This is a genomic window from Bacillus luti, assembly GCF_001884105.1.
Classification (GTDB): domain Bacteria; phylum Bacillota; class Bacilli; order Bacillales; family Bacillaceae_G; genus Bacillus_A; species Bacillus_A luti.
The window spans coordinates 1-57671 of sequence record NZ_MACI01000089.1 but is presented as its reverse complement, the minus strand read 5'-3'; the positions used below and the strand labels follow the sequence as shown (position 1 = coordinate 57671).

Sequence of the window (57671 nt, the reverse complement as noted above, 5' to 3'; positions counted from 1 at the left end):
GTGTTACGAAAGGTACAATCGTTCATGCCATTTTAGAGCAAGAGTTAACTACTTTTGAAGAAGTTAAAGGATGTACGAAAGCCGCGGGATCTTGTGGTAAATGCCGTCCGCTTGTGGAACAAGTTTTATCTCATACACTCGGAGATGCCTTTGATGCTTTTGCGCAGTCTGCTGGTATGTGCGGATGTACAAGTTTATCACGAGATGAAGTCGTAGCGGCCATTCACGAGAAAGGTTTAAAATCTCCAAAAGAAGTACGGAATGTTCTTGGTTTTGTACATGAAGATGGCTGTTCGAAATGTCGTCCTGCTTTAAATTACTATTTACGTATGGCGATTCCAGAAGAATATGAAGATGATAAAGCCTCCCGTTTCGTTAATGAAAGAATGAATGGTAACATCCAGCACGATGGGACATTCTCTGTTATTCCACGTATGTACGGGGGCGTTACAACAGCTGATGATTTAATGAAAATTGCTGAAGTTGCGAAAAAATATAACGTCCCTCTTGTGAAAATTACAGGTGCGAGCCGAATCGGCTTATATGGTGTAAAAAAACAAGATTTACCTAACGTATGGGCTGACTTAAATATGACTTCGGGATATGCGTATTCAAAATCGCTTCGTAATGTAAAATCATGTGTTGGTTCTCGTTTTTGCCGTTTCGGTACGAAAGATTCATTAGGACTTGGTATGCTCCTTGAACAATCATTAGAAATGGTAGATACACCTCATAAAATGAAGATGGGTGTAACTGGCTGTCCGCGTAACTGTGCGGAAGTATTGACGAAAGATTTTGGCGTTGTTTGTGTCGAAAATGGATACCAACTTTATATTGGCGGAAATGGTGGTACGGAAGTACGCAAAGCTGATTTTGTAATGATTGTCCCTACTGAAGATGATGTCCTGCGCATCGCTACAGCTTACATGCAATATTATCGTGAAACTGGTATTTACGGAGAGCGTACTGCCTACTGGACAGAACGTTTAGGCTTCGATCACATAAAAGAAATACTACAAGATGCGAGTATGGTTACTATGCTAAATGCACGCTTCCAAACAGCTCGTAGCACTTATACTGAGGCATGGGGACAAGCATTAGAAACGAGATCATTAAAAGCGATGTATGAAGTAGAAACTGTGAAATAAGGAGCCGTGATCTAAATGATACAAACGAAAGAAAAAATAAAAGTTATGAGTGCAGAAGACCTTCCTATACAAATCGGTAAAGAGGTGCAAATGAAAGGTATGTCTATCGCTCTATTCCGTCTTTCAAATGACGATATTCGGGCTGTAGAAAATCGTTGTCCTCATAAAAACGGACCGTTAGCAGAAGGAATTGTATCTGGTGAATTCGTCTTTTGTCCACTACATGATTGGAAAATTTCATTAATAACAGGTGAAGTTCAAAAACCTGATGACGGCTGTATTCAAACGTACGAGGTAGAAATTATTGATGGTGATATTTATATATACATGTAATTTACAAAAGGAAGCCTCCCCCTGGCTTCCTTTTAAATAAAAATAGATGAGGTGCGATTATGAACGGATATGTATATTTAGTTGGTGCAGGACCAGGTGATGAAGGGCTTATTACAAAGAAAGCGATAGATTGTTTAAAACGTGCAGATATCGTTTTATATGACCGTTTATTAAACCCTTTCTTTCTTAGTTATACAAAAGAAACATGTGAACTTATTTATTGCGGAAAAATGCCAAAGAATCATATTATGCGACAAGAAATAATTAACGCCCACCTTCTTCAATTTGCGAAAGAAGGAAAAATCGTTGTTCGATTAAAGGGCGGAGATCCATCTATTTTTGGCCGTGTTGGTGAAGAAGCAGAAACTTTAGCAACAGCGAACATTCCGTATGAAATTGTACCAGGTATTACATCTAGCATCGCCGCTAGTAGCTATGCAGGTATCCCCCTCACCCACCGTAACTATAGTAATAGTGTAACTTTACTAACTGGGCATACAAAAGGTCCTTTAGCCAATCATGGAAAATATAATTCATCCCACAATAGTGACACAATCGCTTACTACATGGGTATAAAAAACTTACCTACAATTTGTGAAAACTTACTACAAGCAGGAAAAAAAGACGATACGCCAGTAGCAGTCATTGAATGGGGTACAACTGGTAAACAGCGCGTTGTCACAGGAACACTTTCAACCATTGTTCCTATCGTCAAAAACGAAAATATTTCTAATCCATCAATGACAGTTGTTGGTGATGTCGTTTCCTTACGTAATCAAATCGCTTGGAAAGAACGTACACCATTACATGGTAAAAAAGTTTTATTTGCATCCGCAACAAATAAAACAAGTTTAACGAAGCAAAAATTACAAGAATCCGGTGCAGAAATATATCAAATTCCAACTTTCAAAAAGAAAGAATTCACATTAACCTCTGAACAAATCAATGAAATTTTTAACGTTGATCGCCTTGTATTTTGTTCAGCTGAAAGTGTAGAAACCTTAATGCGATCATGCAGTAAATATCATAAAGATATTCGTTCCTTACACGCGGAATTTCAATTTATGAACCTTTCTGTTCAAGAAAAGCTTATGCAGTATGGATTGTTAAGTAAACCAGCACAATTTTCTTCTCAGTCTACTATTTATTTAGGTCGAAACATTAACCGAATTGCTTTTATTCAAGAAAAAATTGGTGCAGGATTCTACATGATGACCCATGAGTATACAATTGATCATCGCTTCGATGAAATTCATTCTCGTATGCTTTCTGAATTTTCATGGGATAGCATTGTATTTGAAGGACGTGCTTCCATTGATACATTTTTAGCAGAAATAAAACGCCTTGGCTTTATCGATATTCTTACTCTCCCATTCTCGTATACCGAAATTCCAACTTTACACTATGCGAATAAAGTCGGGTTTCATAATGTAGATAAGCAATTACAAGACATTATTATGAAGAAAGACATGGTGAGACAATGAAAGGAATTGTATATGTTGGACATGGGAGCCGGCTCCAAGAAGGTAACAATCAATTCATTCACTTTATTCAATCTGTTATGAAAGAACGTAACGAAAGAATTCAAAAAATAGCTTTTCTGGAACTAACAACATCTACTATTTCAGATGCAGTTACAGAAACAATACTAGAGGGCGCAACCGAAATAATGATTGTACCTGTTTTATTATTTGCAGCAGCTCACTATAAACGTGATATACCTTTTGAGATAGAGAAAATGCAAAAGAAATATCCATATATCACATTTTCAGTTGTATCACCTTTTAGTACACATTCACATATGGTGGAACTTGTAGTGAAAAGAATACGTGAAGCTATGCCAATGCAAGAGAGTAGTATTTTACTCGTAGGGCGAGGCAGTAGTGATCCACAGCCGATACATGAATTACAACAAATCGGAGCAGCTGTCGAACGAAAACTCGGTATGCCAGTATGTTGCTCCTTTTTAACGAAAGGAACGCCCTCTTTTACTGCTGAACTCAAGGCTATAACATCGACTGCGTCCCATGTATATGTCATGCCGTACCTTCTCTTTACCGGATTGTTGCTTCAGAAAATTAAGTTGCATACAAAAAAATATGATCACGTTACGACTTGTAACTGCCTTCAATTTGATACATACATGAAATTAACATTGTTAGAACGAATGGAGGAATGTGTGTATGTATAACATGTACTCTCTTATGTTTAATCTAAATAAAAAGGTGGTTGTTATTATTGGTGGAGGTAAAATCGCATATCGAAAAGCGTCTGGATTAAAAGATACAGGCGCTTTTGTCACCGTTGTCAGCCCAAAAATTTGTGAGGAAATGAAGGAGCTTCCTTATATTACTTGGAAGCAAAAAACTTTTTCTAATGATGATATTAAAGATGCCCACCTTATTTATGCAGCTACAAATCAACATGCTGTAAATATGATGGTCAAACAGGCCGCCCATGATTTTCAATGGGTTAACGTTGTAAGTGATGGTACAGAATCATCATTTCACACGCCTGGTGTCATCCGAAATGGTGAATATGTTGTAACGATTTCAACTTCAGGTAGGGATCCATCGTTTACGAAGCGTATGAAAAAGGAATTAACATCTATACTTCCTAAACTTATAAAAAAGCTTTCTCGTACTCACAAATTGTAATCTATCACTTAGCTAAAATAGTAATTACCTTTGGACAAACGTTTTTTAGAAACGTTTGTCCTTTTTGTTTTGATATTGTTTATTAAAGTTTCACAAGCAAATTACGAAGAAAATGAATGGTGCTGGCAACTTGTAAACTAATGAATTGTATGACAAATACAATATTAGGAGCAACTGGTTCAATTCAGTTTTTACATTTGATATTCATCCAACCAAATTAACGCTTGTTCATAATCATCAAAAAATTTCACAGATTCTTTCGTATTAGATTGCTGTAAATAATTCAGTATCTCTCCTTCTTCAAGAAGAAATGCAATTGCCTTACTATGATTCAAAATAGTTTCATTGAAGAACTTCTCTTTCCATACTTTTTGAACAGAAAAATGATTTGGCGTGTATCCTTTTCTATCCACCAACAATTTGTATTTCCGCCCTTCGGAAATGAATTGCTGACAAACCTGCTCGAAACCATTAAACCATTCATACACATCCTCTGTTTTAATCTGGCCAATTAGATGTGTAACAATCAAATCTCCCGAAACTGTTGTGCTAATATTCTGTTCACTCAAATTAGAATCATCCCCCTTAATTACAATTATGAGGAAAAACCGCATAAAATCAATAAAGATAAAATTCTTACTTGACACTTTCACCCATTGCTATCATCCTAAGCTCATGTAACTTTACATGATAAGCGAGATTGTGTCTTTTTTCGCAAGTATATATGTAAATGCTTTAAAGATTTGCATACGAAATAACCCCTAATGAGTTTCCTTTTTTTGAATTAGGCCGCTTGATTATCAGACATTGTACAATTGTAAACGACACCCAATATATCAAAAACCGTTTTCTTCTCATATCGATGGGATTTCCGTCCATCATTTACCGCCTCAAATCTATTCGTTTTTGCACGTATATTCAAAACAAAATATATGAAAAATAAATAACGACAGTTACTGTAATAATGCTGAAAAGTGTTGAAAATAAAACGATTTGTGCATGTAATTCAGGCTCTATTTGATATTCCATAGCAATGGTCGATGTATTTCTTGAAGTAGGAAAAGAACTTGCAATAAATAATGATTGTGCAACAATACCATCGATGTTTAGTAGGTAGATCATGGCAAGTGCTAATAATGGTCCCATCAGTAACCTTCCAATTAAAGCCCATGTTATGACTCGATGGAAAAAATTAAGCTTAATGTTGGATAATTGTGCCCCTAGCAATATGAGTGCTATTGCAACAAAACCATTCGCAAGCTGATTAAGAGGTAGCAAGATAGAATTAGGTAATTGAATTTTAAAAGATTGAAAGAGAACCCCTAATACGAGCGCATGAAATACAGGCAGTCTTAGAAATGATTGAATAATACCTCCGATTGTTTTTGTTGCTGATAGTAAGTTATATATCCCATATGAATAAGTTAAAAGATTTTGGAAAATAACAATAAAAATCTGAATGGAAACCCCCACTGGATTATGACTGAAAATCAATTGACTTACTGGTAACCCATAATTACCGGAATTCATTAACGAAATGCTATTTTTTAGAGCTGCACTTTCTCCTTTTTCTAACTTTAATGTTTTTGAAATGAAATGACTTACTATGATCAAACTCAGACTATAAAGCATTAAATAGTATATTATCTGGAGCAACAAACCTGTTTCTATACGAATATCATATATATTCACAAATACAGCCGCTGGCATCAAGCAATAATTAATAAGTGTAGATAGCTGCTTTAAGTTAAATTGGAACTTTCTTTGTAAGATTGCACCAATTAGCATCAATATTAATATTGGTAATATTACGTCTAATATAATAAAAACAAACATGTAAAACCTCATTCCAAATATATTATAGTTTCATTAAACCCTTTACTAAAATGGATGCAACTTTGGACAATTCTATTGCATCAATCTAATAATCTTCTACAACAAAGTTAGGCGGAAACACTCCTTAGTTATCAATAATTAGAAAATTAAAATCGATAATACGAAAATGTGCATCTAATATTCTCATATCCCTCCCTTTTCTTTAACATAGCAAATATGACTCTTAAAGAAAATTATAGATTATTTATACAAATTCATAATTTTATCTTATCGACCTAAACTGTATTCTTTCGTTTAAGTGTACTATTTCACAATATCCATTAGCCTTACTAAAGAATTTGGTCATAAAAGAATGTGTTGAAGCCTATTACTAAAAGAACCATCCCAAAATACTTTGGGATGGTTCTTTTTCTTTATTAATGAGTCTTTAACAGCACTAACAGCTTTTCTTGACTATACATCCACACAGTAATGATTAAACAAGCAAGTGCGACTTCTGATAATGCCATAAACCCAATTGCATAATGACCTGTTAGTTGGAATAGTAATGTTAAAATTAGCGGCGGGAAGAATCCTCCTAGTCCGCCTAAAGCTGAAACGAGTCCATTTACAATACCAGCTTGTTCTGAGAAATACATTGGAACGAGTTTGAAGATTGTACCATTTCCAATCCCTGCACAAAATGCGACTAGTAGGCAACCAAATGTGTACACATTCATGCTAGGCATAAATGATAAAATAATACCTGAAAGTGTTAATCCGATAAATACGAAGATTAATATTTTAAATGGATTAAACTTATCACCTAGCCAACCACCAATCGGACGCATTATTGTTGCGAGTATGATGAATCCGGCTGTCCGCATACCTGCATCTACTTTCTCTAATCCGAAGTGAGATACTAAAAAGTTTGGTAAGTATACTGTAAATGCGACAAATGATCCGAATGTTAAAAAGTAAAAGATACATAGAAACCAAAGTTTTTCATTTTTATATACACCTTTTATTTGTTCCATTAATGGTGTATTCACCTTTTTCTCCTTACGATCGCCTAATAAAAAGTTCATAAGTGCAAACGCTGCAAGTAAAACTAAATAACACTGTACTGTCGTTCTCCAACCAACTGATGTCGCAATTACAGGAGCTAAAAATGAAGTAATTGCTGTCCCCGCGTTACCGACACCGTAAATACCATTTACAAAACCATGACTCTCTTTCGGAAAGTATTTCGGTAAAGAAGTTACCCCTACTGAGAATACCGCCCCACCGATTCCGACGAATAAACCACCAATAATTAAATCCATCATTGAATCGGCAACACTAATATAAAAGACAGGAAATAATAATAGAATAAAACTAATAAAGAATAATTTTCTTGCTCCGAAACGATTTGTCCAATAACCAATCGGAATGCGAAGAACAGAACCTAATATAACCGGTACTGCTGTTACCATAGAAATTTGTCCTGCAGTTAATGGGATATCTACTTTAATATAGGGCATTAATGATGATAAAATAACCCATACCATAAAACCGATAACTAGATTGGAAGTTTGTAAACTTAATTGAAAATTAGGACTTTTCATCCTGTTCCCTCCTATGTATGCATAGTTATATTCATTCCCTCCAGCCTAATCACGTCCTTACATGATCAGGCTGAAAAGAATCAACCACCACTTACTGGCGGAATCATTGCTACGACATTGCCAGTTTGAATGATGTCATCCTCATTTGCATATTCTTCATTTATCGCAACCATAATCTCATTTGAAATTGCTACATTATATTCCTTAACCAGAACTTCCTTTAGCTTCGCAACCGTAATATTTTCGCAATCTATGTGTAATGCTGGCTTACTGACTTCTTCTTGTAAATGTGCAAATAATAGTACTTCAATCATATTCTTATCTCCTTTCCAGGCTCACCATTTGCATATGCTATTTTCTCTAACTGATCACCTATCCATGACTCACCATCTTCCCAAAACTCTTTCTTCCAAATCGGAACAATTTGTTTTATACGCTCCATAATATATTCGTTCGCCTCATATGCTGCTTTCCGGTGTGGTGTAGAAACGGCGACAACAACAGCAAGATCAGAAATTTGTAATGTACCAATGCGATGTGTAATGGCGACATATGTCCCAGACCACTTCGCTTCTACTTCAGTGCCAATTTTCTCAAGTTGTTTTTCTGCCATTGTTTTATATGCTACATACTCTAAATATAGTGTACGACGTCCTTTCGTAAATTCTCTTACAGTGCCAATGAAAGTAGTAACAGCACCACACTCACGACGAATTACTTTGTTTGTAACTTCTTCAATTGAAATAGGTGTATCAATTACTTCATAATACGTTTGTGTCATTTTGCACCTCTTATCTTTGTATAAGTTAGCAATCTATTTTCTATTATTTATATGATCGAAGCGGTTCATCCCACGGCCACTCACTTCCGGCGTTTGATTCTAATAACAGTACCGAAACAGTTATTCCTGCTTCAAACCCTCTCGTTCCTCCTGGCAGGACGATACATGCATTTGCCTCTGCAAGTGAAGAAATTGCGCTAGATTTATCTAGACCAACTGGTATAACTTGTAATTGTCCATCTACAATTTCTACTCTCCCTCTTACAAAACGAGTAAATGGATTTGCTTTCGGAAAGTCTTTCTGTAAAATTGCTTCTGCACGAAATACGTGCGGATCTTTTCTATGCAAATATGTTCCAATGACTGGTCGAACATATAATTCACATCCGACATAACAAGCAGAAGGATTACCAGATAGACCAAATAGTAGTTTTCCTTCTACCTCAGCTACAGTTGTCACACTTCCTGGCCGCATCGCTATTTTGTTGAAAAGTACATTAGCTTGCAATCTTTCATAAATAGCAGGAAAATAGTCATAGTCTCCTACCGAAACACCACCAGTTGTAATTAAAATATCGACTTCTTTTATCGCTTTTTTTACAGTGTTATAGCACGTCTCTATATCATCAGCGATTTGTCCATAATACTGTACAACTCCCCCCGCTCGTTCAATTTGAGCAGCGATCATATAGGAGTTGCTATTTCGAATCTTCCCTGATTTTAATTGTTCATGTACCTCAAGCAGTTCACTTCCTGTCGTCACAATTCCAATAATCGGCTGTTTTACAACATGTACGGAACTATAACCAAACGTAGCAAGAAGTGCTGCAACTCCAGGATTAATAACAGTCCCTTTTTTCACAAGGATGGTATTTCGTTTTACATCTTCTCCTTTAAAAGAAATGTTATCCCCGGAAGCAAAAGAGCGTTTTAATTTCATAAAAGTCTTTTCGTTTTCTTCAAATCCTTCCGTTAGTTCTAACATAACAACTGCATTACACCCTGCTGGAATTGCCGCACCTGTCATAATACGGACAGTTTGAAATGGTTTCACTTCTTCTGTAAAAACAAAACCTGCTCCGATTTCACCAATCACTTCAAACCGAATTGGGTTACTGCTACTCGCTTCTTTTGTATCTTCTGCTCGAATCGCAAATCCATCGTACGGAGAGCGATCAAAATGCGGGACATCATGATCTGCAACAACATCTTCTCCAAGGATTCTTCCGTAACTGTCTATAAGAGAAACTTTTTCCGTTTCACCCTCATGAGCATATTCCATTACACGTGCAACTGCTTCTGCCACTGGAATTGGATTACGTTTTAATAACATTTTTTTCACCTCGTTTTGAAAAATAGAAGCTCTCATTCTATTTACCCTACATATTTTGCATATAATCGTTTTGCTATTTTCATATCATTTGTCCCATGAATAAACGCCCTACCGTCTGTAAATAAAACGAAACGATATTCATCAACAAGAAACGATAATAAATATGGTGTTTTTTTGACATCCAAACTTTTTTGTAAGCGTTTTTGTATTTCTTCTAAATTAAGAGTCCCCTCTATTCCTGGACGGATTTGAACGGTATTCCGCCCGCATAACAATTCAGTTTTCATCTGCGCTTCAAATGTTAAACTTGGATATGTTCGTGATTTTCCACAAGATGGACATGTACTTTTTTTCTGTCTATTTACTTTTAATGAGAGATATTGATTGTTCCAAATATCAAATGATAACATCGTTCCTCTTAGCGACTGGTAATTATCCACCAATATTTTCATCGCCTCTGTTACTTGATGAGCAACAACCATCTGTACAGCTGGCTGAATAATTCCTGCTGTATCACATGTTGCACCACCCATAGGATGATCCATTAAGCAGCGAAAGCACGGTGTTTTTCCCGGAAGAATTGTATACGTTACACCGTAGCTTCCAATGCAACCACCGTATATCCAAGGTATATTTTCTTTTTGTGAAATGTCATTTATAAGTAGACGCGTATCAAAGTTATCAGTCGCATCTAATATGAGATCCACTTCTTTTGTTAACTCTTCCATTTCTTGCATTGTGACATCTGTTACAACTGGCTCAATCTCCACTTCAGAATTAATCGTTCTTAAATGTTCTGCTGCTGCAATTGCTTTTGGCTTGCACTGCTTCGCATCTTCTTCTGTATATAACTGTTGCCGTTGTAAATTACTCCATTCGACGTAGTCACGGTCAGCAATTGTCAATTTCCCAATTCCCATCCTAACGAGAGCTTCCGCATTTGCAGCCCCTAGTGCACCCGCACCGATTAAGAGCACATGCTTTTCTCTTATTTTTCTTTGTCCTATTTCACCAATTTCAGAAAATAGTACCTGTCTTGAATATCGCTCTTGCATAGGGAATCCTCCTTTCTCTATCCTCCAATGTATGACATTTCAACTTTTGGACGTTTATTTGTACTTTCCGCCGTTCTTTCATCTGAATATCGATCTGTTCTAAACTCCCATGTATGGTGGAGAATTTTTAGTAGTGAAGTATCCGAAATATCTTCTCTAAGAAGCGTTCGTAAGTCCGTTCCTTTCGTTCCAAATAAGCACGTGAAAAACTTGCCGTCTGCCGAAATACGAGCTCTCGTACAAGAAGAACAAAATGACTCAGATACTGAAGTAATAAATCCAACTTCTGCATCACTCCCTACATATCGATACAATTTTGCAACTTCTCCAAAGTAACGAGGTTTAACAGGCTCAATCGGATATACACGATTAATCTTCTCTATTAATTGTTCCTTCGTAATAACTTGTTCGAAGTTCCAGCCGTTCGTACTTCCTACATCCATAAACTCAATGAAACGGAGCTGAATTTCTTGTTCTTTAAAATAACGAGCCATATGAAGAATTTGACTATCATTCATTCTTTTTTTTACGACCATATTTACTTTTACTTCTAATCCAGCAGCCTTTGCTGCTTCAATTCCTTTCAATACAGGTTTTGTACTTACATTTCGTCCATTAATTTTTCGGAAGATATGATCCTCTATCGCATCTAAACTAATATTTACACGTTTGAGTCCCGCTTCTTTTAACGCCTTTGCTTGCTTTGCTAAATGAATACCGTTTGTTGTGAGTCCAATATCCGTTAAACCGTCTAGCTTTGCAAGCATTGCAATTAACTTCGGTAAATCTTTACGCAATAAAGGTTCGCCGCCAGTAAGTCTAATTTTATTGACTCCCATACTTATAAATAATCTTGCTAATCTTACTATTTCATCGAACGTTAATAAAAACTCTTCCTGTAAAAAAGTGTAATCAGGTCCGAACACTTCAGCAGGCATACAGTATGTGCATCTAAAATTACAACGATCAATAACTGAAATACGTAAATCTTGAAGTGGCCGCTCTAACGAATCTCTCATCTTCTCGTGCATCTATATCCCTTCTTTTCTACTCAAATCCTTAGTAAGTTTCATATTTTCATTTGCCTTTATTATAAAAAAGAAGCTACATATTCAATGTGACTTTTCTCACATTACTTTCCCCATTCCAAAATTTTTCACAAATCCGTTCGAATTTTGTTCACATCTCAAGCCCTACTCCATCCAGTCATTGAAATTTCACTTCTTTCCAAAAATATCTCTTGCATTTTCATCATACTTACATTCAAAATAGGAGATGTATTGCTTATAAGAAGAAAGGTGATCGCTGTGGCAAACAGTATGACATTATCTCAAGACTTAAAGGAATTACTTGCATCTGTTGAATATAAAATGCAGATTAAAAAAGGAAGTTTTATTTTTCAAGAAGGTATGGAAGCAACAGAACTCTATATCATCCACTCAGGGAAAGTACAAATTAGTAAACTAAGTGCTGATGGGCAGGAATTAACACTCCGTATTTGTTCGGCATACGACATTATTGGTGAACTAACATTGTTCACGGACAATGCGAAGTATTTATTAAACTCAAAATGCCTTGAAGATGTTGAAGTAGGGGTAATAAAGCGTGAAACCTTAGAAAAAGCATTACTCCAAAAGCCCGCGCTCGTATTTGAATTTATGAAATGGATTAGTGAACATTTAAGAAGAATGCAAACGAAGTTCCGAGATTTAGTATTACATGGCAAAAAAGGTGCCCTGTATTCTACTCTCATTCGAATGACAAATAGTTATGGTGTACTAAAGGAAAATGGGATTCTCATCGATTTACCGTTAACGAATCAAGAACTTGCTAATTTCTGTGCAACTTCACGCGAAAGTGTAAATCGAATGTTAAATGAATTAAAAAAGCAAGGTACAATTTCTATTCATAAAGGAAAGATTACAATTCACGATTTACAATTTTTAAAATGTGAAATTGCTTGTGAAGATTGCTCTGCCTCTGTTTGTAGTATTGATTAGCATCTTATTTAGATACTTATACCTATAAGGAAAGCCGAGATGTCCAATTAGATCTCGGCTTTTCTTATAAAGTACTAAACATGTATAACAAAACTATTTTTTCAATTCATTTGGAATACGTCTTCTGTAAATTACATAACTACGACTTAAGTATTTAATTGGGGCACTAAATACATGTACCAGTCTTGTAAATGGCCATACTGCGAAAAGCCCCAACCCTGCGAGAATATGAATTTTAAACCAAACTGGTACTTCCGTCATGTATTCAACTTTTGGTTGGAAAATAAAGAGACTTCGGAACCAAGGACCAATCGTTGTACGATAATCAAATCCTTTTGAGTCAATGTTTAAAAATGTTGAGGAAAGTCCTGCCAGCATAACGATAAGTAATAAAATAAGCGCAATATAATCTCCCTTTGTACTCGTTGCAATAATACGTTTTACTGTTACGCGGCGGTACGTTAATATAATTAAACCGATGATAGAAGCAACCCCTGCTGGAAGCCCGAAACTAATTGCTACTACATGATACATATGCTCAGAAATACCTATTGAACGGTATACAGCTTCTGGAATTAAAATCCCCATAACATGACCGCCAATTACGAATATAATCCCAAAGTGGAATAATAGACTTCCGATTCGGAGCATTTTTTTCTCTAATAGTTCACTAGATTTTGATGTCCATCCAAATTGATCATAGTTGTATCTGAAAATATGTCCACCGATAAAGATTGCAAAAATGATATAGGGAAACAACACCCATAGAAATTGATCCATCATTTTGACAACTCTCCTTTCTAATTTGTCTGTACACCCCATGTATCGATAGCGAGGAGAACAGCTCCAAGAATTGGTTCATACATACTGTCTGCTTCTTTTAACTGAACATGCAATGCTTGTATATTCTCCTTATATTTACCCATAATCGGCTCACTATCTTGTTCATCTGCATTTGCAAAAAACTCAAGTAATAGTGGTAAATAATCTGGTAGTTCTTTATCCGTTACTTCAAAACCAGATTTTTTATAATGCTGTTTTAACTCTAGTAATTCAATGCCTCTTTCTCTTTGTTCGCCGGTGTTCATATACGTTAAATACATATTAGTCTTTTTACCAAAATCAAATGTATATACGTAACTATCAATAAGTTGATCGTTCGTTTTATCTAGCGCTTGTTTTATAAATGCTGTAAGTGAAGTTTTAACTTCTTCCTGTTCAATCGCTTCAATCTCTTCTTTTAATTCTGTTACAGCTTCTCTCCACCCTAGTTCAGGGTAGGAGAGAAGAAAAGAAGAACAAGAAAAAGCAGTTTGTAAACTTTCTTTCATAATTTTCTGCCCCCTTTATTTAAGAAATTGTCATACAAGAGCCTGGACCACCTGTGAAGGAAAGGCCACAGCTTCCTTGTTCGCTATATAAATCTGCAACTTGTTCGCGGTGAGACGTCGGGATGACAAAACGATCTTTATATTTCGCGATAGCAAGAAGACGATACATCTCTTCTACATCCTGTTTCGTTAAGCCAAGTTCTTTTAATACAGCTTCATTTGGTTCTTTATTAATCTGCAATGCTCTCATATGCGTTCGCATAACGGCCATTTTCTTCAATGTAAGACGAATATGTGATTCATCCCCTGCAGTGAGTAAATTCGCTAAATATTGAATTGGAATACGCATATTATCAATAGCAGGGAAAATCTCTTCTGCTTTCCAGTTACTACCTTTTCCTTCCACCATGTTCATAATTGGGCTAAGCGGCGGGATATACCAAACCATCGGCATTGTACGATACTCTGGATGAAGAGGCAGAGCAATTTTCCAATCGATAATCATTTTATAGATTGGCGACTGTTGTGCCGCTTTAATCCATTCTTCAGGAATGCCTTGTTTTTTCGCTTCAGCCGCTACTTCTGGATCATTTGGATCTAGGAAAACAGTAAGCTGAGATTCATATAAATCTTTTTCATCTTCAACAGAAGCCGCTTCTTTTACTTTGTCAGCGTCGTATAGTATTACCCCAATATACCTGATACGTCCTACACATGTTTCTGAACAAATTGTTGGCATACCAGCTTCAATACGCGGGAAGCACATTGTACATTTTTCAGCTTTATTCGTTTGCCAGTTAAAATACACTTTTTTATATGGACAAGAAGATACGCAGAATCTCCATGCGCGACATGCATTTTGATCTACAAGAACAATCCCATCTTCTTCACGTTTATACATCGCACCAGATGGACAAGAAGATACACAAGATGGATTCATACAATGTTCGCATATACGTGGTAAATACATCATAAAGACATTTTCAAAATCCGTTTTAATTTCTTCTTCCATTTTCTTTACGTTCGGATCTTGTAATCCTGTTATATGTCCACCAGCTAAATCATCTTCCCAGTTTGGACCCCATTCAATTTTGTCGATAAATTCGCCTGTAATTGCTGATTTCGGACGAGCAACTGGCTGATGCTTACGCTGCGGGCTATTCGTTAACGTCTCATAATCATAGTTCCAAGGTTCAAAGTAATCATCAATTGTTGGTTGATCTGGATTGTGGAAAATATTCATAAGACGCTTCATTTTCGAACCGGATTTCAGTTGAAGGTCACCATTTTTCAATTCCCAGCCGCCTTTGTATTTCTCTTGGTCTTCCCATTGCTTCGGATAACCAATTCCGGGTTTCGTTTCTACGTTATTGAAGTACATATATTCAGCACCTGGACGATTTGTCCAGGTGTTTTTGCATGTTACGCTACAAGTGTGGCAGCCGATGCATTTATCTAAGTTCATTACCATTCCGACTTGCGCTTTAATCTTCAAGCCAATCTACCTCCTTCAGTTTGCGAATTACAACGTTTAAGTCGCGCTGGTTTCCAGTTGGACCATAATAGTTAAATCCATAACTTAATTGACCATACCCACCAATCATATGTGTCGGTTTCACGTGAATTCGAGTCGGACTATTATGCGTTCCCCCGCGATTACTTGTTAATTTCGTACCAGGTACGTTAATGTGACGATCTTGCGCATGGTGCATAAATGCCATTCCTCTCGGTATACGGTGCGTTACAACAGCACGTGCTACAACAACACCGTTACGGTTAAAGCATTCAATCCAATCATTATCTGCAACGCCAGCTTCTGCAGCGTCATCTTTATTCATCCAAACAGTTGGACCACCTCTAAACAGCGTTAACATCGGTAATGAATCAAAGTACATACTATGAATCGACCACTTATTATGCGGTGTTAAATAGTTTAATGTAATCTCTTTTCCCTCTACTTCAGGCCGTGATTTACGGAACGGTTTATGTTGCAGAATTGGTTTGAATGTTGCCATCGTTTCACCAAATTCTTTCATCATGTCATGGTCTAAGTAGAAAGATTGTCGACCAGTTATCGTTCTCCAAGGAATAAGACGTTCCACATTTGTTGTAAATGGTGAGTAACGGCGTCCACCTTTTTCAGAACCTGTGAAAGCTGGAGAAGTAATTACTGTTTTTGGCTGTGCTGTAATTTGCTCAAATGTGAAGCATTCTTCTTCACGTTCTTCTGCTAAATCACGCAATTTTAAATCTGTTTGTTTTTCAAGTGCTTCCCACGCTTTTACAGCCATATGACCGTTTGTTGTAGAAGAAAGTGTTAATACCGCCTCAGCAGCATTAATTGCTTCTTTTATATCTGGGCAACCTTTCGCAATAGAATCCGTTCGAACGACTCCTAATCGACTCTTTAATTGCTCATATTCTTTTTCCGCAGACCAAGAAATCCCTTTCGTACCAATCGGTTGTTTTCCGGCATTTGGTCCTAGTGCAGTCATTTTGTCATAAATCGTTTTATAATCCCTTTCGACAACATGAATTTGCGGCATCGTTTTACCTGGGATTGGTTCACACTCGCCTTTGCTCCAATCTTTAATCTTGCCAAGTGGTTGCGCTAATTCTTGCGGTGTATCGTGAAGAAGTGGTGTTGCAACGACTTCTTTCATTGGCTCAAGATCGATTTTCTTCGCTAAATCTGACACAGCTTTAGAAAGAGCCGTGAAAATATCCCAGTCAGAGCGTGCTTCCCACGGTGAACCGATTGCTGGGTTAAACGGATGCACAAATGGATGCATATCTGTACTACTCAAATCGTGCTTCTCATACCAAGTTGAAGCAGGTAAGACGATATCAGAATAAAGCGCTGTTCCAGCCATACGGAAATCTAAATTAATGAGTAAATCTAATTTCCCTTCTGGTGCTTCTTCATGCCACTTAATTTCTTCCGGTCGTATTGAATCACTATCATCATTCATTAATCCGTTTGTTGTACCTAATAAATGTTTTAAGAAATATTCGTGTCCTTTACCAGAACTTGAAATTAAGTTCGCACGCCAAACGAATAAGTTGCGCGGGAAGTTGTTTTTATTATCAGGATCTTCAATCGCAAATTTCAATTCTTTTTCTTTTAGTTTTTGCGCAACGTATTTTCCGATTTCTTCTTGCGTCGTTGCACCAGCAGCAACAGCTTCTTTATATAATTCAATTCCGTTTTTCTCGAATGTCGGATAAGAAGGTAACCAGCCAAGTCGTGCCGCTAATACGTTGTAATCACCGTGATGTTGATAACGAGAGTTACCTTCAATTGGTGATGCTAAATGTCCAACTGGTGTATCTTCATAACGCCATTGATCTGTTACGAAATAGAAGAATGAAGTACCATTTTGTAATTTCGGTGGCCCTTGCCAATCTTTTGCCATCGCGATTGTTTGCCACCCTTCTGCTGGTCGTAATTTTTCTTGACCAACATAATGCGCCCAACCGCCGCCATTTACACCTTGTGCCCCAACAAGAAGAACAAGATTTAAAACAGCGCGATAAATCGTATCAGAGTTAAACCAATGGTTAATACCAGCTCCAACAATAATCATGGAACGACCATTTGTATCAACAGCATTTTGTGCGAACTCACGAGCAATTTGAACAATAAGCTCTCGCTTCACTCCCGTCATTTTCTCTTGCCATGCAGGTGTAAACGGCATATCATCATTGAAGTCTTTCGGTTCTTGTCCACCAAGTCCTCGGTTCACTCCGTAATTTGCTAACGTTAAGTCGTATACAGTTGTAACGAACACTTCGCCTTCTTCTGTCATAACCTTTTTCACTGGAATTGTACGTTCTAATACTTTATTTCCATCATCAGAGAAGTACGGAATTTGTACCGTTCCAACCGCATCTTCCATTCCAAGTAAAGAAAGACGTGGATCAATCTTTTCACCTGTTTGTTCATCTTCTAAACGTAAGTTCCATTTCTTTTCGTTATCCCAACGTGATCCCATTGTGCCTTGAGGTGTTGCAAAATCATTCGTGTTCTCGTTCCAAAGTACAGGCTTCCATTCCCCTAACTTCGTTTCGCGTCCGATATCAGAAGCATTTAAGAATCGATCCGCAACGAATTGATCTCCTTTTTGTTTCAATGTGACAAAGAAAGGAAAATCAGTATATTGCTTCGCATACTTTGTGAAATATTCCACTTGATTATCTACGTAAAATTCTTGTAAGATTACGTGCCCCATTGCCATCGCAAGTGCACCATCTGTACCTTGTTTCACACTAATCCATTCATCCGCAAACTTTGTAGATTCAGCGAAGTCAGGACTGACAGAAACGACTTTCGTTCCTTTATATCGAACCTCTGCTAAAAAGTGAGCATCTGGCGTTCTTGTCATCGGTACATTTGAACCCCATGTCATAATGTAACCAGAGTTATACCAATCACTACTCTCTGGTACATCTGTTTGATCCCCCCAAATTTGCGGCGAAGCTGGCGGTAAATCTGCGTACCAATCATAGAAGCTAAGCATCGGTCCACCCATAAGTTGCATAAAACGGCTACCTGCTGCATGACTTAACATCGACATAGCTGGAATTGGTGAAAAACCAACATTTCGGTCTGGACCGTATTTCATTACTGTGTAAAGTAATGAAGCAGAAACGAGTTGTAACACTTCATCCCAATTCACACGAATGAATCCCCCTTTACCACGCGCCTGCTTATACGTACGTGCCTTTTCAGGGTTTTCCACAATGCTTTTCCAAGCATCTAGTGGTGACTTGTGATTTTGCAGTTCTTCTTGCCACATATTCCAAAGAACACCACGTACATACGGATATTTCACACGAAGTGGACTATAAATGTACCATGAAAAACTCGCTCCACGTGGACATCCTCGTGGTTCAAAATCAGGCATATCAGGACCTGTAGTCGGATAGTTAAGCTCCTGCCCTTCCCAAGTTACAATTCCATCTTTCACATATATATTCCAGCTACATGAACCAGTACAGTTCACACCATGTGTAGAACGAATTACTTTATCATGCTGCCAACGCTTTCTGTACACATTCTCCCATTCACGATCTTCGTACGTTTCTTGTGTATGGTTATCGTTATAACGATCTATTGGTGAAAAATATTTTAAACGTCTCATTAGTGCTGAAGGTTTCTTCTTCATACTGTTCACTCCTTTAATACGTCTCTCTTACATACCCTTACTATAAGAGAGGTTGTAAAATACAGATGTGACATTTCGCACAGTTCAAGAGATTGTCAAAAATTCAGTAGAAAATAAGTTTGTGAGAAAATCTTTTGTTCTGTTGTGGGGGGTTATGGTTAATCGTGATTATTAGGAGAATGATATTTTGAGATATCGACTATTTTGCAAAAGAAAAAACGCAGGAAAAATTCCTACGTTTTTTTATAAAAATATGAAAAAGAGTTTTGACATTATTTCAAAAATTCCATAAAGAAAAGGTTGTAAATTGCATGTAAGGAATTTTTTCTTTAACAATACTATTTTATCAAGGCCTGTTTCATATAAAACTACAAATCATTATTTACCGTATTGCCCTTAGTTAAGGAAACAATTATACTAGATGTAATCGGAATAAATAATCTGAATATTCTCAGAATTTAAGATAGAATCTTTCCTGCCTGCAAGTAGGGTGATACATTCTATTTCCACTAAATAGATTAGAAATTGATAATAAAATTAGGAGGATTACGATGCCCCAGTTTGATTCATTACATCCCACTGTAGAGAAAATAATCAACAATATTGAAAAATTAATGGTCGGAAAAAGAAAAGAAACGATTTTAGCTTTGACTGCGCTCTTAGCTGAAGGTCATGTACTATTAGAAGATGTTCCTGGTGTCGGGAAAACGATGCTAGTACGTGCTCTTTCTAAATCAATTGATGCTGATTACAAGCGAATTCAATTCACACCTGATTTACTACCGTCAGATGTAACAGGTGTTTCTATTTATAATCCGAAAGAGCTCCAATTTGAGTTCAAGCCTGGACCAATCATGGGGAATTTTATACTTGCTGATGAGATTAATCGTACATCTCCAAAGACACAATCTGCCTTACTTGAAAGTATGGAGGAAGGCAATATCACAATAGATGGGATTACAAGACCGCTACCAAAGCCATTTTTTGTAATGGCTACACAAAATCCGGTCGAATATGAGGGAACATATCCTTTACCAGAAGCTCAGCTTGATCGTTTCTTGTTGAAGCTAAAAATGGGATATCCTACACCAGAAGAAGAATTTGAAATTTTAAACCGGATGGAAAAAACAAGTCCACTCTCCCATTTAAAAGCTATTACTACAATTGAAGAATTACTTTATTTACAACAAAGTGTACGGGAAATAAGCATGGACAAAGGGATCAAGCATTACATTGTAAAGCTTGTTAATCAGACCCGTTCTTATAGTTCTATACAGCTAGGTGCAAGTCCACGCGGCTCAATTGCTTTAATGAAAGCTTCACAGGCTTATGCATTCATCCATGGCAGAAATTATGTTATTCCAGACGATGTTAAATTTTTAGCTCCTTACGTTTTAGCTCACAGACTCATTCTAAAAATGGAAGCAAAATTTGAAGGAATAACAGGAGAACAAGTTATTGCAAAAATCGTTGCACGAACTGCCGTGCCGAATCAAAGGACGCTGAACCCCTGATGAAAAGGCTACTACGAGTACTCTATCACGTTACCAAGTTATTACTAATCCCTTTATTCCTAGTCTTAACATTTGTGTACGCCATGCTTCAAGGAGGGTTTGTAAGTTGGTTTTTGTTTTACAGTACGATTCCTATTGGTCTTTACTCACTGCTACTCCCCTTCTACGCTTTACGGGACGCTGAAGTAAAACGAATAACAAACCAAAACGATTATGTAGCAGGCGAATCATTTTTAAGCACGATTACAATAAGAAGAAAAATTCCTTTTCCCTTACTTTATTTAGTTATAGAAGATGAACTACCACCACAATTCACAAGTTGTAGACAAACAAAAAGGAATAAAGTAATACTCTTTCCAGGAGTAAAACGAAATATTTCGTTTCAATATGTTATTGATACAATCCCTAGAGGAGAGCACACTTTTTCAAGCGTACGTATCAAAACTGGTGATCTATTCGGCATAGTGGAGAAAGAAGTAACTTTTTCAGCTCCAGATACATTTTTAGTCTATCCCCAGTATGTAGATATAACGTATCGGCAATTGGAAAATCATTTCGAACAAGGAGCGCTTTCAGCAAATATAAATTTAGCAAGAAACTCTACAGTCTCTGTCGGTGTTAGAGACTATAAGCCTGGTGATCGCTTTTCGTGGATTGATTGGAAAGCAACTGCACGAACAAACAATATTATGACGAAAGAATTTGAACAACAGCGCAGCCATAATATCATGATATTCATGGACAGAACTGAGTCTCCTCTATTCGAATCAGTCGTAACGTTTACTGCCTCTATTGTGAGGTCTGTCTTGAAGCAAAATTCAACAGCGGCATTCGTGTCTGTTGGAAAAGAACGGACTATTTTCCCTTTAGACAATGGAGATACGCAGTTGCAACAAATCTTTTTTCATTTAGCGAAAGTACAAGCAGACAGTGTATTCCCGCTCTCCCAGAGTGTAGAAATGGAATTAAGAAAAATGTATCAGCCCGTCACGATTATACTCGTGACAAGCGATCTTTCATCCGATATTCAAAAGGCGGCTGAATGTGCTGCTACAAAAAATAGAAAATTAATGGTGTTTGTCGTGAAAGAAAAAGCAAACCAACTCTCGTATCGAGAAATAAGTATACTAGAAACTCTACAAAAACGAAAAATATTTGTAAACGTGGTTTATGAAAACCAGTATACAAACGTGTTTTTTGAGGTGAGCAAATGATAACATTACAAACAAAATACAAACGGGATATGAACAGATCTTTCATGCATGTATGTGTATTTCTTCTTTTACTAGAATGGTTAAGACCCCTTGTAGGTATTACAAACGTAGGTAGATTAGATATTTTCGTACTATTTATTGGACTTTGCTCCACTCTCTCTTTTTTTCAAACACGGTGGCAGATTCCAATAAAGATTGTCACAATATTATTCATCATTCATTCCTTATATTATAAAAAATCTTTTATAAATCCATCTTGGCTAACGACATTTTTTTCTGATATGTCTCGCAATTCCTTCCTGTTTTTTCAGGGGAATTTATTAGATATTTCGCCAGTTTTTCCAACAGTTTTATTTTTTCTATCATTTTGGTTTTTGAGTTCTTTCACCTCTTTTTGGACGATTCATAAAAAACGTGGGTTGTTATTTCTTGTATTAACTATTATTTATATCGTAACTTTTCATAACTTACATTTATACAATGCAAACTACGCTATTATTCGTACTGTTGTCATCGGCTTTTTTATGCTTAGTCTTCTTCAAATAGACCGAATAAAAGAGATGGAACACTTACAAAATTATGCTAGAGAAATCTCAAAATTACTTAAACCTCTTACACTATTTATTGTATTGTCAGTAACCATCGCATACTTTGCTCCAAAATTTGGTCCTCAATGGCCAAACCCAATGGATTTTTTTAAATTCAACACATCCGAAACAAGTAAAGAAAAAGAAGTTTCTACAGTTGGGTATGGTTTAGATGACTCGCAATTAGGCGGTCCCTTTAAAGCAGATAATACAATTGTTTTTACAGCACAAACACAAAACAAACAATATTGGAGAGTAGAAACGAAAGATTTTTATACAGGAAAAGGCTGGGAGGTTTCTGAAAATCCGAAGAAGGTTTCTTTTAAAAATAAAAACGATGTCGTGAGCTGGTACGAACAAAATACAAAAACAGAGACAACCGAAGCAACAATCACTATGCAAAAAAGTACTCCTCACCTTACCTATCCAGCGGGATTGATATCAGTTGAGGCTTCTTCTGATGTATCATACAGCGTTGACCCATTTTCAGAAAAAATCTATACGATGCACGGAGACTCTTCTACTACTTTAAATTCGTATAAGGTAACATATGAGATCCCAGAGTTTCCCATAGAAAGCTTGAAAGCTGTAAATACGAATGAAGGGCATGAAACAAGTTCTTATTTCATGGCAAAGTACACACAACTTCCTGAATCGTTACCACAGCGAATAAAAGACTTGGCTGCCAATCTTACAAATGATAAAGACAACCGGTATGATAAAGTATTAGCTATTGAAAAGTACTTCACAGACAACTCTTTTGTATATGAAACAACGAATGTCTTATTCCCTGCCAAAAACCAAGATTATGTAGATCAATTCCTTTTCGATACGAAAAGCGGCTACTGTAATAATTTTTCGACGTCTATGATTGTGCTACTTCGTTCTGCTGGGATTCCTGCCCGTTGGGTAAAAGGATTTACAGAAGGAACTCCCGAGAATACAAGTGCTAGTGCTGAAGGTGAAAATGTTTATAAAATCGCGAACAATAATGCACACTCTTGGGTCGAAGTTTATTTTCCAGGATACGGATGGATTCCATTCGAACCAACAAAAGGATTTACAAATCCCTATAATTTCACAAATAATACTCCTGCTCCTGCTTCACAAAATAGCGAAGAAACTAATTCTCAAAATGCGCAAACGCACGAGCGGAATAATGAAGCAAAACTCAAAAGTTTAATAGAAAATACAGAGGAATCCTCTACTAAAAAGATTACAAATTCTAAAACTAGTTTTTCTTGGTGGTACGTATTCCTCTCTATGATACCGGTTAGTATCATGGGATACATTCTCTTCATTACTAGAATGAAATGGATTACTTTTTTTATTATTCATTTCTATAAATACCGAAAAGATGATGCTGTTTACCCAAAGGCTTACGGTGCACTTTTAAAACAATTTGCGAGAATTGGCATACCACGGGGTGAAAGTCAAACATTCCGAGAATACGCTCTCCACATCGATACACTTTACAACTCGGCCGATATGCAACAACTTACTTTCAGTTATGAGAACGCTATGTACCAAAAGGGCCAGACCGCAGCCGAATGGAAGAAATCCGTACACTTATGGGAAGCACTTATGAAAAAAGCAGCTTCTCCGCCTAAATCAAATGACTTCAATACAGTGATTTAATGTTAAACGCCTCAAAGAACTATATTGTTCTTTGAGGCGTTTTTAATAAAGTGAAACTCCTAGTTATTCCCCAAGTACCTTTTCAATCTCAACCTCTAAATCCACCGGCTTCGTCTGCGGCGCAAAACGCCCTACTACTTTCCCGTCTTTTCCAATTAAAAACTTCGTAAAGTTCCATTTCACTGCTTTCATGCCGAGTAAGCCTGGTGCTTGTTCTGTCATGTATGTATACAGAGGATGAGCCTTATCACCTTTCACATCAATCTTTGCAAACATCGGGAAGTTTACACCATAGTTTAACTCACAAAAACTAGTAATATCTGCTTCTGTTCCTGGTTCTTGCCCTCCGAATTGGTTACAAGGGAAACCGAGTATTTCTAGTCCTTGGTCTTTATATTTATCATATACTTCTTGTAATCCTTTATATTGCGGTGTAAACCCGCATTTACTAGCTACATTTACAATAAGAATTGCTTTTCCTTCGTAATCTTTTAACGATTTTTCTTCACCTGTAATTGTTTTAGCTGAAAAATCATAAATTGTCATTGTTCCTGCCCCTCTCTACACTATCATTCTATGTTTATACTATACTACATTCGTGAATATACAGCTCTTATTACGTATTTACACGCTGAAATGATAGCGCTTTATTTATGTTTAAAAATTCGACACAATCTACTAGACTTTTATGATGGAAAGTTTTACAATTAAATTGTGAACAAAATGTGACAGTTTATATTCCATTATAAAAGAAAAGGATGGTGTTCATTATGAAAACTGCACAACGTGAAACGATTTCAAATCGCGAGTTTTATTTCGTACTATATATGATGTTATTGTATGTTACTGGTTGGGTAATCGATGTGAATGGTTTGTTTTTAAGCTCCTACTTTAATTTAGCAGGAGAGATTATGCTTCCAATCGTTGGTGGTATTGTCGGATTGTTCGTTATGTCTATCAATAAAGAACAAACGAAATAACAACATTACAAAAAGGCAGAAGACGAGCTTTCGTTTTCTGCCTTTTTTCTTTTTTAGCGTATAATAGAAACATGCAGTATATAAGGAGTGGTAAATATGAAAAAAGTAGAGCAACTATCTTCTCACCTATATCTAATTGATGATTTCGATTTACAACATACTGAACGAACAGGTACGTATGTTTTATTAGGTGATGATATTACTTTAATTGAAACTTGTGCAGCCCCTTCTCTTCCGTATATTTTAGACGGCTTACAACAATTACATATTGACTTAAACGATGTAAAAAACATTATCGTTACACATGTTCATTTAGATCATGCTGGGGCAGCTGGTTTAATGATGGCAAAGTGCCCAAATGCTACTTTATATGTGCATTCTCGTGGTGCTCGTCATATGATCGATCCAACAAAACTCATTGTAGGCGCAAAAGCTGTGTACAAAGAAGATTTCGATAAACTTTTTGATCCAATTCTTCCTATAGAAGAAGAACGTGTTCATATTGTCCAAAACGGTGATACGTTAAAAATTGCAGAAGATCGCACCCTTACATTTTATGATACACCGGGGCATGCGAAGCACCATATTAGCATTCACGATTCATTAACAAACGGCATTTTTACTGGTGATACAATTGGAATTTATTATAGAGAACTTGCAGATCTTGGTGTAGAGTTATATCTACCGTCAACGTCTCCTTCACAATTTCAGCCAGATGCAATGATTGCTTCTAAAAATCATATTCAAAGTATGAATGTAGACACTATTTATTTCGGCCATTACGGCGCTTCATCCAATGTTACAGAAGTATATAACCAGCTGGAACATTGGTTACCTATTTTCGTTCATACTGGTAAAGAGGTCTTTGAACAGTATAATGACTTCGATGAAGCGACTAAGGCTTTACAAACTGTATTAATGGATAACATCTCTTCTCACCTTACAAACTTAAACGTCCCATCCGATCATTCCGTTTATAACATTTTACATCTAGATATAGAAATTAGCGCAATGGGCATTATTGATTATTTCACGAAGCAAGAAAACGCAAACTCCACTATTAAATAACAGTAAAAGAAGAGATATACAACAGTAGTAATTGTATATCTCTTCTTTTTTTGAATATATTTTGAGTAAAGGATGGTGGAATGCAATGCAAAAAGTGATGCTATACCTCTGCTTTACATTATTTATCGTCTTATTATTATTTGTAGGAGTGAAAATTCAATTTTATTTAGATACAGACGCGCAAGTAAACTTTAACATTTATCCAAGGCTTTTCTACTATACACTCTTTCCTCTTGTAGTCGGCATTTTATTACGTTTCCTTCAATCTATTAATCGCGAAACGATTAAACAAAACTGGAGCTTTCAACCGGATAAATTTATTGCGATTACAGTTCCTACAATATTAATTTCCTTTTCACCAGCACTACTCTTTTCACCAGTTGGCAAATACCTACCCTATTTAACTAATATTATTCTTGTGAATACAACTTTTGTTACGATAATTAGTTTAATAGCTGGTTATTCCCTTTTAGATTGTTTTATACAAAAAGATTCTGCAACTATGAAAAAATATGATTGATGATTAATTTTTAAATGTCATTGGTTACTGCGCTTTATTTATAAGTGTGATATTACTTGTAAGATTCGTTATACATGCGGTAAGAAAATTTAATGAATAGCAAAAATGAGTATGAAATCACTTAGATTTTTTACTCGTTTTTTATTATTCATATATTTAATACACAATAGGGAATTTATGTTAAACTAAGGAAAATCGTACATTAAATCAAAATGCATTTTAACCAAGGGAGACTTACCATGTATAAATTAGGGGCTTTCTCATTTCTAACGTTTATCGTAAGTGTATGTTCTTTCTTTATTTTAAGAGGACCTAATGCCAACTTGACGTTAATTATTGCGATACTAAGTATACTTTCATTACTCGGAATTATTTGTGCGATAGCATCAAAAAATTGGTTATTCGGAATAGGTGGTACTGCATTAAATGGAGTAATACTAGTATTTGTATATTTCTTATCGCTAGCAAAAGGAATAGGTGGTTAATATAATTACTTTCAATAAAGTAAGCTCACAGCTAAAGCTATGAGCTTTCCTACTTATCGTACTTTTTCGTCTACATACTCCATAAACTGCTCCGCTTTAATAAATCTTTCTTTGTATTCCTCAGGTACTTCGTTTACTGTTATCCCACCACTCGATTTCGCTTTTACTAATACAGTTTGATATGACATTAACGCTTCCATATATTGTTCATACTCTTCTGAAGTTAATACTTCTTTACTAGATTTATGGCCATTTAATTTATCAAAATACGGCTGAAGTTCCATTTCTACCTTTTTCATTTCCTCTTTTTTAGCTGGTGATAATTGATCGTAATCAATATTACCGTTCGAATCTCCGTACTCAAGCTTAGCATTTGTTAATTTTTTTAGCTCTTTTGTAAACTCTTCATATTCCTTTGCACCCATTTCATCTTTCGCTTGTGATAACTTTGCATTAAAACGCATATACGCTTCTAATGTCACCGCGCCGGCATGTTTTTTTAAATTCTCAAAAGATCCGTATATACCATCTGCCATAATAGATTGATAAGCAAAACCAGTCGTAGGAATTAAAAATGCTGCTGCAAGCACTCCTGCGATAAGGCGTTTCTTCACCTTACTTCCCCCGCGCTTCATTTTTATTTGAACGATTACTTTTTCTTTTAACTCCGGCGGGACTACAACCCCCTTCGCTTCTTCTTGTATAGATTCTCTAACTCTACAATCTAAACTCATTTCACATTCCCTACCTCTCCTAAAAAGATTTCTTCTACTTGCTCTTTTTGACGTAGTTTCTTTAAGGCCGCATGAATTCTAGATTTCACAGTACCAAGTGGAATATGTAATATTTGTGCTACTTCTTCTTGTGAGTAGTCGTGTAAGTATCTTAAAATAATTACTTGTTTCAATTTATACGGTAATTTATGAATGAGTTCGACTAGTTTTTGGTTTGATATTTTACTTACAACATCGTTTGAAAAATCAATTTGCACGAGTTTTCTTTGCTCTTCTGCTTTTTTTATAATTCGTAGTCGCATCCACCTCTTTCTTCTATAAGAATGAATTTGTTTAATCGTAAGTCCAATTAACCAAGGGCGAAATGGCTTCTCGCTATCGTACTTACGAAGCGATTCATATAGCTGTATGTATATTTCTTGAACGACATCATCTACATCCGTTTTATCATCTATTAAGAAATGCGCCGTTTTATATACTTCTTGAATCGTTTTATCATACAATTCGCTATACGCTTCTTTATTGCCCAATAAAGTTAATTGGATTAAATCCATATACACTGTTTCATCCTTCATATACCACCCCTCCTTTGTCTTACACTATATATTGGCAAGTAATTGATATTTCGTTCGATTTTTTCAAAATTTTTTTATATTAATTAATATAATAATTCAATGAATTCATAAGCTTCACTTATAACCATGCATAACAATTATATAATTTTCCAATTCCTAATGAAGATTTAAAATGATTTATATAGTCAAATTTAGGAGGATATATGATGAAAGCTATCGTTATAACGTCGTTCGGTGGTCCTGAAGTGATGAAATATACAGATGTAGATATGCCGGCTATTTCAGACAATCAAGTTTTAATTCGTGTTGTTGCTACTAGTGTAAATTTCGCTGATATTAAATCTCGGTATGGTAAAAAAGGAAATAAAGCATTTCCCTTTATTCCAGGGATAGATGCTGCTGGTATTGTAGAACGTGTAGGTTCTCAAGTTTCGAATATTCATCCGGGACAGCGTGTCATCGCTTTTCCTCAAAATGGATCTTACGCTGAATATGTTGTTGCAAATGAAAATCTTACTTTCGTATTACCTGATGAAGTTGACTTTCAAACTGCAGCTGCTTGTCCTATCGTATCTTTTACAAGCTATAATTTACTCGCAAATGTTGCAAGGCTTCAACGAGGTGAATCTGTACTCATTCATGCGGCTGCTGGCGGAATTGGCACTACAGCTATTCAACTTGCAAAACTATTAGGGGCTGGAAAAGTTATCGGTACTGTCGGAAGTGCTGAAAAAAGAAAAATCGCTTTAGATGCTGGAGCTGATTATGTAATTTGTCATCAAGATGGAGATTTTGTAGAGAAAGTCAATGAGCTGACAAACGGTGAAGGAGTAAATATCATTTTGGACTCTATTTCTGGAACTGTTTCGGAAAGCAGTTTAAAATGTCTTGCTTATTATGGCCGCCTCGTTCATTTCGGTAATGCAAGCGGTGAAATTGGTAATTTTCAAACGAAAAATTTACACGCAAGTTGCCGATCTATACTCGGCTTTAGCTTTGGTACTACACGAAAAAAACGACCTGAACTACTCCAAGAAACTGCATATGAAGTTTTCTGCTATTTGCGTGACGAACGTTTGCAAATCAAGGCTACGAAATCTTTTCCACTCCAAGATGCAGGGAAAGCACATGAATGGGTCGAAAGTAGAAAAAGTACAGGGAAAGTAATACTAACTGTTCAGTCCTCTTCCTGAAATGAATACTTGAAACCGAGGTGTCATTCATGGGATCACGAATTATGCATGCTATTATCGCTAACGGTATTGCCGAAAAACTATGTATCCAAGATAAAACTTCTTTCATACTTGGAGGTGTAGCCCCTGATGCGGTTCATTCAAAAGATGAAAAAGGAACTTCTCACTTTTACGCAGGCACAACAAAAAACTATACGAGAAGGATAGATTTCAATTCTTTTTTTCAAAAATATAAAGCTCAAATGGATTCCCCTTTTCTCTTAGGCTATTACACTCACCTCATTGCCGATGATAATTGGCTAAGTGGCTTTTTTCTACCTTGGCTAAAAAATAGAATAGAAAATGACGAAACCATCGCACCTATGTACTATAACGATTTTAAATTGTTAAATGCAAAGTTGCTTCATCATTACGATCAAGAACAACAGCTCTTCTCTCTTCTCAATCAAGAGGCTCACATTGTGGATATTGAAGAGGTTTCTAAAGAAAACGTTTTAGCTTTTCGAAAGTATCTTTTTGAAGATATGTTGTATCCAAAGCAACACTTGCATGAAGACTTACAGGTGTTTACGTTTAATCAAATTGTCGGTTACATTGAAACTGCTATTGAAAAAGGCGCATTTTTTATTAAACAGCTCTCTCATGAAAAATCCACTTCAAACATGTAATCCCCCTCAATATATTTGAGGGGGATTTTCACATAGCAATATTATTATTGGTTCTTTTCCATAACCGCAAAATAATTCCCTTCACTATCAGCAAAGTTAAACACTTTACCAGACGGCATAGTTACCATTTCGCCAACAGTAACATTTTTATTTTTTAAATCTGTATATAATTGATCCAGATTTTCTGAGAAGAACATTAAAGACGGTGTACCAAGATTCAATTCTGGGCTCATTTTCGAAATCACTTCTTTATTATGTAATATAATGCTCGTTTCTGCACCGCTATTTGGAGCGATTTCAATCCATCTCGTTCCTTGCTTATTATCTTCCTCAGCTACTACATGAAACCCTACCTTTTCCGTCCAAAAATTTACTGCCTCATCTTGATTATTTACATATAACATAATTTGTCCGACTTTATGGATCATTTTATTTCCCCCTAATCATTTTATATTCTATGTAGGTTTCTACAAATGCTTTTATTAATCCTTTTTCATTCAATTACAAATAAAAAAGGCGTAACTACAAATAGTTACGCCTTCCCCTATTATTTATCTAGGCTTTTTCTTCCCAGTAAACGCTGGTTTCTTTTTCTTAGGTGCTGGTGGCTTCGATTCTACAAATGTTCCTTTGAACATTTCTTGCTTCGTAAATACGATGCCTAGTTTTTTCGCAAATTGTAGTAATTTGCGCTCTTCTTGTGGAGTTACAAGAGATACGACAGTTCCTTCTTTACCCATACGTCCAGTACGTCCTGAGCGGTGAATGTATTGGTCTACTGTGTCTGGTAATTCTAAGTGAATTACATGTGTTAAATCGTCAATATCAATTCCACGCGCTGCAATATCAGTAGCAAGTAGGATTTCTAATTTTCCTCCGCGGAATGCACGCATCGTCGCTTCACGCTCTTGTTTACTTGCTTCTGCATGTAGAGCTGCTGCTTTCATTTTACGGAATTTCAATTTCTGAGTAATTTCATCTAAACGGAATGGGTCGTTTAAGAAAGCAACTGCTTTTACATCGCCCATATGCATAATTCTTCTTACGTAATCATTTTTTTCGCGTCGCTCACAAATGATATACGTATGCTCAACTAAGCTTTTTGACTCAGCACGTGTTACACGTACTACTTGTGGTTCCACTGCTAAATCACGTGCTGCATCTTCTGCTGCTTTTGTCATTGTCGCTGAGAAGAATACTAATTGACGGTCGCGCATCGTTGATTTAATTACATCTTGTACAGCACCCATCATTTTTTGTTTTACAATTTGATCGAACTCATCAAATACAATTGTTTTCACTTCATGCATTTTTAGCTTTTTCATACGAATTAATTCTAAAATACGTCCTGGTGAACCGACAATTACTCTCGGGTGTTTCTTTAATTTTTCAACTTGGCGCTTAATATCTGCACCACCAATTAAAGATGCCCCTGAAATTTCAGTTCCTGCTGTAAACTTTTGAACCTCTTCATGAATTTGCATTACAAGTTCACGTGTTGGCGCTAAAACAACAACTTGTGGCTGTTTTACTTCAGGATTAATTTTATGTAAAAGGGGTAATAAGTACGCTAATGTTTTTCCTGTTCCAGTTGGAGATTCAGCTATAACGTCTTGTCCTTCTAAAATAGTTGGAATCGCTTGTTTTTGAATTTCAGTTAATTCTTTAAAACCAGCCTTCTCCCAAGCTTGTTGTAAAAATGGTTGCATATCTTTTATCATTTGTTTTTCTCCTTTATCTCTATTTTTGAAGAAAATGTTGTATTGTTCGCACCGTTTCTATCATGTGTGAAATAACAGCTATTAAATCATCAACATGGTCTTCTGTAATCGCTTTTTGAAATAGAACCTCTACCTTATTATGATATGAAATCGCTTGCTTATTATATTCGTATGAAAGTTTTTGCGTAATCATTCTTTCTTTTCCCCATATAGAATGCATGAAAGCTTCAATTTCTTCGCACACTACTTCTGGTTTTTCTATCGGGAATGAAAATGCTAACTTCATTTCACAACCTGGTGTAAACTGTGGTACTTCTAATATTTCACCAGACAAGTTCTTTGCATCCACAGATAGTGAAAATGTTGCTTCTACTAACGGTTCGAATGGTTCTGTTAATTGAAATGAAATATGATATATACGACTTAATGAAGCAAGGTCCATCATATCCTTTCGATCTGTTACAAGAATGTCCCCGTGTAAATCAAAATCATAAACAGCACCTTCTACGATTACTTTTAAATTATCAAAAGCAGTTGGATCAAACATAATTTCCTCCAAAAAACAGGCGCCTTTCGATGGAAAGGCGCCACTTGATGTATATATAGTTTACAGATAAACGAGATGAATTACAACCTTTTAGAATAAACCTACTGCTTTTCCATCTTCATTTACATCCATTTGTAGTGCTGCTGGTTGTTTTGGAAGACCTGGCATTGTTAACATTGTTCCTGTTAACGCAACGATAAACCCTGCACCGATAGATGGTTTTAGTTCACGAATTGTAACGATAAAGTCAGATGGGCGACCTAATTTCGTTGCATCATCAGAAAGAGAGTATTGTGTTTTCGCCATACAAACTGGTAGGTTACTCCAGCCTTCTCCTTCATATTGAGCCAATTGCTTACGTGCTTTCGGAGCAAATTCAATATCTTTTGCGCCGTATACTTTTTGAGCAATTGTACGAATTTTTTCTTCTAATGGTAAGTCTAACTCATAAAGTGGTGCGTAGTTATTCTCACCTTTTTCGATTTCTTTTAATACTTTCTCAGCAAGGTCAACTCCGCCTTGGCCACCTTTCTCCCAAACTTCCGTTAAGGATACTGCATAGCCACGCTCATTACACCACTCTTGTAAGTAAGCAACTTCTGCATCTGTATCTGTAATGAATTTATTAATGGCAATTACGAAAGGCACACCGAAGCTTTGGATTGTTTCAACATGCTTCTGTAAGTTTTCCATACCTTTTGCTAATGCATCTACATTTTCTTCTTTTAATTGATCTTTTGCTACGCCACCATGCATTTTAAGCGCACGAATAGTCGCAACAATAACAACTGCTTCTGGCTTAATTCCAGCTGCACGAGCTTTAATATCTAAAAACTTCTCTGCACCTAAATCTGCGCCGAATCCAGCTTCTGTAATAACATAATCACCTAATTTTGCTGCCATTGTAGTAGCGATAACACTGTTACAACCGTGAGCGATATTCGCAAATGGTCCGCCATGAATGATAGCTGGTGTATTTTCTAACGTTTGTACTAAGTTCGGTTTTAATGCGTCTTTTAATAATAATGTTAACGCACCTTCTACACCTAAATCTTTAACCGTTACAGGTTGATTTGCAAAGTTATAAGCAACTACGATGCGAGATAGACGTGCTTTTAAATCTTGAATATCTGTTGCAAGGCAGAATACGGCCATAATTTCAGATGCTACTGTAATATCGAAACCGTCTTCACGTGGTACACCTTGAACTGGTCCACCAAGACCAATTACTACGTTACGAAGGGCACGATCATTTAAGTCAACACAGCGTTTCCAAACGATTTTACGCGTATCAATTCCAAGTGTATTTCCTTGTTGGATATGATTATCAATAAACGCCGCTAACGCGTTATTGGCAGTTGTAATCGCATGAATATCTCCAGTAAAGTGAAGGTTAATGTCTTCCATTGGTACGACTTGTGAAAAACCGCCACCTGCTGCTCCGCCCTTTAGTCCCATCGTCGGTCCAAGAGATGGTTCGCGAAGTGCAATTACTGTTTTCTTACCAATTTTATTAAAAGCTTGGCCTAAACCAACTGTTACTGTTGATTTACCTTCTCCAGCTGGAGTTGGGTTAATTGCTGTTACTAAAACAACTTTACCGTCTTTCTCATCTTGTAAACGCTTAAAAATATCAAGAGATAACTTACCTTTATAATGCCCGTATGGCTCTAATTCATCTTCTAAAATATTTAAATCAGCTGCAATTTCTTGAATTTTTTTCATACTTGCTTCTTGTGCGATTTCAATATCAGATTTAACTGTTGTAGTAGTTGTCATATACCCTAGTCCCCCTTTAATTGGTTCTGATGATATTGTATCAGTTTTTTGTATTTTCTGCACTTATTTACCTCCTAAAAATTCTTTCTTTTCTTTATACGTTTTTTAACATAAATACCCATAAGAATGTTAATGATTGTTGTAACTCTGTAGGTAGTTGACCTAACATCTTCTCATTTACTCCGCGCTTATACACACCGATGCCATCTACAACTTCAAAACCTTGTTCTTTCGCTAACTGTTCAAATTCCCAAGGCATCATCGTATTACAAACAACGTCTTTGCCGTATAAACGAGGATAACTGTTCTCTCGAGGCTTTGCTGTCGGTCCTAAAATCGCAATACATGCATAGCCCTCTGTCTTTAAAACACGCTTTATTTCATCTAATGCTAATAATGGATTCTCGGTCCATTCCAATGAATTAATCGCCATAATCGCTTCAAATTGTTCATTTTCAAAAGGTAAGGAAGAAAGATCCCCTTTCACAAAAGATAAATTTGGGCCTTCTCCGCGCTCTTTACCTTTTTGAATCATTACTTCCGATAAATCTACTCCAACTGCTTTATAACCCGATCCACTTAATTTATATGTACCGTATCCATCACCACAACCAACATCGAGCACTTGAGCTTCTTTTTCCACGTACTGCTCAAAAAATGGAATAATTGTACTTCTGCTACCACTGTCCCACATCTCTTGACTATTTTGATTCCAAAACTCTGCACTACTATCCCATTTCTTCTCTGCTGATTCGTGCCAATTAAATTTCGTCATACATTCCCCTACCTTCACGTATTATCATTCATTTCATTCTACATCATTTTCCAAAATTCCTGTTTATCTTCATTAGGAGATGTACAAGCTAAAGTTAGAATCTCTATTCTCCAATTTTTGCTTTACTTGGGTTTAACTCATACTCATGTTCTTCTCCTGATGACAGATACTATAGGTACACCCAATTGAAAGAGAGGGATGTACATGCGAAGAAAGAGAAATCATCATTTTAAAAGTGGTGAAAAACACGAAGAGTATGCAGCTGAAATATCACCAGCAGGCATTCCAATTAGACATAAACGGAAAGAAATTGCAAATGAAATAGAAGGTACCAATACCGGTGCAATGGTTGGCTATGTCGCTTTATTTCTTTCGTTATTCTCCATCGCTTTTTATCCTGTTACACTCGGCTCTCTTGCGATTTTAATTGGCTTATTAGCTGTCAATTTCGGAGCGAGAACACTCGGGTATACAGCAATTGGTTTTGGTAGTTTTTCTGTTTTATTTACTTTGCTTTATCCGCTTGCTTTGTCAGCGTTTTAAAAAAACACACCAAGTTATACTTGGTGTGTTCATTCATGATACAACATAATATGACCGCATCCACAACAATGCTTCGCTGTAATTTCTTGAAAGACCGGATAATTTTCTTCATCCCGATGCTCAATAAACACTTTTTCAAATCGATACATGTTAGGTGCATATGCCCAATCTTGTTTCGTACGTGCATATAACGTTGAAGTGAAAAACTCTTCTCCACCACAAACAATACATTCTTTTTTCATCGATATCCCTCCTATGCTTGTCTTACTCCATCTATATGAACATACGCATAAAAAAAAGACCTTCTATTACTAGAAAGTCTTCTCTGAAACAAAAAGAAATGTACCAAACATCCCTACTCCGCTGTATTCTTTCGTAACCCCAGCTTCAGTTTTATATGTTTGCTTTACAGTCATAAAGAAAACACCATTTCGTGTATCAATACCTTCAAACTGCAATTTCTCTTTTTTTTCATCTACATTTTGCGTGCATTCAAAGCTATCCTCATTACATTTCAATGCATACTTATCTTCTAGATACAATTTGAAATCTGATTCTTTCGGACAAGTTATAAGTAATATCGCTACGAGAATAATACTTACAATACCCACAATTGTATAATATTTGTTCATTTGTTCTCCTTTCAAAAGACAAGAAAACTTGACTTCATGCGCCAAGTTTTCTTAGTCCACAACCCATTGCCACTCTTGTTCTTTCTTATCAAAAATGAGCCAACCTGTCTCTGTTGCTTCTTCTTTCAATTCATCAATATTATCTAGAACCTCATCCGTACTTTCATACGAACCAACTACATATACCGGAATTTCAAGACCTCTTCTTGACTCAATCTTCCCTGCCAGATCAATATAAAGACCATCTTCCATTAATGGAAGAAGCCCCATGATCACTTCTTTCGAAATCGCTGGGAAAATTTTGGATTTTTGGAAGAAAGAAAAACGTTTCTTACCGAAAGCACCGAGTTTATAAGGAATGACTTTACTTAACATTCCTACAAAATCAGCAATTCTACGATAGTACACTTTGTTGTACCACCCGTCATCATGTGAAAAATAAACAAATCTATTTTTCAATAGCGGAAAGAATGTTCTAGCAAGTGGTTCTTTTTTGTGAGCCAAATATAAAAGCTCTGCAATTTCTTTTGGCTCTAATTCATCTAAATCGCTTGCATCATCAAAATCTACCCAACAAAATTCATCAAATTCATCAATCTCTGCTTGAATTAACTTATGTATATTTTCTTCCTCAACATATTCAAATAAAGTATGATAATGAAAATCTGTCCATTCAAAGTTATGCTTCAAAAGCAACACTTGATGAAGCGGTGAAGGGATGTTACTTGCAAACTCTTTAAACGTAATTCCTGATGTAATAAAACAATGACCCCGACGATTACCATTAATATATATCATATTCTTTACTTGGTCAGATCCTCCAGACAAAGCACCTAGCCACCTTCGTTTTGTATGTTTCAATTCTATAGCATATTTTAACATGAAAAATTTTAGAAACATAGAAAAAACTTCAAAAACTATTTACAATTTCATGTGTTTTATTACATACTGATTACAAGAAAAAACACCCGCTCATAAGCAGGTGTTTTTAAAGGATTTCATCTGGGTTTTGAGGGTGATGATTTCCATCTTTCTTTTCATCTTTTTGGAACATCGATTGAATTTTATCGATTGTTTGTGGAGCTAATTCAATCATTTTTTCTGCTAAATGTGTCGCATTTTGTAAATGAAGAATATTCACTCCATCTTTATTCACCACAAGAAATGCTACTGGTGTAATAGAAACACCACCCGCGCTCCCTCCGCCAAATGCAGGGGTACCGTTCGCTCTTTGACCATCATTCGTTTGGAAATCCGAACCTCCTGCTCCAAAACCGAAAGCGACCTTAGAAACAGTTAACACCACACCACCGTCAGCCGTTTGAACAGGCTCTCCAACAATCGTATTCACATCGACCATTTCTTTTAAATTTTCCATTGCTGCTTTCATTAACCCTTGAATTGGATGATCCACCGTTCATAACCTCCTTTGTCATATCTTTCCTAGTTTTTCCGAAAGTTGGTGAACTAAACATAAAATTTTATATTGATTTCAAAAAACTTAAGTTGTAATATTTAGAAAAAATAAAAAAGGGGCCAATTCGTTATGATGCGAAAATTAACAAAGAAAGATCATGAACAAGTATTCGCTTACTTAAAAGAAGAAGCCGCCCTTAACTTGTTTATTATTGGGGATATAGAAGCTTTCGGTTATGATACAGATTCCCAAGAACTATGGGGAGTATTTAAAGAGGATAGAACATTAAAATCAATTTTACTCCGCTTCCACGATTCATTTATCCCATATAGTAAAGAAGAATTTGCCGCCTCTGACTATGAGGCATTTCTTTCCGCATATAAGCCGCTGAAACTCTCTGGTAAGTCAACTATTGTTGAACGATTTGAAACCGTTTCAAGTATACAGCTAGGTACGAAAAATGAAATGTATTTTTGTGAATGTCTAAATGGCAACAGCTTACCTGACACGCCTATTCATGAAACGATTAAACTTGCGTCACTAGATGATGTAGAGCGAATTATGCAATTACGAAGTAACATCGCTGAATTCCCGACTGCTAATGAATCAGAGAAAATATTAAGACAAGCTCTCGCCACAAATACAGGACGTACTTATTATATTGAAAAAGACGGTGCAATCATCGCATCCGCCTCTACTTCCGCTGAAAATTCATTATCCGCAATGGTAGTTGGTGTATGTACACACCCGAATTACCGAGGGAGCGGATATGCTTCACTCATATTACAAAAAATGATTCAAGACTTTACGAAAGAAGGCCGAACACTTTGTTTATTCTATAACAATCCAGCTGCTGGACGAATTTATAAACGTCTAGGGTTTAAAGACATTGGGATGTGGACGATGTATCGATAATAAGAGGTACTCTATAAGCGAAAATAGTTGTAACTTAGCAATACAAGCAGATTATACAAAAACTTCACACCGTTATTATGAAGATGAAAAAACTACTTGCGAAGCGATGACTCTAACTAAAAAATGTTATGCATTCAAACTAAATATAAACGGGTAGCCCCAATTGTTGCATCTACTCCAGCAATTGGGGCTACCTGTTTATTCTCAAATTCTTTCCACGACAAATAGAAATATTTATGAAACATTTATCACACTTATGTCGCTATTATCTTTACGTGCAAATGCCCTTCTTAATATTACTGCTTCTTATTATACTGTGCTTTAAAATCAATATATTCCTGTCTCGCATCCTGATTATTACCTTGGTGACTATCAAAAGATGTATGTATTTGTGATATATATTCTACTAACTTACCTTCATCATTTCGCTTCTTATAATTTATTACAATACTTACTTCCAATATCTGCTCTGAACCATCTTTAGAATCTATATGCAGTACAATCGATCCACCATCATATTCATCATATTGTATTTTCAACGTATCATTAACAATACTCTGAAACTCTGATTCATTTAGTTTATATCCAACTGTACTAGGTTGATCAAACTTTTTTATATCATCTCCGGGCTTCATCTTTAGTTTCCCTATTCCTTTTAAACGATCAACGATTAAGTTTACGTATGAAACATCCAGATTTGAATCCGGACTTTTCACCTGTCCATTTTTATACATAATATTGGTACGATAAACACCTTCTTTTTTATTATCTTTGCTGTCTACTGCTGAAGTAACTTCTTGTGTTGTGTTTCCATATAAACTTTTATCTTTCGTATTATATATTCCTTCCGAAGTTTGATAGATTGTTTTTCTATGCTCTCCATCTTCTTTTTGTTCATATGTACTATATATACCTCTTTGTTCTACAAAAGCATACCCATCATCACTCGCAGACATAACCTTTTTCATGTCACCTTCATCCAATACCTTAACAAATGGCTCATACTCTATCTTTTCTTCAAAGAAACTACATGCTTGTAGTAAACTGATTACTATTATGATAGTAATCAGTTTAGAAACCTTTTTTGTTTTCATTTCATCATCACACTACACCCTCTACATTTTCGATCAGATAATCTTCTAATCACCTTACATAAGTGAATTTTCTTTTAGTAATTCAAATACTCTCCTATAAATTATTACTTTTTCACCATCAAAACTTACAATATGCACTTTCTTTATGCCTTACGTTTCGATTTACCTTTTTTATTTTTCTTTTGATATCTTGGAGTCCCCCTTTTATGTTGCTCCCATGATATGTTAAATGAAGGGAATTTAAATCTGCAATACGCTAATAGCTGAAATTCAGCTGCACCTATGGCTATCGTATACATTAAAACAGTACCTATTACATATCCAATAAAAGTATCAAATGCATAATCATTATGAAAATAAATCAAAATAAGAAGGATTAATGCGTATATTGAAGCAACTTTCATCATAGTTCCTTTTGTTTTACTAAAAAAGGACGCGGATCTTTCATCCATACTAAACGCACCTTCACTTGCCAATTTAAATGTATCTATTGTTGTTACAATATGGAAAATTACCGCTCCTAAATATAGCAAACATACATAATTCAATGTAATACGATCCATTGAATTATTAGCTATTTCAGAAACAACTAAAACTGTAAGTAATATAGTAGCCATTTGAAATGCATATAATAATACGACAAGTGTTTGTAACTTTTGAAATTTAAATTGTGCTTTTGGAAATAAATATAGCACGAAAAAAATTACTTGCAGAGCATATGCCAACACCTCTAGCTTAACAATTCCTATGTTAAGGAGAACCATACAGTACTCCCAACCACCTGATACAATAATAGAAAAGACGGCTATTGAACTATAAAGTATTCCTCCAAACATAAATCCTGTAGCACCCTCAGGACTTAAACGATCATTACATGTCATCCTAAACTTATCTAAATCTTCTTCTTTTATATCCCACATCCTGACTCTTCACCTTCTATATGTTTCAATTATTTTTCGAGCACTAAAATTCTATTAATATATTATTTATTTTTCGTTTTGAATTTCTTATTTCGCTTTCGAACTCTCCCACGCATTCTCTCATTCTCTTCCCACGTCATATTAAATGACTTGAATTTCAATCTACAGTACGCCAATAGTTAGAATTCTGCCGCTCCGATTGCTACTGCGTACATTAAAATGCTCCCAACCACATACATTAGTAAAGCATCAAACCCATAGTCGTTACAAAAATAAATTAAAATCAGAAGGAGTGGTACGTATATCATTACTCCCTTCAGTACATTCATCTTTGTATTACTAAAAAATGATTTAGATCTCTCATCCATACTAAAAGCACCTTTACTCGCTTGTTTAAACGTATCAATTGTTGTCAAAATATGAAAAATTACTGCTCCTAGAAATAATAAACTTGCAAGCGTCAATGTAAAAACATCAATCGAATTATTAGCTATTTCAGAAACAATTAAAGCTGTGAGCCCAATCGTTCCTAATTGAAATGCGTATAATAACACAACAATTGTTTGTAATTTTTGAAATTTATAACGAGCTTTTGGAAACGAATATAGTATTAAAAAAATGATTTGCACACTGAATAAAAACAGCTCAAACTTTACAATTCCCATTCCAAAGAGAACCTTACAATACTCCCAACCACCTGATAAAACGATAGAAAATATAATTATTGAACTAAAGAGTATGCCCCCCATCATAAATCCTGTAGCTCCCTCAGGACTTAATCGTACTCTACATGTCATTCGAAACTCATCCAAATCTTCTTCTTTTATATTCCACATTCAGTTTTTCACCTTCTATACGTTTCAATTATTTTTCGAACACTAAAATTCTATTAATATATTATTTATTTTTCGTTTTGGATTTCTTATTTTGTTTTCGAAATCTCCCACGCATTCTGTCATTCTCTTCCCACGTCATATTAAATGATTTAAATTTAAATCTACAGTACACTAAGAGCTGGAATTCAGCTGCTCCTATTGCTACTGCATACATAACAACATTACATATAACATAACCAAACATAGTGTTTAATGAATAATTATTATTTATATAAATCAAAAAAAGAAGAATTAACACATAAATTACAGCACCTCGTATAACATGTCCCTTTGTTTTACTAAAAAATGAAGCTGATTTGCCCCCACTACTAAATGCACCTTCGCTTGCTTGTTTAAATGTATCAACTGTTGTCGCAATATGAACAATAATTCCACCTAATACTAATAGACCTACATAAACACGTGTAATGAAATCGGTTGAATGCTCAATCATCCCAGGAAGAACAAATAACGTGCATCCAATAGTTCCAAGTTGAAATGCATATAATAATATAACGAGCGTTTGTAATTTTTGTAATTTATAACGCGCTTTAGGGAATAAATATAGAAGTAAAAACATTACTTGCAAACCATATAACACTAATTCAATCCCAACAATTACCTTATCAAACAAGGTAGTATAATAATCCATTCCTCCCACAAAAATAATAACCATAAATAATGAAGTATAAAATATCGTTCCGAGCATAAATCCCGTCGCACCTTCAGGACTTAAACGATCTTGACATGTCATTCGAAACTTGCCTAAATCTTCTTCTTTTATATCCCACATCCTGACTCTTCACCCTCAATACAGTTTAAATAATTCTCATACATTTAAATTCTATTTCACTCTTATTTACTTTTCTTTTTGGATTTTTTATTTCGCTTTCGAAATCTCCCACGCATTCTCTCATTCTCTTCCCACGTCATATTAAATGACTTGAATTTGAATCTACAGTACACCAATAGTTGGAATTCTGCTGCTCCGATTGCTACTGTATACAGTAAAACAATACCTACCGCATAAAGAACTAAAACATCAATTCCATAACCATTATGAAAACATATCAAAATAAACAGGAGTAGCGCATATATTGTAGCCCACTTCATCACATTCCCTTTTGTTTTACTAAAAAATGAGGTGGATCTTTCATCCTTACTAAACGCACCTTCACTCGCTTGTTTAAACGTATCGATAGTTGTCACAATGTGAACAATGACTGCTCCTAGAAATAACATACCTACATATATTAATGTAATTCTGTCAATTGAATCCTCAGAAATTCCAGGAAGAATCAACGCTGTGAATGTTATAGTACCTAATTGAAATGCATATAATAATATTACAAAAGTTTGTAGTTTTTGTAATTTAAAACACACTTTTGGAAATGAATATAGAATTAAAAACATTATTTGTAAGCTATATAACACAATTTCAATTTTAACAATTGTTTTGTCAAAGAAAGTATTATAATACTCCAAGCCCCCCATAAAAATAAAAAACATAAATACTGAAGTATAAACTATCCCTCCAATAAAGAAAACCATAGCACCTTTAGGACTTAGCCGATCTTTACATGTCATCCTAAATTCATCTAAATCTTCTTCTTTTATTTTCCACATTCAGTTTTTCACCTTCTATACAGTTTAAATAATTTTCATTCACTAAAATCCCATTACATTCCTAACTTTTTAAGTACATTCATCTTTGTGTAACTAAATTTAGATAATCTTTTATGTATATCATCACTACATTAATTACCGTACATAATCAGAATGCTTTTGATAGTTCAAATAGCCTTCTTTCTCCTCAAAAGCTCTAAATATTCTTCTCTCTTTCACTTAAGCATATCCCTCATCACTTGCAGGCATAATCGTATTCATCTCCCCTTCATACAATACCTTTTCTAATTCCTCATACTCTATTTTCATTTCCCCGAAACTGCACTCACTTAGTAAAAACGTTACTGTCATCACAATTGTATCGAGATAATAAATCTCTTTAATTTTATCTTCAGAAAGGTGATAACCTCCCATCAATAATATGTTAGGAGGTTATTAAAGTTATTTAAAATTTGTTTTTTATTTTAATGGATTCGATTTTTGCAAATAATAATGTTGTTTAATTCGAGAAGCGAATATTAAAAACATACTGCTTAATAACTCGTGATTAAGTCTTCACCCTCATATCTAGGGTCCTTCTCAACTTTACCATCTTTTGTTTTGATGACTTTTAGTCTACCTAACCACTCTGCTCCGTTATATGTCTCTTCACTTACCCATACATTATGCTTTTTACCGTCTACCTCAACTACTAATGTGGGGTGTGTAAACATGAATTCCTTCTCTACATGCCTACCTACAATTTCTGCATTTAATGATGTTCCTTCTTCAACTAGTTTACTATTCTGATACCCCTCAATAATAGGTAATCCAATAAATACAAAGAATATCAGTCCAAATACGATTACTTTCTTCTTTGTACTCCATTTATTCTTTTCTTTCAATTCTTTCTGCCTTGCTTCTCTTTCCTCTCGTTCATCCAAACTCTCATTTAAAGCGTCTTCCCATTCCTTGATTTCTGCTTCGATTTCTGCTTCGACTCTTGCTAGTTTTTCTAGTTGTTCATCGGTTGCTACCATCTCATATGAGTTATCTCCAACCACACGAATTTCAGCACCATTTCCTTTTACTTTTTGCAAGTCTTTTTCTGTACAATTAAACTCTCGAATGATTTCCCCCTGTGTGTTTACCAGTCTAACGTAAATGCTTTTTTTCTCCTTCTTCTTAAACATCTGAACTCCCCCTTATTTGTTTCCTATCATAGATAACCCTATTGCAATTAAGATAAAGAAAACGATAATAAGGAAAGTCTTCCCTTTGCTTACTTGTGTTGTAGAACCTTCCAAGACAGCCCATATAAAAATTGGGAAAAGAAGAATACCTAGGAGAATATCAACTAACTTGTTGCTACTCTTCTTTAGTGGTTTTTCTTCTACTATCGGGTTTTTCTTAACAGATTCTTTTCTTATTTGTTTCGGTTTCTTTTTCTTACGTCTATGATTCACCCAACATACTCCTTTTAGAATAACTTTTTCCTAACTATAAAAATACCGAAATATCCCCATTTTCCATTTTATAAACCTGTCCAGGTATTACAAAATCTGCGGCTTTAATGGCGCCATACAAAGGATCATATTCATTTATAAGACTGCGGCAATTTTTCATATTGGTCCCGTATCCGTACTTAACCACATCCACTTAATAAACTTGATACTATTGACAGAACTATCATCATCTTAGCTTTTTTCTTTAACTTCATACTGATACCTCGTTGGTTCCTCTAGGCATTTTTACTTTTCTTAAAAAACACCACATATGCAAATAATGACGAGATTAAGAGAAATATACCCGCTCCTATCCCCTCATATATTTTAAAATAAACAGCAGCGATTATTACAAATATGGACATTATTATTATTAGAATCATTGTATATTTCATTATAAATTCTAACGCTTTATATATAGATACTATTGTCCTTTCAAAAAAACTTTTCTCTGTTTTCAAAACATCCCGCTCCTTATTCAAAGTAACACCTTCCTCTCTTTACAAATTGACTTTTGAATAAACTTTCCCCTTCAAAATAGCAACAAAGCGAACTATAGCACGTAACTACTACCAATACAGAATGAGCCCGTTGAAAATCACATGTCGAAATATTAAGTTAATTACATATAGATTTGAGAACGAAAAACCTCCTCATTCTAACGAGAAGAGAAGGTTTTATTTATGTCATTTCCCCAAACCCTATTCAAAACTATCTCTTTTATGATATTTCATGATGTTTCCATATGTTAAAAGTCACAAGCTTAAAATATTATTCTTCATTAAATACAGCAATCTTCACTTCAACATACTGTAAAGACTCATCACCGCTAAACACATGATAAATTGGCGAGGCTAAATTCAGATTATTATCCTCCATATACAGAAGCATTTCACCATATACCTGCTCTGTTAATTTTTCATAATCTCCCGTATATCGTTTCATGAGCATCTCATCAACATAATAATAGCTCCTAAATTGAAGTGTTTCTGATGCTGGAATTTTATCCTCATTTACTGGCATGAATAATTCAACATACATATTTTCATCAGATGGTATATTTTTCAAAGCATAAAACATCGGACCTTTTACTGTTAAATTCGCTGTTGCAATTTCTGACATAAAATGTTCAATTGCTTCTTCCATATCTTCGTAATGAAAATAGTATTCTTTCGAAACAACATTTGTATACGCAATACTTTGTCCTTCTATTATCATTTTATTGTTTCACCTACTTCTATAATAGGAGCATAAATATCTAGCCACATGTCACCGTATACATCTAAACATACATGATAAAAACCGTTTTCTAATTTAATATGATGCTGTTCTGCAAACTCATGTATTAAATTATAAGCCTCTTCAATATCACCATCTTCATCAGTAAATCGAACACTTAATGCCTCTTCAATAATTAATCCATCAACATACTCATATGCAGAATTCTCTCCTAATTTAACACGTTCATTTACTGGAACAGAATATGTATATTCGCCGTACTCTGGTTCATTTTCCAATGGCTGATATTTAAAAAGAACAGGACCTACAGCATATATTCCATTATGAACAACTTGATTTCTCAGTGCGATAGCAGGTAATAACCAATCTTCTTTTTTTACAATTTGGGTAATGCTAATTAAATTTAAGAGTGATAATGCTTTATATTGAATTTTCATAATACCTACTCCTTTTACTATACTTTCTCTTGGCTATATTTTTATGTTTCTTCAAATGTCACTTACGCTCTCCTTCATATTCCTTCCACATTATAGTAAATGGCGAAAATTTAAATCTACTATACTCATTTCCTTTACGCTTTACGTTTTGATTTACCTTTTTTATTTTTCTTTTGATATCTTGGAGATTCTCTTTTATGTTGCTCCCACGATATGTTAAATGAAGGGAATTTAAATCTACAATACATTAATAGCTGAAATTCAGCTGCACCAATGGCTATCGTATACATTAAAAAGGTCCCTACTATATACATAAATAAAGCATCAAACTCATAATCGTTGTGAAAATATATCAAAATAAGAATAGTTGCTGCGTATAGTGTAGCCCCCTTCATCATATTCCCTTTTGTTTTACTAAAGAAAGAGGCAGACCTTTCATCCATACTAAACGCACCTTCACTCGCTTGTTTAAACGTATCAAGGGTTGCCACAATATGAACAACAACTGCTCCCAAAAGCAATACACCCGTATACATTATTGTAATCCAGTCAATTGAATTATTAGCCATTTTAGTAACAGTCAAAGCAATAGGCGCTATTGTTGCCATTTGGAATGCATATAATAATACAACAATTGTTTGTAGCTTTTGAAATTTAAATTGAGCTTTTGGGAATGAATAAATAATTAAAAGAATTATTTGTAAGCTATATAATAACACTTCTAACTTAACAATTCCTATATTAAAGAGAAGCATACAGTAATCCCACCCAGCTGATAAAACAATAGAAAAAATGATTATTGAACTAAATAGTATTCCTCCAAACATAAATCCTGTAGCCCCTTCAGGACTTAAACGATCATTACATGTCATCCTAAATTTATCTAAATCTTCTTCTTTTATATTCCACATCATCTATATGCACCTCTCGTGTAGTCTAATCACCAAAATATTGATTTAAGTTTCTCCCCTATCTTATTAGTTACATTTTTCACTCCTTTTTTAGCATAGTCAATTGCATTGTCTTTCCCATTCCATTTGACATTCAATCCCGCCGTAGCAACTACCGCAACGCCAGCTCCTACCACAGTACCAAGCGGCGGAAGGAAAAACGATCCTGCTACAGCACCAGCTGCCATCGCTCCAGCATTCGCTCCAATATCTACAGCTGAATCTGTTGCTATATCCACTACATCTTTTAACTGCCAACTACCTTTTCTATCATCTACACCTTGCTTAGCGTCTACAATATTACCTCCAACTGACACAACCGCTCCAAAAATACCTGCTCCTTTCAATATCCCTCCTGCTTTACCTAGGCCTTTAAACGATTCTTTCCATTTCATAGGATTAATATCCTTTAAGCCGTCTGCCCAAGCAGCTTTAAATGAACTCAGTCCTTTTTTCCCAATCGCGGTAGGCAATCCTTTGTTTACTCGATCCATCCGAAAATCTGCGTAATTTTGAAACTCTGGTAATTTATAAATATTTCTGCGTGCCTTTTTTATTTGTTCCTTTGTTGTTTTCAAACCCTCGAATTTAAATTCTAATTTATCCTTTAAATATTTGAATAAAACGTCATCTTTATTATCCATTTTAAGTATTCTTTCTGCTAAAACCATATCTTCTTTCTTAGAAGTCGATAATGTATATGCCCCTTTACCTTTTCGGCCTTTAGGATCAAAAAGGGCTCCAAAACCCAATTTCTTTGTAACATAATGCATGCGTATGTACGCATTTAAAGTAGCCTTAGCTCCCTTGTTCCCAATATCAAACTTAGTCATGGCATCTGCCAATCCCTTAATGATATTTCCAATTGATGTGTCAGCTAATAGCTTCCCTATTGAAGCGCTAGACAAATTCCCATTATTCACTTTTATTTGTTTCATTCCCTCATCTATTTTACGCATTAATTCATCAAACTCTTGCAGGTCACTTTGCTTACTGTTATAAGTCTCTAATTTTTCTAATGTATCACTGATTTCTTTTTGGCTTTTTACAGCGCCTTCAGTGATGCTTGATGATGATGGATATTGAATTGCGACGATGTCACTAATCGTACCTACTGTTTTTTTCGCCGCTTCATTAGAGTGGCTAAATCCCTCACTATATCCATTAACTTTTTTCTTTACACCATCCAAATAACTTCCATGGATTTTTGCATCTGCATCGCTGTCAACCTCACTGTTAAACTCCTCTACTGCTTTTTGAAATTGACTTTTTAATACTTCGGCTGTAGCTGTAAATCCAGTGATAATAGTTCCATGAACTGTCGATAAATACTCCTTAATATCCGCAGCAGCTTTCCCTTGGAAAGAGTTAATTTGTGTAAAGTCCTCTATTTTTTGCTGCAATGTTTCCAAATGTTGATTTAACTCTTCAGCATTTGAATTAAAGCGATCTTGAAGCTCTTTTACTTCTTGTAACTCTATGATTTTGCTCATATTTTCTCCCCCCTCTCCCTTTACATAGCACGGTGCGCTGAACTGTCTTTCAAATCTTTTCCAAGCTTTTCATCTTGCTGAACCATTTCTTGTCCTGTTTGCTGAATTCTACTAATATCTTTTTGTAGTATTTGTTCATATTGCTGCACTTTTTTTGATAACTTTTCAATCGCTTCACAATATTTTTTCAGTTTACTTAAATTCGTACGATGTAACTGCATACCATTAAATTTAGTCTTACCTAAATCACTAGCACCACTTTTCAATTCACTTACTTTCGCATCAAATACCCCTTTATTTAATTTAATTTCCCCCATTTATCATTTCCCCGCCTTCTGTACTTCTACTTGAATACTAGCGTCAACCATTGAAACACTTCTACTTAAAGAAAGAATACTAGACTCACATGTAGCGATTTCTCTTTCAAGCCGCCGTATGGCTTGATCGATGTCTTCTTGAACTCTCCCTAGTTCTCCGATAAACTTCCCTAAATTCGAAACGACTTGTTGTTCATATGTTTCTTTAAAAGTAGTTGCTCTTTGCCCTTTCCAACTACTCTCGTTTATTTCTAAAGACTTAAACTGCTCTTGATTTTGTTTAATTGCTTCAAGATTATTTACAAATTGCCCTTTAGCAGTTATTACCCTTCGTAATTTCATTTGTAATTCAGCCAATTGCCCTTGTTGATGACTTATACTACTTAACAAACCAGATTTTTGACTATTTAATTCCTCTATCCCCATGCAAATCACCCCTTAAATAGTTGGCACTTTAATTCTAGTAGCAAAACGATTTTCAACAAAATACCCTTCAAATGGGTTTAACTTTGTACTACTTAAATCTTTATTAGATACATCAAAGACCATTTGGCCTGATGATTTTCTAAGTAAAATAACATGAGATTGCGTTTTTATTGTTTTTGAAACTAAATCGTATCGACTGTCAATTGAATCAACATCACAGCCAATTACGAAGTGGATACCCATAAATGCACCATTTGTTATTAATTCCGCTAAACTATATATATCGCTATCTTCTAAATTACTTAAAATATCATTTACATCTGCAATTACGATTACAATCGGCTTAAATTTCTTAATAAATTCGGCTGGGTTCACTGTTTCACTTGATGCTTCCTGCTCCTCTTTAAACGCCGCTTCTCTTGATTTATAAGCATTTGTAACTTGTTTGATCGTTTTCTCAATCCCTGTTTTTTCAGCTACATATAAAGCAGCGCTCTCTCTATAGTTCGAGAAATTACGTGTTCTTGTATCGATTAAGCCTAAGTCAAAGTGTCCACTTTCAGCTAACTGTTGAAGGAATTGATGAACTACATTTTCAACTTCATCTTTCTTGATTCCCCCTACAACAATATTAGACGCTTCCGTTAAATCTAATTCGAGAGGTGTAACGCTTTCTGTTTCTACACCAAATGTTAGTTTGCCTGCTTCAATAATTTTTCTTGTTTCTGGCCATGCAATAAATTCTTTGTATTCCAGAACTTCAGGCACCATAGGAATTGCTTTCGGTCTTTCTCCATCCCAGAAGGAATCCATCTCTTTTCCTTCAGCTTGTATATTTTCAATTCGAGTAAGTACGTCTTCTCCACTTGTCGGTAAAGCTGTTTGGAAAATTGTTGGTTCGTCAATTTTAACTAAACCACGTCCTGCTAATTCTTCAATTTTCAAGTCCGTTCTTCCTACAATCGCTCTAGATTCTGCCTCATCTATCATATATAGAGCAATTTGTAGTTTAATATTTGTATTTACTTGTACTCTCAACGCATTTTGACGTGTAGCCGTAAGCATTAAATGAATTCCTACCGCTGCCCCTTCACGTACGATTTGTGCAACAATGCGTTCAAAGTCTTCGACAAATCCAGCTTCTCTAACAGAATCATAGTTATCTAACGTAATTAATACTGTTGGTAATACTTCTTTACTAGCTCTCTCATACATTTCAAGACTCGCAACGCCATATTTACTTAGCAATTGCTTTCTATCTTTTAATAGATCTTCTATGCGGCGAAGAAATTTCTCGCATTTTTCAACTTGGTCTAGTGTAATGATGTCTGCCACATGCGGTAAAGATTTTAATGGCATTAAACCGTTTGTTCCGAAGTCTAATAAATACACATGTAAATGCTCCGGACTATGCTGACGAGCTACATCCATAATGACTGATTGTAAGAATGTTGATTTTCCGTAACCTGGACTTGAGAATACTGCTACGTGTCCGTCTTTACTAATATCTAATGTTAATGGTGTTTGTGATTGTAATTCAGGCTGATCTAGTAGACCAACTGTTGCTTGTAATGGTTTCTTTTCTTTCGTCCATGCTTCTTTGAACTGAATAGCGTGTAAGTCTTGTAAATATACGCTCTCTGGAAGTGGTGGTAACCACGGTCTTGCTAACGGTTCAATTTCATTTACTTCTGCGTAATCGTGAATGTAATCAATAACAGCATCAAGTTCAGATGGTACGCTTATTACTTCTTTGCTGCCACCAAGTCCACTTAAGTCTTCACTTAATATTTCATATTGTCCTAGATCATTTATTGCATAGATTGTTGCGTCTAAATGTTCTTTATCCTCTTTATTTTCTACATAGTCCGCCCCGCTCCAAGCCGATTGGAATAGTTCATAAATTTCATTATTCCCAACTTGTAAGTAAGCACGTCCTGGTAATGTAATTTCAGCTGCATCTGGTGTTTTTAAAATTTCATTACTATCTGACGTATTTTGAACTTTTAGTGCTAGTTTAAATTTCGAGTTACTCCAAATTTGATCGTCTACAACACCGCTCGGTTTTTGCGTAGCTAATATTAAATGGATTCCGAGTGAACGACCGATACGCGCTGTTGAAACTAGCTCTTTCATAAATTCTGGTTGTTCTGACTTCAGTTCCGCGAATTCATCACTAATTAAAAATAAATGTGGCATCGGTTCACTCACTAAGCCTTCTTTATACAGTTTTTGATACTGATTAATATGGTTTACATCATTTTCACCAAATAATCGTTGTCTTTTTTGTAATTCAGCTTTAATTGATGCGAGCGCTCTCATACTTTGTGCTCCATCTAAGTTCGTAATCGTTCCTAATAAATGCGGTAAGTTTTTGAATAAATTCGCCATACCGCCGCCTTTATAGTCAATTAGTAGAAAGGCCACTTCGTAAGGATGGAAATTGACCGCTAGAGATAAAATATACGATTGTATAATTTCCGATTTACCTGAACCTGTTGTACCTGCTATTAATCCGTGTGGTCCGTGAGCTTTTTCATGTAAGTTTAAGTTTACAATATCTTCTTTCCCACGTAGTCCAAGTGGTACAGCTAAAGATTTATGCGCCGCATTTTTCTGCCAGCGACTTGTGATATTCAGTTCTTTTACTTTTTCAACACCGTACATTTCTAAAAATGTTACGCTTTCTGGAATACTATTTTTTAAGTTTTGCAAATGATTTAACGGCGCTAATGCTCGTGAAACATCTTCTAAATTGAAATCTTTCGGTACGCGATTTAGTTTAAATTGACGGTTAACAAGCTCGCCTTGTTCCAAGATGATGTTCCCGTGTTTTGCATCTCTTATATCTATTACCGTTTTCACGTGTTCCGGTAAACTTTGCATAACATCTTGTACAAATACAAGTGATACACCTAATTGACTCGGATCATCATTAAAGAATTCCATCACAACATGGTCTAGTATTAGTTTTTCATCTGTAATGAGAACGACATAGTGCGGTGCAAAGTACATTTTTTCATTAGTTGAACTTTTTTCATCTAGTTTTAGTTTTCGTTCTTTCAATATTTGATACAAACTATTTAACACTTGATCACGGCTACGATCATGGTATACAAATCCACGTACATTTATATCGCGAACACTTCCATGAGGTAACCAGCGCATCCAGTCCCACTTTTCCTTTTCTTCTTCCGGAAAAATAGTAATAAACTGCAAGTCATAATAACTATGGAATAACGCGGTTTGTACAACTAATAATTGTAATTGTTCTAACACTAAAGAGCGTTGTCCAATATAGCCAACCGGCCCATTTATCAAATCGGTTACAACAGGTACTTCTTCCAAAGTAAGATAGCGCTGTCTTAGTTCACGTGCTATATCAATTAACTCATCTTTCGTTTGACTAAATTCTTCTTCATTAAATTGGATTTCAAAACTCGTATTAGCTTGTCCTGTCCCAACGCTAAATGTTAAGAAATCATGATGCAGCATTGTTTTTTCATATATACGTGGATTTACTTGCAAAGCCATATTACGTATTACTTCAACATTCGGATTATGATATTGCAATGCATGACGCTGCTTTTCACTTTCTGCATGTAAATCTTTCGTTTTTTGTTTTATATACTCTCTATAGCTTTTATCACGTTCCACAATGTCGATTTTATATTGCTTTAAATTTTTTATATATGATGTGACAGAAACAATGATCGTTACTAATGTCATCGCAATCGAAGCAATAATAAACATTCCGTATTTCATAAAAATAGCAAGTAATACGGTTACGACAATCATGACAAGAGAAGGTGCAATGATTCTCGCCAAATGCTCAGTCGGTTTTGACGGCATACTTGAAGGTTTTGCAATTGTCATTTTCTCTTCTGGTTCACGGTAAATAATACGTGGTGAACGATGATAATCTGGATAACCACTTTGATAATTCGTTGCTGATTCTACTAAAATAGGTAACGCTGATTTCACATTATCTTCTGAAGAGAGTACTTGAATATCTTCACTGCCTATCTCCACTAAAACACCATCAAAATATAATATGTCTCCTGTTTCTAACAGCGCGCTATCTTTTAGCTTCGTATAATTATGAAATACCTCTCCGTCATATACGTTCACTTTAAAAGAATCGTATAATGTTGCACGAGATAGCATTAAATCTACACTACTCCCGTTAATGGAAATATCATCATAGCTGTTTTGACTCATTGTAAGAGAATGTTTCGTTCCGATATCAAACACTTTCGTTGTGCCAATAATAGATATAAAGATTTTTAAGCTCACATCTTTAGTTTTTCCAATCTCAAATTCCTTATTGAATTCGATCAATTGATTTTGTACCATCCAAGCGTTTACTTCATTATTCCACTTTAATTCTATTTCTTGTTCTAAACTAGGATTCGTAATATCATTTGTCCATTCTTTTCCAATCGACACTATTGATTGCTCATTTGGATGTAATGTGCACTTATATATTTTGTCTCCATAAGTCAATACTAATAGTTGCTCCATGCGTGTTCACTGCTCCTTTTCAACTGTCTCATCAAGTGCTTACTTACTCTTTTTTCTCTGTGCTTGACGAGTCTTTATCGTTTGATGATTTTCCATATTTCTTATCATACTCATCTAGTTGTTGCTCATATGTTTTTAACTTTTGATCTCGCTCTTCTCCTGATAAATCCGGATTATTTTTCAGCGATTCAATTTGTTTAACAAGGCCGTACATAATAAGCTGCGGATCATCAAGTGTCTTAGCTAAATCTAATGATTTATCAAAATTACCTTTTCCGTTATACATCCAATACAGCAAATACTTTTCATCACTTTTCAAACTAATATTTTTCATAATTGTTTTCTTTTGATCTTCACCTAGTTTTTCAGCTGTAATGTATGCAAATGCTAACTCATATTTAGAGGCAATCGGTAATGATTCAAATTCTTCTTCATTTAATTGTGTAATTACTTTGTCATAATCAGTTGCTATGAAACTCGCATTTGCTTCTAATAATTTATTTTGATAAGGAAATTTTATAAAAGTGAAATATATTAAAGGAGCAGCTAAAATAACTGTCGCCGCTATGAAGGAAAAAGCTAAGTATTTAAACGATTTATAGCTTTTTTTAGGTACTAACTGCATATTTTTTTCTGTTTTTGTTTGTTCCTTCTCAAAGCTGTCATCAAGAAACTGCAGTAATGCATCTAAGTTTTCCATTTGAGCAACTGTTTGTTCAAATGTTGTTTCTTTTGCATCTTTTAGTAACCCAGCATATAAATCATCAAAATTGTGCTTTTCGGAGAATAAAGCAATAATTAGACACTTATATTGCGTTAAAAATTGCTCTTCTAACAACGGGGTTGGTGGAACAATGTCTCGAATTCCTCTATGTATAATACTTGGCATTAAATTCGCATTAAAAACTATATTGTCTGGATGTAAAAAGAATGTGATTCGCTTATTTAAATATTTATGAAACTGCGCAACATTGCGAAGCAGTCTTAATTTCTCATTTCTTCCAAAACGTCCAAGATTGTCCCACTTATGTAATTTTTTATCTACTTGAAATTGAAACGTAAACATGTCATCCGTTTCTTCTATCGTTAATGGTACAAACTCAGATGACGCGCCCGTAATTATATCGAATTGACGGAAATCTTTTATACGTGTTTGAGATTTTGTCATCTCCAATTTCCAAATTTCTTTTTCTATTTGAAATTGATAGTTCATTGCATCAATTTGAATTGTTTTTTCCGTCATGTTTATCCTCTTCTCCTTTTCTTTATAACCCGTAATAACTTATTTTCAAATAACTAAAGGTAAGAAATATTTTTTATAGAACTTGTAATATATCTCCATCTGTTATTTGGTGATCGATTAAACGATCATTATCTGTTAAAACAATTGATTTATTTTTTATTTTCATTACAAAATGTGAACCGTTATGATTATCAATCTTTAACGTATCTATTAAATTTTTCAATAAATATTTAATAGATTGATGATTCGGAATACGCAAATCATATGTATTTCCATTCCACTTACTAAAATCTACTGTTACGTTAATATGCGTTTGTATCGCCATTACTTTACCTCCAACTTTTTCGAAGAACCGTATAGATACCGATGCAAATAAGTAAAACGCTGCCGCCTAACAATATTATTATTGTTGTACTGATTGGCTTTTCATTCATTGTTTGATTACTTGCCACTTCATCAGCGCTTTTTCTGACAACATATTCACTGCTAAACAAACTATTTTTCGTATCTTTCATACTATTTGTTTCTTTTTGTTTTATAAAAAGAGAATCTCGTAAAGATTCCATCTCTTTTTGTTCTTTCTTTTTCTTTTTCTGAATTTCTTCTTCTACTTCTTCGTTAAACAACTCAATCGATGCTTTATCTAATTCTGTTTCCTTATGTTCCTTTTTATTTTTTTCTTGGTCTTTATCTTCAAAACGGTCTACTTTAAACTGAATCTTTCCATCATCACCAAGATAACTGTCAGCCGCGCTCCTTATCGGTAGCGCGACAAACAGTAAAAGGAAACAAATAAATGATAACTTAACCACTATGCTCCATTGTTTGATCATTTACTTCTTTTTCCTCCCATTTCTTATGCCATACAAATAGATTACTAACTAACCCTATAATGGCAATTACAAACAATACGATAAAAATAACCTTTCCAGTATCTTTACCGCTAATAAAATCATTTAGAAAACTTTCGATATACTGAAGCGGTGAAAATTGACGTATCTTTCCGACAGTAGAAAGCTGATCTACTTTACTTCCAACTGCTTCAGTTAAAAATAGATACATACTTAAAAATACTAATAAGATAAACATCCCTACCATTTTTATTTGTCGTAGTAAGTATGTTGAAACTAATACAAACGCCATCATAATAATTGTGATAAACGCAATCCACAGTAAACTTTGATCCTGCCCGAACTTTAAAAGGCGCCCCGAAATGATCCCTATACTGATCCCTTCCACAATCGATATTCCGAATGCTACTACTGTAGTTGGTACATTCATATCAATTAAAGAGAATTTCTCTTCAAAATGATCTGATTGCGTTCGTTTCTTTTCTTGATTCGCAATTGCGTATGCTGTAAATAACGCAACAATGAAACAAGTTAATACGATTAAGTATGGTGTAAAGGCATTACCAGCTACAATTACCCCATCATTTTGTTTCTGAACTGGACTAGATAAAAACTCATATAGCATCTCATTTTGACGATCTCCAATACGACTATTCGCCAAAATCTTTGTAAAGTTTTTCGAGAATGCTTTATCATCTTCCATTTTCTTCGTAAAATCATTTAATAAAGAATCTGCTTTCGAAACAATTGTCGTTCCGCTTTCTTGAATTTCTTTTGCTTGTCCGTTAATTTGGTCAAATGTTTTATACACATCATCTGATGTCGCTAAACTATGCTTCGAACTCTCTACTAATGACTGAGTTTGCATCGTTAAAGATTTAATACCAGAGTCTAACGATAGTACAGCTGTTTGTTCACCAGCATTATTAGTCGTTAATACTTGTTGCTCTTCAACTAACTTTAAGCTACTCTCACGCCATTTCGCTAAACCTTTTAAATACTCTCCTAAATTTTGATTCATACTAGTTGCTTGCTGCATCGTTTCATTTAGTTTCTCTGCTAGCAACATTGAATTTTGATCTGCACTAGTAATGATCTGTTGGTAAGAGTCTATTTTTTGTTTTAAACCTGTCATATCTTGCTTTACTTCACTAGTAATACTAGCTGAAACAAGATTTGAAATTAAATCAATTACACTTTGTTTATTTAACATATAGTATAATGAATGATCAGTCGCAATCGCATCTAAACTTCCCTCTTCAAGCTTAGGCCCCACGTCATTCGTTCTTAAATCAATCCCATAATACATTTGATAAAGGCTCATTAAACCTTGATAACTTTGAACGGTCTCCACTGCTTCTTTAATTAATACATTAGATGTATTATTTGTTAGCTTCTCAGTTTTTTGATGTACAATATGATTATTTGTACGTTCAATTACTGTTGAGCCACCACCTTG

58 protein-coding genes and 5 pseudogenes (1 of these 63 running past the window's edge) are annotated in these 57671 nt (G+C 35.2%); 17 read left to right on the top strand and 46 right to left on the bottom strand.

Annotation, left to right across the window (positions count from 1 at the left end):
- The 5 genes in view from nirB to BAQ48_RS22230 are tightly spaced (at most 59 nt apart) and all read left to right on the top strand, a layout consistent with a single transcriptional unit that may run on beyond the window.
- Window positions 1-1148 carry the 3' end of an NADPH-nitrite reductase large subunit gene (gene nirB / locus BAQ48_RS22250; protein WP_071712874.1) on the top strand. The gene continues 1258 nt to the left of window position 1, outside the view, so the window shows 1148 of its 2406 coding nt (coding positions 1259-2406); its start codon lies off the left edge, out of view; the stop codon is at window positions 1146-1148.
- 15 nt (window positions 1149-1163) lie between these two features.
- Window positions 1164-1481: a nitrite reductase small subunit NirD gene (gene nirD / locus BAQ48_RS22245; RefSeq protein WP_071712873.1), complete on the top strand. Its 318-nt coding sequence runs from the start codon at window positions 1164-1166 to the stop codon at window positions 1479-1481.
- Between the two features lie 59 nt (window positions 1482-1540).
- Window positions 1541-2965 carry a uroporphyrin-III C-methyltransferase gene (locus BAQ48_RS22240; protein WP_071712872.1) on the top strand — a complete coding sequence of 475 codons (1425 nt, stop codon included), beginning with the start codon at window positions 1541-1543 and terminating at the stop codon, window positions 2963-2965.
- The gene (locus BAQ48_RS22235; RefSeq protein ID WP_071712871.1) at window positions 2962-3672 is read left to right on the top strand and encodes a sirohydrochlorin chelatase; all 711 of its coding nucleotides are present in this window, start codon (window positions 2962-2964) and stop codon (window positions 3670-3672) included. The genes BAQ48_RS22240 and BAQ48_RS22235 overlap by 4 nt, the downstream gene beginning before the upstream one ends.
- Window positions 3665-4138: a precorrin-2 dehydrogenase gene (locus tag BAQ48_RS22230; protein WP_071712870.1), complete on the top strand. Its 474-nt coding sequence runs from the start codon at window positions 3665-3667 to the stop codon at window positions 4136-4138. Before BAQ48_RS22235 ends, BAQ48_RS22230 begins: the two co-directional genes overlap by 8 nt.
- A 191-nt stretch (window positions 4139-4329) precedes the next feature.
- Here BAQ48_RS22230 and BAQ48_RS22225 read toward each other — a convergent pair whose 3' ends face one another.
- From BAQ48_RS22225 to moaA, 8 genes are all read right to left on the bottom strand, one after another.
- Window positions 4330-4752, bottom strand: a complete 423-nt coding sequence (locus BAQ48_RS22225; protein WP_242660489.1) for an STAS/SEC14 domain-containing protein — start codon at window positions 4750-4752, stop codon at window positions 4330-4332.
- Between the two features lie 304 nt (window positions 4753-5056).
- A complete protein-coding gene (locus BAQ48_RS22220) occupies window positions 5057-5974 on the bottom strand; it encodes an AEC family transporter (RefSeq protein ID WP_071712868.1) in 918 nt (305 codons plus the stop codon).
- A gap of 416 nt (window positions 5975-6390) precedes the next feature.
- On the bottom strand, window positions 6391-7560 hold the full coding sequence (gene narK / locus BAQ48_RS22215) for a nitrate transporter NarK (protein ID WP_071712867.1): 1170 nt from the start codon (window positions 7558-7560) through the stop codon (window positions 6391-6393).
- An 80-nt stretch (window positions 7561-7640) separates the two neighbouring features.
- Entirely contained in the window at window positions 7641-7874 is a 234-nt protein-coding gene (moaD, locus tag BAQ48_RS22210; protein ID WP_071712866.1) for a molybdopterin converting factor subunit 1, read from the bottom strand.
- Complete coding sequence (locus BAQ48_RS22205; protein WP_071712865.1) at window positions 7871-8341, bottom strand: molybdenum cofactor biosynthesis protein MoaE; 471 nt, start codon at window positions 8339-8341, stop codon at window positions 7871-7873. The genes moaD and BAQ48_RS22205 overlap by 4 nt, the downstream gene beginning before the upstream one ends.
- A gap of 43 nt (window positions 8342-8384) precedes the next feature.
- A complete protein-coding gene (locus BAQ48_RS22200; RefSeq protein WP_071712901.1) occupies window positions 8385-9674 on the bottom strand; it encodes a molybdopterin molybdotransferase MoeA in 1290 nt (429 codons plus the stop codon).
- 41 nt (window positions 9675-9715) lie between these two features.
- Complete coding sequence (locus BAQ48_RS22195; RefSeq protein WP_071712864.1) at window positions 9716-10729, bottom strand: molybdopterin-synthase adenylyltransferase MoeB; 1014 nt, start codon at window positions 10727-10729, stop codon at window positions 9716-9718.
- A gap of 17 nt (window positions 10730-10746) precedes the next feature.
- Window positions 10747-11760 carry a GTP 3',8-cyclase MoaA gene (gene moaA / locus BAQ48_RS22190; RefSeq protein ID WP_071712863.1) on the bottom strand — a complete coding sequence of 338 codons (1014 nt, stop codon included), beginning with the start codon at window positions 11758-11760 and terminating at the stop codon, window positions 10747-10749.
- Window positions 11761-12036: 276 nt separating this feature from the next.
- Between moaA and BAQ48_RS22185 the strand changes: the two genes are divergently transcribed.
- Window positions 12037-12729 (top strand): Crp/Fnr family transcriptional regulator, encoded by a 693-nt coding sequence (locus BAQ48_RS22185; RefSeq protein ID WP_000013863.1) that lies wholly within the window; start codon window positions 12037-12039, stop codon window positions 12727-12729.
- Window positions 12730-12822: 93 nt separating this feature from the next.
- Here BAQ48_RS22185 and narI read toward each other — a convergent pair whose 3' ends face one another.
- Genes narI through BAQ48_RS22165 form a run of 4 tightly spaced genes read right to left on the bottom strand, consistent with a single transcriptional unit; the run spans window position 12823 to window position 19228 of the window.
- On the bottom strand, window positions 12823-13512 hold the full coding sequence (gene narI, locus BAQ48_RS22180; protein ID WP_071712862.1) for a respiratory nitrate reductase subunit gamma: 690 nt from the start codon (window positions 13510-13512) through the stop codon (window positions 12823-12825).
- A 17-nt stretch (window positions 13513-13529) separates the two neighbouring features.
- Complete coding sequence (narJ, locus tag BAQ48_RS22175) at window positions 13530-14060, bottom strand: nitrate reductase molybdenum cofactor assembly chaperone (protein WP_071712861.1); 531 nt, start codon at window positions 14058-14060, stop codon at window positions 13530-13532.
- Between the two features lie 19 nt (window positions 14061-14079).
- The gene (gene narH / locus BAQ48_RS22170) at window positions 14080-15555 is read right to left on the bottom strand and encodes a nitrate reductase subunit beta (protein WP_071712860.1); all 1476 of its coding nucleotides are present in this window, start codon (window positions 15553-15555) and stop codon (window positions 14080-14082) included.
- On the bottom strand, window positions 15545-19228 hold the full coding sequence (locus BAQ48_RS22165; protein WP_071712859.1) for a nitrate reductase subunit alpha: 3684 nt from the start codon (window positions 19226-19228) through the stop codon (window positions 15545-15547). Before BAQ48_RS22165 ends, narH begins: the two co-directional genes overlap by 11 nt.
- 551 nt (window positions 19229-19779) lie before the next feature.
- Here BAQ48_RS22165 and BAQ48_RS22160 point away from each other — a divergent pair.
- Genes BAQ48_RS22160 through BAQ48_RS22150 form a run of 3 tightly spaced genes read left to right on the top strand, consistent with a single transcriptional unit; the run spans window position 19780 to window position 24181 of the window.
- Window positions 19780-20742, top strand: coding sequence for an AAA family ATPase (locus tag BAQ48_RS22160; RefSeq protein WP_071712858.1), 963 nt, complete (start codon window positions 19780-19782; stop codon window positions 20740-20742).
- On the top strand, window positions 20742-21956 hold the full coding sequence (locus tag BAQ48_RS22155; RefSeq protein WP_071712857.1) for a DUF58 domain-containing protein: 1215 nt from the start codon (window positions 20742-20744) through the stop codon (window positions 21954-21956). Before BAQ48_RS22160 ends, BAQ48_RS22155 begins: the two co-directional genes overlap by 1 nt.
- Window positions 21953-24181: a transglutaminase TgpA family protein gene (locus BAQ48_RS22150; RefSeq protein ID WP_071712856.1), complete on the top strand. Its 2229-nt coding sequence runs from the start codon at window positions 21953-21955 to the stop codon at window positions 24179-24181. The genes BAQ48_RS22155 and BAQ48_RS22150 overlap by 4 nt, the downstream gene beginning before the upstream one ends.
- Window positions 24182-24244: 63 nt before the next feature.
- On the opposite strand, the gene bsaA is transcribed toward BAQ48_RS22150, so the two are convergent.
- Window positions 24245-24727, bottom strand: coding sequence for a glutathione peroxidase (bsaA, locus tag BAQ48_RS22145; RefSeq protein WP_000158180.1), 483 nt, complete (start codon window positions 24725-24727; stop codon window positions 24245-24247).
- Window positions 24728-24951: 224 nt separating this feature from the next.
- Between bsaA and BAQ48_RS22140 the strand changes: the two genes are divergently transcribed.
- The 4 genes from BAQ48_RS22140 to BAQ48_RS22125 all read left to right on the top strand — a co-directional run bounded on the left by BAQ48_RS22140 (window position 24952) and on the right by BAQ48_RS22125 (window position 27234).
- The gene (locus BAQ48_RS22140) at window positions 24952-25161 is read left to right on the top strand and encodes a DUF3925 domain-containing protein (protein WP_000844994.1); all 210 of its coding nucleotides are present in this window, start codon (window positions 24952-24954) and stop codon (window positions 25159-25161) included.
- Between the two features lie 96 nt (window positions 25162-25257).
- Window positions 25258-26229 carry an MBL fold metallo-hydrolase gene (locus BAQ48_RS22135; RefSeq protein ID WP_071712855.1) on the top strand — a complete coding sequence of 324 codons (972 nt, stop codon included), beginning with the start codon at window positions 25258-25260 and terminating at the stop codon, window positions 26227-26229.
- 85 nt (window positions 26230-26314) lie between these two features.
- Window positions 26315-26749 (top strand): hypothetical protein, encoded by a 435-nt coding sequence (locus BAQ48_RS22130; RefSeq protein ID WP_071712854.1) that lies wholly within the window; start codon window positions 26315-26317, stop codon window positions 26747-26749.
- A gap of 239 nt (window positions 26750-26988) precedes the next feature.
- The gene (locus BAQ48_RS22125; protein WP_071712853.1) at window positions 26989-27234 is read left to right on the top strand and encodes a hypothetical protein; all 246 of its coding nucleotides are present in this window, start codon (window positions 26989-26991) and stop codon (window positions 27232-27234) included.
- Between the two features lie 53 nt (window positions 27235-27287).
- Here BAQ48_RS22125 and BAQ48_RS22120 read toward each other — a convergent pair whose 3' ends face one another.
- Together BAQ48_RS22120 and BAQ48_RS22115 are read right to left on the bottom strand one after the other, a co-directional pair.
- Window positions 27288-27968, bottom strand: coding sequence for a DUF3600 domain-containing protein (locus BAQ48_RS22120; RefSeq protein ID WP_071712852.1), 681 nt, complete (start codon window positions 27966-27968; stop codon window positions 27288-27290).
- On the bottom strand, window positions 27965-28543 hold the full coding sequence (locus BAQ48_RS22115) for a sigma-70 family RNA polymerase sigma factor (RefSeq protein WP_071712851.1): 579 nt from the start codon (window positions 28541-28543) through the stop codon (window positions 27965-27967). Before BAQ48_RS22115 ends, BAQ48_RS22120 begins: the two co-directional genes overlap by 4 nt.
- Before the next feature lie 206 nt (window positions 28544-28749).
- Here BAQ48_RS22115 and BAQ48_RS22110 point away from each other — a divergent pair, with 206 nt between their 5' ends.
- Complete coding sequence (locus BAQ48_RS22110) at window positions 28750-29736, top strand: quinone oxidoreductase family protein (RefSeq protein ID WP_071712850.1); 987 nt, start codon at window positions 28750-28752, stop codon at window positions 29734-29736.
- A 29-nt stretch (window positions 29737-29765) separates the two neighbouring features.
- Window positions 29766-30404 (top strand): zinc dependent phospholipase C family protein, encoded by a 639-nt coding sequence (locus BAQ48_RS22105; RefSeq protein WP_071712849.1) that lies wholly within the window; start codon window positions 29766-29768, stop codon window positions 30402-30404.
- 44 nt (window positions 30405-30448) lie between these two features.
- On the opposite strand, the gene BAQ48_RS22100 is transcribed toward BAQ48_RS22105, so the two are convergent.
- The 5 genes from BAQ48_RS22100 to BAQ48_RS22080 all read right to left on the bottom strand — a co-directional run bounded on the left by BAQ48_RS22100 (window position 30449) and on the right by BAQ48_RS22080 (window position 35226).
- The gene (locus BAQ48_RS22100; protein WP_071712848.1) at window positions 30449-30832 is read right to left on the bottom strand and encodes a VOC family protein; all 384 of its coding nucleotides are present in this window, start codon (window positions 30830-30832) and stop codon (window positions 30449-30451) included.
- 123 nt (window positions 30833-30955) lie between these two features.
- Window positions 30956-32125 carry a DEAD/DEAH box helicase gene (locus tag BAQ48_RS22095; protein WP_071712847.1) on the bottom strand — a complete coding sequence of 390 codons (1170 nt, stop codon included), beginning with the start codon at window positions 32123-32125 and terminating at the stop codon, window positions 30956-30958.
- A gap of 19 nt (window positions 32126-32144) precedes the next feature.
- Entirely contained in the window at window positions 32145-32672 is a 528-nt protein-coding gene (locus tag BAQ48_RS22090) for a hypothetical protein (protein ID WP_071712846.1), read from the bottom strand.
- Between the two features lie 90 nt (window positions 32673-32762).
- The gene (locus BAQ48_RS22085) at window positions 32763-34451 is read right to left on the bottom strand and encodes a formate--tetrahydrofolate ligase (RefSeq protein WP_071712900.1); all 1689 of its coding nucleotides are present in this window, start codon (window positions 34449-34451) and stop codon (window positions 32763-32765) included.
- 94 nt (window positions 34452-34545) lie between these two features.
- The gene (locus tag BAQ48_RS22080) at window positions 34546-35226 is read right to left on the bottom strand and encodes a class I SAM-dependent methyltransferase (RefSeq protein ID WP_071712845.1); all 681 of its coding nucleotides are present in this window, start codon (window positions 35224-35226) and stop codon (window positions 34546-34548) included.
- 204 nt (window positions 35227-35430) lie between these two features.
- Here BAQ48_RS22080 and BAQ48_RS22075 point away from each other — a divergent pair, with 204 nt between their 5' ends.
- Entirely contained in the window at window positions 35431-35769 is a 339-nt protein-coding gene (locus BAQ48_RS22075) for a hypothetical protein (RefSeq protein WP_001253194.1), read from the top strand.
- A 29-nt stretch (window positions 35770-35798) separates the two neighbouring features.
- Here the strand turns inward: BAQ48_RS22075 and BAQ48_RS22070 are convergent, their stop codons facing one another.
- The 4 genes from BAQ48_RS22070 to ytfJ form a co-directional block, all read right to left on the bottom strand.
- A complete protein-coding gene (locus BAQ48_RS22070; RefSeq protein ID WP_000711204.1) occupies window positions 35799-36011 on the bottom strand; it encodes a hypothetical protein in 213 nt (70 codons plus the stop codon).
- A 69-nt stretch (window positions 36012-36080) separates the two neighbouring features.
- Window positions 36081-36401 carry a hypothetical protein gene (locus BAQ48_RS22065; protein WP_071712844.1) on the bottom strand — a complete coding sequence of 107 codons (321 nt, stop codon included), beginning with the start codon at window positions 36399-36401 and terminating at the stop codon, window positions 36081-36083.
- Between the two features lie 51 nt (window positions 36402-36452).
- The gene (locus BAQ48_RS22060) at window positions 36453-37229 is read right to left on the bottom strand and encodes an oxalate:formate antiporter (protein WP_000014091.1); all 777 of its coding nucleotides are present in this window, start codon (window positions 37227-37229) and stop codon (window positions 36453-36455) included.
- Between the two features lie 160 nt (window positions 37230-37389).
- Window positions 37390-37815 carry a GerW family sporulation protein gene (ytfJ, locus tag BAQ48_RS22055; RefSeq protein ID WP_071712843.1) on the bottom strand — a complete coding sequence of 142 codons (426 nt, stop codon included), beginning with the start codon at window positions 37813-37815 and terminating at the stop codon, window positions 37390-37392.
- Between the two features lie 132 nt (window positions 37816-37947).
- On the opposite strand from ytfJ, the gene BAQ48_RS22050 reads away from it, so the two are divergent.
- Window positions 37948-38733, top strand: a complete 786-nt coding sequence (locus tag BAQ48_RS22050; protein WP_071712842.1) for a GNAT family N-acetyltransferase — start codon at window positions 37948-37950, stop codon at window positions 38731-38733.
- 296 nt (window positions 38734-39029) lie between these two features.
- Here the strand turns inward: BAQ48_RS22050 and BAQ48_RS22045 are convergent, their stop codons facing one another.
- The 22 genes and pseudogenes from BAQ48_RS22045 to BAQ48_RS21945 form a co-directional block, all read right to left on the bottom strand.
- Window positions 39030-39827 (bottom strand): DUF3952 domain-containing protein, encoded by a 798-nt coding sequence (locus tag BAQ48_RS22045; RefSeq protein WP_071712841.1) that lies wholly within the window; start codon window positions 39825-39827, stop codon window positions 39030-39032.
- Between the two features lie 143 nt (window positions 39828-39970).
- Window positions 39971-40747 (bottom strand): hypothetical protein, encoded by a 777-nt coding sequence (locus BAQ48_RS22040; protein WP_071712840.1) that lies wholly within the window; start codon window positions 40745-40747, stop codon window positions 39971-39973.
- 62 nt (window positions 40748-40809) lie between these two features.
- A pseudogene (locus tag BAQ48_RS22035) lies at window positions 40810-41583 on the bottom strand (hypothetical protein).
- A gap of 61 nt (window positions 41584-41644) precedes the next feature.
- Complete coding sequence (locus BAQ48_RS22030) at window positions 41645-42415, bottom strand: hypothetical protein (protein ID WP_071712839.1); 771 nt, start codon at window positions 42413-42415, stop codon at window positions 41645-41647.
- A gap of 62 nt (window positions 42416-42477) precedes the next feature.
- Window positions 42478-43248, bottom strand: coding sequence for a hypothetical protein (locus tag BAQ48_RS22025; protein ID WP_071712838.1), 771 nt, complete (start codon window positions 43246-43248; stop codon window positions 42478-42480).
- Window positions 43249-43470: 222 nt separating this feature from the next.
- A pseudogene (locus BAQ48_RS22020) lies at window positions 43471-43599 on the bottom strand (DUF3952 domain-containing protein); the annotation flags it as partial.
- A 182-nt stretch (window positions 43600-43781) separates the two neighbouring features.
- Complete coding sequence (locus tag BAQ48_RS22015; protein WP_071712836.1) at window positions 43782-44420, bottom strand: hypothetical protein; 639 nt, start codon at window positions 44418-44420, stop codon at window positions 43782-43784.
- 12 nt (window positions 44421-44432) lie between these two features.
- Window positions 44433-44693: a hypothetical protein gene (locus BAQ48_RS22010; RefSeq protein WP_071712835.1), complete on the bottom strand. Its 261-nt coding sequence runs from the start codon at window positions 44691-44693 to the stop codon at window positions 44433-44435.
- A gap of 37 nt (window positions 44694-44730) precedes the next feature.
- Window positions 44731-44883: pseudogene (locus BAQ48_RS22005) on the bottom strand (lipase); the annotation flags it as partial.
- A pseudogene (locus BAQ48_RS28615) lies at window positions 44876-44947 on the bottom strand (DUF3952 domain-containing protein); the annotation flags it as partial. The pseudogenes BAQ48_RS28615 and BAQ48_RS22005, both read right to left, overlap by 8 nt.
- A gap of 21 nt (window positions 44948-44968) precedes the next feature.
- A complete protein-coding gene (locus BAQ48_RS28520; protein ID WP_071712834.1) occupies window positions 44969-45214 on the bottom strand; it encodes a hypothetical protein in 246 nt (81 codons plus the stop codon).
- A 289-nt stretch (window positions 45215-45503) separates the two neighbouring features.
- Complete coding sequence (locus tag BAQ48_RS21995; RefSeq protein ID WP_000582716.1) at window positions 45504-45950, bottom strand: DUF5085 family protein; 447 nt, start codon at window positions 45948-45950, stop codon at window positions 45504-45506.
- A complete protein-coding gene (locus BAQ48_RS21990; RefSeq protein ID WP_000701787.1) occupies window positions 45947-46408 on the bottom strand; it encodes a DUF5085 family protein in 462 nt (153 codons plus the stop codon). Before BAQ48_RS21990 ends, BAQ48_RS21995 begins: the two co-directional genes overlap by 4 nt.
- Window positions 46409-46542: 134 nt before the next feature.
- The gene (locus BAQ48_RS21985; protein WP_071712899.1) at window positions 46543-47319 is read right to left on the bottom strand and encodes a hypothetical protein; all 777 of its coding nucleotides are present in this window, start codon (window positions 47317-47319) and stop codon (window positions 46543-46545) included.
- 29 nt (window positions 47320-47348) lie between these two features.
- Complete coding sequence (locus BAQ48_RS21980) at window positions 47349-48851, bottom strand: T7SS effector LXG polymorphic toxin (RefSeq protein WP_071712833.1); 1503 nt, start codon at window positions 48849-48851, stop codon at window positions 47349-47351.
- 20 nt (window positions 48852-48871) lie between these two features.
- Window positions 48872-49168, bottom strand: coding sequence for a TIGR04197 family type VII secretion effector (locus BAQ48_RS21975; RefSeq protein WP_000503891.1), 297 nt, complete (start codon window positions 49166-49168; stop codon window positions 48872-48874).
- A gap of 3 nt (window positions 49169-49171) precedes the next feature.
- Window positions 49172-49594: a YwqH-like family protein gene (locus tag BAQ48_RS21970; protein ID WP_071712832.1), complete on the bottom strand. Its 423-nt coding sequence runs from the start codon at window positions 49592-49594 to the stop codon at window positions 49172-49174.
- A gap of 12 nt (window positions 49595-49606) precedes the next feature.
- On the bottom strand, window positions 49607-54118 hold the full coding sequence (essC, locus tag BAQ48_RS21965; protein ID WP_071712831.1) for a type VII secretion protein EssC: 4512 nt from the start codon (window positions 54116-54118) through the stop codon (window positions 49607-49609).
- 43 nt (window positions 54119-54161) lie between these two features.
- Complete coding sequence (essB, locus tag BAQ48_RS21960; protein ID WP_071712830.1) at window positions 54162-55361, bottom strand: type VII secretion protein EssB; 1200 nt, start codon at window positions 55359-55361, stop codon at window positions 54162-54164.
- A 73-nt stretch (window positions 55362-55434) separates the two neighbouring features.
- Window positions 55435-55686 (bottom strand): EsaB/YukD family protein, encoded by a 252-nt coding sequence (locus BAQ48_RS21955; RefSeq protein ID WP_071712829.1) that lies wholly within the window; start codon window positions 55684-55686, stop codon window positions 55435-55437.
- A 4-nt stretch (window positions 55687-55690) separates the two neighbouring features.
- Window positions 55691-56194, bottom strand: a complete 504-nt coding sequence (gene essA / locus BAQ48_RS21950; protein ID WP_071712828.1) for a type VII secretion protein EssA — start codon at window positions 56192-56194, stop codon at window positions 55691-55693.
- A pseudogene (locus BAQ48_RS21945) lies at window positions 56166-57671 on the bottom strand (type VII secretion protein EsaA); the annotation flags it as partial. The pseudogene BAQ48_RS21945 and the gene essA, both read right to left, overlap by 29 nt.

Excerpts from the sequence above, each read along its gene's own strand:
- BAQ48_RS22230 (WP_071712870.1), top strand. The coding sequence starts at position 3,665 with ATGTATAACATGTACTCTCTTATGTTTAATCTAAATAAAAAGGTGGTT.
- BAQ48_RS22080 (WP_071712845.1), bottom strand. The coding sequence starts at position 35,226 with ATGACGAAATTTAATTGGCACGAATCAGCAGAGAAGAAATGGGATAGT.
- BAQ48_RS22165 (WP_071712859.1), bottom strand. The coding sequence starts at position 19,228 with ATGAAGAAGAAACCTTCAGCACTAATGAGACGTTTAAAATATTTTTCA.
- BAQ48_RS22100 (WP_071712848.1), bottom strand. The coding sequence starts at position 30,832 with ATGATCCATAAAGTCGGACAAATTATGTTATATGTAAATAATCAAGAT.
- BAQ48_RS21975 (WP_000503891.1), bottom strand. The coding sequence starts at position 49,168 with ATGGGGGAAATTAAATTAAATAAAGGGGTATTTGATGCGAAAGTAAGT.
- BAQ48_RS22095 (WP_071712847.1), bottom strand. The coding sequence starts at position 32,125 with ATGATAAAAGATATGCAACCATTTTTACAACAAGCTTGGGAGAAGGCT.
- BAQ48_RS22040 (WP_071712840.1), bottom strand. The coding sequence starts at position 40,747 with ATGTGGGATATAAAAGAAGAAGATTTAGATAAGTTTAGGATGACATGT.
- narK (WP_071712867.1), bottom strand. The coding sequence starts at position 7,560 with ATGAAAAGTCCTAATTTTCAATTAAGTTTACAAACTTCCAATCTAGTT.
- BAQ48_RS22160 (WP_071712858.1), top strand. The coding sequence starts at position 19,780 with ATGCCCCAGTTTGATTCATTACATCCCACTGTAGAGAAAATAATCAAC.
- BAQ48_RS22240 (WP_071712872.1), top strand. The coding sequence starts at position 1,541 with ATGAACGGATATGTATATTTAGTTGGTGCAGGACCAGGTGATGAAGGG.
- BAQ48_RS22235 (WP_071712871.1), top strand. The coding sequence starts at position 2,962 with ATGAAAGGAATTGTATATGTTGGACATGGGAGCCGGCTCCAAGAAGGT.
- BAQ48_RS22200 (WP_071712901.1), bottom strand. The coding sequence starts at position 9,674 with ATGTTATTAAAACGTAATCCAATTCCAGTGGCAGAAGCAGTTGCACGT.
- BAQ48_RS22115 (WP_071712851.1), bottom strand. The coding sequence starts at position 28,543 with ATGAAGGATGAAACAGTGTATATGGATTTAATCCAATTAACTTTATTG.
- BAQ48_RS22050 (WP_071712842.1), top strand. The coding sequence starts at position 37,948 with ATGATGCGAAAATTAACAAAGAAAGATCATGAACAAGTATTCGCTTAC.
- BAQ48_RS22125 (WP_071712853.1), top strand. The coding sequence starts at position 26,989 with ATGTATAAATTAGGGGCTTTCTCATTTCTAACGTTTATCGTAAGTGTA.
- moaA (WP_071712863.1), bottom strand. The coding sequence starts at position 11,760 with ATGCACGAGAAGATGAGAGATTCGTTAGAGCGGCCACTTCAAGATTTA.
- nirD (WP_071712873.1), top strand. The coding sequence starts at position 1,164 with ATGATACAAACGAAAGAAAAAATAAAAGTTATGAGTGCAGAAGACCTT.
- essA (WP_071712828.1), bottom strand. The coding sequence starts at position 56,194 with ATGATCAAACAATGGAGCATAGTGGTTAAGTTATCATTTATTTGTTTC.
- BAQ48_RS22155 (WP_071712857.1), top strand. The coding sequence starts at position 20,742 with ATGAAAAGGCTACTACGAGTACTCTATCACGTTACCAAGTTATTACTA.
- bsaA (WP_000158180.1), bottom strand. The coding sequence starts at position 24,727 with ATGACAATTTATGATTTTTCAGCTAAAACAATTACAGGTGAAGAAAAA.
- BAQ48_RS21970 (WP_071712832.1), bottom strand. The coding sequence starts at position 49,594 with ATGGGGATAGAGGAATTAAATAGTCAAAAATCTGGTTTGTTAAGTAGT.
- BAQ48_RS22030 (WP_071712839.1), bottom strand. The coding sequence starts at position 42,415 with ATGTGGGATATAAAAGAAGAAGATTTAGGCAAGTTTCGAATGACATGT.
- BAQ48_RS22110 (WP_071712850.1), top strand. The coding sequence starts at position 28,750 with ATGAAAGCTATCGTTATAACGTCGTTCGGTGGTCCTGAAGTGATGAAA.
- BAQ48_RS22075 (WP_001253194.1), top strand. The coding sequence starts at position 35,431 with ATGCGAAGAAAGAGAAATCATCATTTTAAAAGTGGTGAAAAACACGAA.
- BAQ48_RS22135 (WP_071712855.1), top strand. The coding sequence starts at position 25,258 with ATGAAAAAAGTAGAGCAACTATCTTCTCACCTATATCTAATTGATGAT.
- BAQ48_RS21955 (WP_071712829.1), bottom strand. The coding sequence starts at position 55,686 with ATGGCGATACAAACGCATATTAACGTAACAGTAGATTTTAGTAAGTGG.
- narJ (WP_071712861.1), bottom strand. The coding sequence starts at position 14,060 with ATGAAAGAAAGTTTACAAACTGCTTTTTCTTGTTCTTCTTTTCTTCTC.
- BAQ48_RS22065 (WP_071712844.1), bottom strand. The coding sequence starts at position 36,401 with ATGAACAAATATTATACAATTGTGGGTATTGTAAGTATTATTCTCGTA.
- BAQ48_RS21990 (WP_000701787.1), bottom strand. The coding sequence starts at position 46,408 with ATGAAAATTCAATATAAAGCATTATCACTCTTAAATTTAATTAGCATT.
- BAQ48_RS22220 (WP_071712868.1), bottom strand. The coding sequence starts at position 5,974 with ATGTTTGTTTTTATTATATTAGACGTAATATTACCAATATTAATATTG.
- BAQ48_RS22150 (WP_071712856.1), top strand. The coding sequence starts at position 21,953 with ATGATAACATTACAAACAAAATACAAACGGGATATGAACAGATCTTTC.
- moaD (WP_071712866.1), bottom strand. The coding sequence starts at position 7,874 with ATGATTGAAGTACTATTATTTGCACATTTACAAGAAGAAGTCAGTAAG.
- BAQ48_RS21985 (WP_071712899.1), bottom strand. The coding sequence starts at position 47,319 with ATGTGGAATATAAAAGAAGAAGATTTAGATAAATTTAGGATGACATGT.
- essB (WP_071712830.1), bottom strand. The coding sequence starts at position 55,361 with ATGACGGAAAAAACAATTCAAATTGATGCAATGAACTATCAATTTCAA.
- BAQ48_RS22090 (WP_071712846.1), bottom strand. The coding sequence starts at position 32,672 with ATGTTTGATCCAACTGCTTTTGATAATTTAAAAGTAATCGTAGAAGGT.
- BAQ48_RS22195 (WP_071712864.1), bottom strand. The coding sequence starts at position 10,729 with ATGCAAGAGCGATATTCAAGACAGGTACTATTTTCTGAAATTGGTGAA.
- BAQ48_RS21995 (WP_000582716.1), bottom strand. The coding sequence starts at position 45,950 with ATGATAATAGAAGGACAAAGTATTGCGTATACAAATGTTGTTTCGAAA.
- narI (WP_071712862.1), bottom strand. The coding sequence starts at position 13,512 with ATGATGGATCAATTTCTATGGGTGTTGTTTCCCTATATCATTTTTGCA.
- BAQ48_RS22045 (WP_071712841.1), bottom strand. The coding sequence starts at position 39,827 with ATGAAAACAAAAAAGGTTTCTAAACTGATTACTATCATAATAGTAATC.
- BAQ48_RS22105 (WP_071712849.1), top strand. The coding sequence starts at position 29,766 with ATGGGATCACGAATTATGCATGCTATTATCGCTAACGGTATTGCCGAA.
- BAQ48_RS22025 (WP_071712838.1), bottom strand. The coding sequence starts at position 43,248 with ATGTGGAAAATAAAAGAAGAAGATTTAGATGAATTTAGGATGACATGT.
- BAQ48_RS22085 (WP_071712900.1), bottom strand. The coding sequence starts at position 34,451 with ATGACAACTACTACAACAGTTAAATCTGATATTGAAATCGCACAAGAA.
- BAQ48_RS22140 (WP_000844994.1), top strand. The coding sequence starts at position 24,952 with ATGAAAACTGCACAACGTGAAACGATTTCAAATCGCGAGTTTTATTTC.
- BAQ48_RS22225 (WP_242660489.1), bottom strand. The coding sequence starts at position 4,752 with ATGCGGTTTTTCCTCATAATTGTAATTAAGGGGGATGATTCTAATTTG.
- BAQ48_RS22070 (WP_000711204.1), bottom strand. The coding sequence starts at position 36,011 with ATGAAAAAAGAATGTATTGTTTGTGGTGGAGAAGAGTTTTTCACTTCA.
- BAQ48_RS22205 (WP_071712865.1), bottom strand. The coding sequence starts at position 8,341 with ATGACACAAACGTATTATGAAGTAATTGATACACCTATTTCAATTGAA.
- BAQ48_RS21980 (WP_071712833.1), bottom strand. The coding sequence starts at position 48,851 with ATGAGCAAAATCATAGAGTTACAAGAAGTAAAAGAGCTTCAAGATCGC.
- BAQ48_RS22120 (WP_071712852.1), bottom strand. The coding sequence starts at position 27,968 with ATGAGTTTAGATTGTAGAGTTAGAGAATCTATACAAGAAGAAGCGAAG.
- BAQ48_RS22015 (WP_071712836.1), bottom strand. The coding sequence starts at position 44,420 with ATGTTTAAGAAGAAGGAGAAAAAAAGCATTTACGTTAGACTGGTAAAC.
- BAQ48_RS22130 (WP_071712854.1), top strand. The coding sequence starts at position 26,315 with ATGCAAAAAGTGATGCTATACCTCTGCTTTACATTATTTATCGTCTTA.
- essC (WP_071712831.1), bottom strand. The coding sequence starts at position 54,118 with ATGGAGCAACTATTAGTATTGACTTATGGAGACAAAATATATAAGTGC.